Origin of the sequence: Streptococcus equinus ATCC 9812, assembly GCF_000187265.1 — a bacterium.
Lineage (GTDB): Bacteria > Bacillota > Bacilli > Lactobacillales > Streptococcaceae > Streptococcus > Streptococcus equinus.
Genome location: NZ_GL698429.1, coordinates 160,372 through 218,042 on the forward strand (window position 1 = coordinate 160,372; position 57,671 = coordinate 218,042).

Genomic DNA, 57,671 nt, shown 5'->3' on the forward strand with positions numbered 1-57,671 from the left:
CAGTTGATATTCCAATTTATGACTACACATTGCACACACGTAGTGATAAAACATACCGTCAAGAACCTCAAGACGTTATTATCGTTGAAGGTATCATGGTTCTTGAAGACAAACGTCTTCGTGACTTGATGGATATCAAACTTTTCGTTGACACTGATGATGATATTCGTATTATCCGTCGTATTAAACGCGATATGGAGGAACGTGGACGTAGCCTTGATAGTGTTATTGAACAATACACTTCAGTGGTTAAACCAATGTTCCACCAATTTATCGAACCAACAAAACGTTATGCTGACATTATCATTCCTGAAGGTGCTTCAAACGTTGTTGCGATTGACCTTATCAACACTAAGATTGCAGCGATTTTGAAAGAAAACGAAGAATAAGAAGGGCTGGTTACACCAGCTCTTTTACTTTTTGTAACTATTTTCAGAAAATTTATTTTATTTTGATTATTCTGTTGACTTTTAGTTAATAAAAGAGTATTATGTAAAAAAACGAAAAACATCGAAGGGAAAAAAGTCAATGACATTCACAACAATGACAGTCTTGCTATTGCGTGATGAGGGCTAGTGCATAAGAGCATTAGTCCTGTTTGGCTTACCAAGCGGGATGAAAACATCTCGCTTAACCGTGAGATGTTTTTATTTTTATCTTAATGTTTTTGCTAGAATTAGAAAGAGGTTACTATGCGTAAAGTTGAATTTCTTGATACCACTCTTCGTGACGGTGAACAGACCCCAGGCGTGAATTTTTCTGTGAAAGAAAAAGTTGCTATTGCAAAGCAACTTGAAAAATGGGGAATTGCATCTATTGAAGCTGGTTTTCCAGCAGCAAGTCCAGATTCATTTGAAGCAGTTTGTCAAATTTCAAAAGCAATGACTACAACTGCTGTGTCTGGTTTAGCACGTTCTGTAAAGTCAGATATTGATGCGTGTTATGAAGCATTGAAAGATGCCAAATACCCACAATGTCATGTCTTCATTGCTACAAGTCCTATTCACCGCGAATACAAATTGAAAAAGACAAAAGAAGAAATTCTTGATATCATCAAAGAGCATGTAACTTATGCGCGTAGTAAATTTGACGTAGTTGAATTTTCACCAGAAGATGCCACACGTACTGAACTTAATTATCTGCTTGAGGTAGTTCAAACAGCGGTTGATGCGGGGGCTACTTACATTAATATTCCTGATACTGTCGGCTTTACGACACCAGAAGAGTTCGGAAATATCTTTAAATATCTTATTGAAAATGTAACATCTGACCATGAGATTATTTTTAGCCCGCACTGCCATGATGACCTTGGTATGGCAACGGCTAATACACTAGAAGCTATTAAAAATGGTGCTGGCCGTGTTGAAGGTACAGTAAATGGAATTGGAGAACGAGCTGGAAACGTAGCGCTCGAAGAAGTTGCTGTCGCTCTTAATATTCGTGAGGAGTATTATCAAGCAACCTCTGATATTGTTCTTAACGAAACAGTTAACACTTCAGAATTGATTTCTCGCTTCTCAGGAATTCCAATTCCTAAAAATAAAGCAGTGGTTGGTGGCAATGCCTTCTCACACGAATCAGGTATTCACCAAGATGGTGTGCTTAAAAATCCTCTTACCTATGAAATCATTACGCCAGAGCTTGTCGGGGTTAAGCATAACTCACTTCCTCTTGGAAAACTTTCAGGACGACATGCCTTTGTTGAAAAATTAAAAGAACTAGAGCTTGCTTTTGAAGAAACAGAAATCAAACCACTCTTTAGCAAATTCAAAAAATTGGCTGATAAGAAAACAGAAATCACAGATGCTGATATCAGAGCTTTGGTTGCTGGTACAGAGATTGAAAATCCAGAAGGCTTCCATTTTGGAGATTTGAAACTCAAATCTAACGCTGATGAAACAGTCACTGCAGAAGTTATCATGGTGAATGCTGATGGAGAAGAGGTTGAAGTTCTAGCTGATGGTAAAGGTTCTGTTGAAGCAGTCTACAATGCGGTTGATAAATTCTTTAATCAAAAAGTTCGTCTTCTCAGCTATACAATAGATGCTGTGACTGATGGCATTGATTCTCAAGCTCGCGTGTCTGTATCAGTTGAAAACAGTGATTCAGGTACGATTTTTAATGCTTCAGGTATTGATTTTGATGTGTTAAAAGCAGGTGCGATTGCTTACGTGAATGCAAATGCGCTTGTTCAAAAAGAAAATGCGGGAGAAATTGGCAAATCTGTTTCATTTCGTGATGTGCCAACAAATGACTAAGAAAGGAAGTCGCGTGAGAATTTGATTATTTCACGCAAGGGATAAAGATGACTAAAAAAATTGTAACGTTAGCAGGAGACGGAATTGGTCCAGAGATTATGTCAGCAGGTCTTGAAGTTCTCGAAGCTGTCGCTAATAAAATTGGTTTTGATTATGATATTGATGCTAAACCTTTTGGTGGTGCTGGAATTGATGCTAGTGGGCATCCTCTGCCAAAAGACACTTTAGATGCTGCTAAATCAGCGGATGCTATTTTGTTGGCAGCGATTGGTGGACCAAAATATGACAATGCGACAGTTCGACCAGAACAAGGTCTTCTTGCCATCCGTAAAGAATTGAATCTTTTTGCCAATATTCGTCCTGTTCGAATTTTTGATGCGCTAAAACACTTGTCACCATTAAAACCTGAACGCATTGAAGGTGTTGATTTTGTGGTAGTGCGTGAATTGACAGGAGGCATTTATTTTGGTGAACACAAATTAGAAGATGAAGCTGCGCGTGACATCAACGATTATTCAGCCCAAGAAATCCGTCGTATCATCCGTAAAGCTTTTGAACTGGCCCAAGTCCGTGGCAAGAAAGTCACTAGCATCGATAAACAAAATGTTTTGTCAACGTCAAAATTATGGCGTAAAGTTGCTGAAGAAGTTGCTCTAGAATTTCCTGATGTGACTTTGGAGCATCAATTGGTTGATAGCGCGGCTATGATTATGATTACTAACCCAGCTCGTTTTGATGTTATCGTCACTGAGAACTTATTCGGTGATATTTTGTCGGATGAGTCAAGTGTCCTTCCTGGTACGCTTGGTGTGATGCCATCGGCTAGCCATTCAGAAAATGGTCCAAGCCTTTATGAGCCTATCCATGGTTCTGCCCCAGATATTGCTGGAAAAGGCATTGCAAACCCAGTCAGCATGATTTTGTCTGTAGCGATGATGCTTCGTGAAAGTTTTGGAGAATTAGCTGGTGCTGAAATGATTGAAGAAGCAGTTGATAAGACTTTTAACCAAGGCATTTTGACACGAGATTTAGGAGGTCAGGCAACTACAGCCGAAATGACAGCAGCCATTATTGCAAATCTATGAGTATAAAACAGTATGTCGTCTTTGTTTTCATTTTATGGAATGTTTTTGTCTTTATCACATATGGTGTTGATAAGATTAGGGCTATCAAGGGAAAATGGCGAATTCCAGAGAAAACCTTATTATGGGAGAGCATCTTATTTGGCGGTTTAGGTGCTTTTCTGGGCGGTAATTTTTTCCATCATAAAACCTTAAAATGGTATTTTAGAGCTTGTTGGTATCTTGGAATTATCATCAATGTTGTTTTTGCCTATTGGTGTTTCATGATGTGGAAATGATGACAAGGACAGTGGAGGAAAATATGAGCGGAAAATCGATTTTTGATAAGCTTTGGGAGCGTCATGTGATTACAGGTGAAGAAGGCGAACCTCAGCTTATGTATGTTGACCAGCATTATATTCATGAAGTGACAAGTCCACAAGCCTTTCAAGGCCTTCGTGATGCTGGACGAAAGGTACGTCGACCTGAGTTAACATTTGGTACAACAGACCACAATGTGCCGACGGTAGATATTTTTAATATCCGTGATTTGATTTCTAAAAATCAAATTGATATGCTTGCTAGAAATGTCGAAGAATTTGGCATTGATGCTGCAACGCATGGGACTGAGCGTCAAGGAATTGTTCATATGGTTGGTCCAGAAACAGGACGCAGTCAACCTGGAAAATTTATTGTCTGCGGGGACAGCCATACAGCGACACACGGTGCTTTTGGGGCGATTGCCTTTGGTATCGGTACTTCAGAAGTTGAGCATGTGTTTGCAACACAATGTATCTGGCAAGTGAAACCTAAAAAAATGAAAGTTGAATTTGTCGGGAAACCACAAAAAGGTGTGTATTCAAAAGACTTTATCCTTGCTTTGATTGCCAAATACGGTGTTGATGCTGGTGTCGGATATGCGGTCGAATATTGTGGTGAAGCTATCGATGCTCTTTCAATGGATGAGCGTATGACTATTGCTAATATGTCTATCGAATTTGGTGCGAAAATGGGCCTGATGAACCCAGACCAAAAAACATTTGATTATGTTAAAGGTCGTGAAGCAGCACCTAAAGGTGAGAAATTTGACCAAGCAGTAGAAGACTGGAAGACGTTAGTTTCTGATCCTGATGCCAAATACGACAAAGTCATCACTATCGATGTATCGGAACTGGCGCCAATGGTGACTTGGGGAACCAACCCTGAAATGGGCGTTGAATTTGGTCAACCATTCCCAGAAATTAAAGACATGAATGATGAACGTGCTTATCACTACATGGACATTAAACCTGGTGATAAAGCTGAAGATATCGACCTTGGTTATGTCTTCATTGGTTCTTGTACCAATGCTCGATTGTCAGACCTTGAATTGGCAGCGAAGATTGTTAAAGGAAAATATATCTCACCCAAATTGACAGCAATTGTTGTTCCGGGATCTCGTCCAGTTAAGAAAGAAGCAGAGCGTCTTGGACTTGATAAAATTTTCACGGATGCTGGTTTTGAGTGGCGTGAGCCTGGTTGCTCAATGTGTCTTGGTATGAACCCAGACCATGTGCCAGAAGGTGTTCATTGCGCTTCAACAAGTAATCGTAATTTTGAAGGTCGCCAAGGATTTGGAGCTCGTACTCACCTTTGTAGTCCAGCCATGGCAGCGGCGGCAGCGATTGCCGGAAAATTTGTCGATGTGCGTCAACTATCAGAAATTCAGTAAAGGAGAGAAATGATGGAAAAATTTACAGTTTATACCGGGAAATCTGTTCCTTTGATGAATGATAACATTGATACTGACCAGCTTATTCCCAAGCAATTTTTAAAGGCAGTTGACAAAAAAGGGTTTGGGAAAAATCTTTTGTTCGAGTGGCGTTATTTGAATGATAATTACGATGAAAATCCAGATTTTATTTTTAATAAACCTGAGTACAGAGATGCCACAATCTTGATTTCAGGTGATAATTTTGGTTCAGGGTCATCGCGCGAACACGCTGCCTGGGCGCTGGAAGACTATGGCTTTCGTTGTGTGATTGCAGGTTCATTTTCAGATATTCATTATAACAATGAGTTGAAAAATGGGATGCTTCCGATTGTTCAGCCGCTGGAAGTTCGTCAGAAACTAGCAGCACTTCCTGCAGGTGAAGAAATTACCATTGATTTACCAAATCAAGTTATCAAATCTTCAGCAGGTGAATTTCCATTTGATATTGATGGTGAGTGGAAACGTAAGTTAGTTCTAGGTCTAGATGATATTGGCATCACACTTCAGTATGAAGACTTGATTTCAACGTACGAAAAAAATCGTCCAAGTTATTGGCAATAATAGATTGTCACAGTCATTTAATCATATAAAGAATCTGGGATAAAATTGTCTCAGATTTTTTAGTGAATTAGCTTTCAAGACAAATGACGTTACCTCATTTTTTTGATATAATTAACCTTATGGAAAATACTAAGAAAATTGAGAATTATGAAATCATGTTAGCGCAAGCAAATGCTTTATTTGCTAACGAAAAAAACTTATTGTCAAACCTTTCGAATGCTAGCGCACTTTTGAAGATGACCTTACCAAATTCTGTTTTTACTGGCTTTTACCTTTTCAATGGTGAAGAATTGCTTCTTGGACCATTTCAAGGTGGGGTATCTTGTGTGCACATCAAACTTGGTAAGGGTGTATGCGGTGAATCAGCTCAAAATCGTGAAACAATGATTGTCGCTGACGTTACAAAACACGCAAACTATATCGCCTGTGATTCAGCTGCTATGAGTGAAATTGTAGTGCCAATGGTTAAAGATGGAAAATTAGTTGGTGTCTTAGACCTAGATTCACGCTTGACAGATGACTATGATGCGATTGACCAAGAATATCTTGAAAAATTTGTGGCTGTACTTATCGAAAAATCATATTGGAATCTAGATATGTTTGGAGTTGAAAAATAATGTATCAAGCCCTTTATCGAAAGTACCGTAGTCAGACCTTTGATGAAATGGTCGGGCAAACGGTTATTTCAACGACTCTGAAACAAGCAGTGTCTTCTGGAAAAATTAGTCACGCCTATTTGTTTTCAGGTCCACGAGGTACGGGTAAAACCAGTGCCGCTAAAATTTTTGCAAAAGCAATGAACTGTCCTCACCAAGTCAATGGTGAACCTTGTAACCAGTGTGATATCTGTCGTGATATTACAAATGGTAGCCTTGAAGATGTCATTGAAATCGATGCTGCTTCAAACAATGGTGTTGATGAAATTCGAGACATCCGTGATAAATCAACTTACGCACCAAGTCGTGCGACTTACAAAGTTTATATCATCGATGAAGTGCACATGTTGTCAACTGGAGCTTTTAATGCGCTTTTGAAAACTCTAGAAGAACCGACTGCAAATGTTGTCTTTATTTTAGCAACGACAGAGTTGCACAAAATTCCAGCAACAATTCTTTCTCGTGTTCAACGTTTTGAGTTTAAGGCAATTAAGCCAGCAGCAATTCGTGAGCATTTGGGTCACATTCTTGATAAAGAAGGTATCTCTTATGACAAAGACGCTCTAACACTTATTGCGCGTCGTGCAGAAGGTGGTATGCGTGATGCACTATCAATCCTTGATCAAGCTCTCAGCTTAACAACTGACAATCATGTCTCACTTGCGATTGCTGAAGAAATTACAGGTAGTATTTCAATGGCTGCTTTGGATGATTTTGTGGCAAATGTTTTGGCGCAAGAAACAAGCAAGGCTTTGGAAAATCTGGAAACAATTTTTGATAGTGGTAAGAGTATGAGTCGCTTTGCGACGGATTTGTTGAATTATCTTCGTGATTTGTTGGTTGTTCAAAGCGGTGGTGAAAACACTCACACCAGCCAAGCCTTCCAAGAAAATTTATCGGGCGTTCAGCAGGATCGAATTTTTGAAATGATTAATCTGGTGACTAAGATTTTACCTGAAATCAAAAATGGTGTTCAACCTAAAATCTACGCTGAAATGCTTGCAATTCAACTATCTGAGTCTGGTAAGCCAGTTGCAAGTGCTCAAGTGCCAGAAGATTTATCAGATGAGTTGGCAAGACTTAAAGCAGAAATCAAAGATTTGAAAGAACAGTTGGCTAATCTTGATAGCTCAGCTATTTCTCAAAAATCAACCAAACGTCAAAAATCAAACTCAAGTTATCAGTACAAGGTTGATCGCACGAAGATATTGACCATCATGCAAGAAACAGTCGTTGATAGTCAAAAATCGCGCGAGTATCTTGAAGCGCTTAAAGGTGCTTGGAACGAAATCTTGGATAGCATCTCTGCTCAAGACCGTGCCTTGTTGCTTGGATCGGAGCCTGTTCTTGCAAATAGTGAGAATGCTATTTTGGCTTTTGATGCTGCCTTTAATGCAGAGCAAGCCATGAAACGAACTGACCTTAATGACATGTTTGGAAATATCATGAGTAAGGCTGCAGGTTTTTCGCCGAATATTTTGGCAGTTCCTCGTAAAGATTTCAACAGCATTCGTACAGAATTTGCTCAAAGTGTGAAAAAGAAAAAACAAACCCCAGCCCAAGAAGAAGTAAAAGATGATTCTTTCATTCCAGAGGGATTTGATTTTCTAGCAGACAAGATTAACAAAATTGAAGACTAAAAAGAGGTATTCAATGAATACCTCTTGTGTTTTAAAATAGTGATATTATCTGATAAAAATAACTAACTATGTTATAATAATCCTATGACTATAAGACGTTTTTTATTAATGGCATTGGTATGTGCCTTTGAGACTTATTTTTTTAATGAATGTATATTAGATGGTGATTATTTCTTTGCTATCTTTTGGGGGTTGTTGTTGTTGCGCGATATTCAACGTGTCTACACACTTGATAAATTACTTCAAACCTTGACATCTACTCCCAAGAAGAAAGACTAATTTCACCACTGCGTAATAATTTTTCTTGACCATTGTCAAGTTTAACTAGCAGGTACCCTTGATTGGTAATGTCGATGGCAAGTCCTGAAAATTCGATATCATTTTCGCTGAAAGTCACTTGTTTGTTCAAAACGAGTGATTTTTCTTTATAGACTTTTACCAAATCTTTTTCTGGAATCGTCAAGAAAAGTTTCCAAATTTCTGTAATCAGCTCATTGCGCGTGATAGTTGGTTGGGATGCAAAGAGTGAACCAGCTTTTTGCGAAATAGCATTTGGAAAATCAGTGATATAAAAATTGATACCGACACCGATGATAACATCTGTAATAAGCCCGGTCTCAACTGATGAGATTGCCTCAGTTAGAATACCAGCAATTTTTTTACCATTGTAATAAATGTCGTTAACCCATTTGATGTCTGTTTCAATACCTGTTAAGCGAGAGATTGCTTTTACAACGCTTGAAGCAACCATAAGAGTGTATGGTTTGATTTCTTCAAAAGGTACATTTGGTTTAAGGTGGAGAGACATGTAAATGCCTCCTTGTTTTGAAGCAAAAAACTGTCTGCCAAAACGTCCTTTTGCTTTTTCTTGGCTAGGAGCAAGGTAAAGGTGAGATTGTTTGTCAAATTCCATGTTATTCTTAGCATCAAGCTGAGTTGATTCACTTTTTTCATTGATTGTGACTGGAATTTTAAGCTCTTTAGCAATGACTTCGGGAAGCAGAAGGTCGCCTGAGATAATTTTATAGCCACGTTTTTTAACAGAGTCAATTTTGACTCCCTTTTCTTCTAGAGTTTTGATTGCTTTCCAAATCGCTGTGCGAGAAAGTTCGAATTCTTTTGCGAGAGTTTCTCCGCTGATATAATCGTCTTTGTTTTGAAGATAGTCGTAGATTTTTTCGTAGGTTTTCATAACTATTAGTATAATATATTTTTTCTAAATCTTCTTAGTTAAAAGTGAATTTGTTACAAAATGGTAAGAAATTTACTATAGGCATTTGTGATGAAACGTGGTACAATATTCTAGTTAATGAGTCCCGATAAGACAATCTGGCGGTTTATAACGTGTTACTCTTTGTTAGCCTATCTTGATAGACTTCAGTGTTATCTGCGATTTCGCTGACTTGACTAATCTGTTATTAATCGCGCCATCTCCTATTTGGAAGATGCAGATTGGTACTTTGTAACTCACTAGAAATGTCTGCTACTGAAAGTAGCTTGTCATTTCACGGAAAGCTGCTATGTCGGTTTCCTAAGTGACTTATTAGGTCAAAAAACTAAAATAATCGTTTTAGTTTTTGACCGTCATAATTCTCACTGAATGATGATATTTTTTGTACAGATATTTCAAGGAAAAGATTTTTTCCGACATTTTAATACTTAGAGGTATTAAAATGAAAAATTAATGATATGGGGGGACATTTTTATGTCAGAACGTAAACTTTTCACGTCTGAATCTGTTTCTGAGGGGCATCCAGATAAGATTTCAGACCAAATTTCAGATGCTATTTTAGATGCTGTGTTGGAACAAGATCCTGATGCGCACGTTGCAGCAGAAACTGCTGTATACACTGGATCAGTCCATGTTTTTGGTGAAATTTCAACTACAGCATATGTTGATATTAACCGCATTGTTCGCGATACGATCGCAGAAATCGGTTATACAAATGCTGAGTACGGCTTTGCTGCTGAATCAGTTGGGGTTCATCCATCATTGGTTGAACAATCACCTGATATTGCACAAGGGGTTAACGAAGCTTTGGAAGTCCGTGGTAACGCAGACCAAGATCCACTTGACTTGATTGGTGCTGGTGACCAAGGTTTGATGTTTGGTTTTGCAGTCAATGAAACACCTGAATTGATGCCACTACCAATTTCACTTTCTCACAAATTGGTTAAAAAATTGGCAGATTTGCGTAAATCAGGTGAAATTTCATATCTCCGCCCAGATGCTAAATCTCAGGTAACTGTTGAATATGATGAAAATGACAAACCAGTTCGTGTAGATACTGTCGTTATCTCAACTCAACATGACCCAGAAGCAACAAACGAACAAATTCACAACGATGTGATTGAAAAAGTCATCAAAGCTGTTATTCCAGAAAAATATCTTGATGATAAGACAAAATTCTTCATCAACCCAACTGGTCGTTTCGTAATTGGTGGTCCTCAAGGGGATTCTGGTTTGACTGGTCGTAAGATTATCGTTGATACTTACGGCGGTTATGCACGTCACGGTGGTGGTGCTTTCTCTGGTAAAGACGCTACAAAAGTTGACCGTTCTGCATCATATGCTGCACGTTACATCGCTAAAAATATTGTCGCTGCTGATTTTGCAACTAAAGCAGAAGTGCAATTGGCTTACGCTATCGGTGTAGCACACCCAGTTTCAGTTCGTGTTGATACATTTGGCACAAATACTGTAGCAGAAAGTAAATTGGAAGCAGCTGTTCGTGAAATCTTTGACCTTCGTCCAGCTGGTATCATTAAAATGCTTGATTTGAAACGCCCAATTTACCGTCAAACAGCTGCATATGGACACATGGGACGTACAGATATTGACCTTCCATGGGAAAAACTTGATAAAGTAGATGCTTTGAAAGAAGCAGTAAAATAAAAATATAAATCGTTGTGCCTTCGGTGCAGCGATTTTTAACATAATTCCTTCGTCTTGTTATATTTGCAATGGAATGGTCATTATAAAGTGGTTAAAATAACATTTTAAAAATGAAGTTTGAAGATTCAAAATAGATATTTTACGATATACTATTAAAACGAGAGGAAATATTACAAAATCTTTACAAATTGTCAAAATATTCTTGGTAATCTATTTGTAAAATTGAATAATCTATGATAAAATGAAAAGGTTGAATTCTAGCAGAAAGTTTTGAATGTATGCGTAAAATTGTTATTAATGGTGGCAAACCTTTAAAGGGAGAGGTTGCTATTTCAGGTGCTAAGAATAGTATTGTGGCTTTGATTCCAGCAGCTATTCTATCTGATGATATTGTTATTTTGGATGGCGTTCCTGCCATTTCCGATGTTGATAGTTTAATCGATATTATGGAAGTGATGGGAGCTAAGATTAAGAGAGAAGGCGAAACGCTTGAGATTGACCCACGTGGTGTTAAAAATCAACCAATGCCATATGGAAAAATCAATAGCTTGCGTGCTTCTTACTATTTCTATGGTAGCCTTCTTAGCCGTTTTGGTGAAGCAACTGTAGGGCTTCCTGGTGGATGTGACCTTGGACCTCGTCCGATTGACCTTCACTTGAAAGCTTTTGAAGCTATGGGTGCAATTGTATCTTATGAAGGCGAAGCAATGCGCTTGGCAACAGATGGTCAACCAATTCATGGTGCTCACATCTACATGGATACTGTTAGTGTTGGTGCGACAATCAATACTATGCTTGCTGCGACAAAAGCAAATGGTCGTACGATTATTGAAAATGCAGCTCGTGAACCAGAAATCATTGATGTAGCTACTTTGTTGAATAACATGGGTGCTCACATTCGTGGTGCAGGTACTGATGTTATCACAATTGAAGGTGTTGAGAGTCTTCACGGAACACGTCATCAAGTTATTCCAGACCGTATTGAAGCAGGTACTTACATTGCTATGGCGGCAGCGATTGGTGAAGGTGTTCGCGTTACTAATGTTCTTTATGAACACTTAGAGAGCTATATTGCTAAGCTTGAAGAGATGGGTGTTCGTATGACAGTCGAAGAAGATGCTATCTTTGTTGAAAAACAATCAGGTCTAAAAGCTGTGTCAGTTAAAACATCACCATATCCTGGTTTTGCAACTGACTTGCAACAGCCTATCACTCCATTGTTATTGACAGCTGAAGGTCGCGGTACAATCTTAGATACTATTTACGAAAAACGTACTAACCATGTCACTGAATTGGTTCGTATGGGTGCTGATATTTCTATTGTTGGTGGTCGTATTGCTTACCAAGGCCCTAATAAATTAACCGGTGCTCCAGTTAAAGCCTCAGACTTGCGTGCAGGTGCTGCGCTTGTAACAGCAGGTTTGATGGCTGAAGGAACAACAGAGATTACTAATGTTGAATTTATCTTACGTGGTTACTCAAATATTATCGAAAAATTAACAGCTCTTGGTGCTGATATTAAATTAATTGAAGAATAAGAAGAAGCCTGTGAAGGCTTTTTCTTTTGCCTTTTTTACGCTAAAGTGCAACGATTCATTTTTTGACATCATATGTTATAATAGAGTTATGGATATTTGGACGCGTTTAGGACGTTATGCTTTTGCTGAGGCAGAACGCATGTATTTACGTCCTTTTGCATATACGGATAGTCAGGATTTTTTTGAGATTTGTCATAATCCAGACAATCTTCGTTTTATTTTTCCTAGCCGTGCGACACGTGAGGAAAGTGATTTTCTCATGGTTCATTATTTTATGAAAGAACCACTTGGAGTGTGGGCGATTGAAGATAAAAAAACTCGTAAAATGATTGGCTGTATACGTTTTGAAAAAATTGATGTCAATCATTCGTCTGCGGAGATTGGTTATTTTATAAATCAAGCATTCTGGGGAAATGGGTTGATGACTGAGTGTTTAAAGACAATTGCTTTTTTGAGTTTCCAAGAAATTGGCTTAAAAGAGCTGCATGTTATTGCTCACGCAGAAAATCTTGCTAGTCAGCGAGTTGCGCAGAAATCAGGTTTTACCTTGAAACATCAATTTAAGGGAAGTGATCGATACACTCGAAAGATGCGTGATTATGTCGATTATCAGTTGAAAAAAGGTGACTATCGTTATGAGTAAACATCAGAAAATATTAGAGTATCTTGAAAATCTAGCTATTGGAAAGCGCGTGAGTGTGCGTAGTATTTCTAATCATTTGAATGTTAGTGATGGTACAGCTTACCGTGCAATTAAAGAGGCTGAAAATAGAGGAATTGTTGAGACAAGACCGCGAAGTGGTACGGTCAGAATTGAAAAGAAAGCTACTGTTCGTATTGAACGATTGACTTATTCTGAAATTGCTAGAATCAGTGATTCTGAGGTGTTAGCTGGAAAATCAGGGCTAACACGAGAGTTTAGCAAGTTTTCTATCGGTGCCATGACTCAGGAAAATATTTCACGTTACTTAGTTAAAGGTGGCTTGTTAATTGTCGGAGACCGTGAAAATATTCAATTGCTGGCGCTTGAAAATCACAATGCCATTTTGGTTACGGGTGGTTTTTCTGTGTCAGAAGCCGTTATTCGCTTAGCAGATGAACTCGGAATCCCTGTCATGGTGACTAACTACGACACATTTACCGTTGCGACGATGATTAATCACGCTTTATCAAACGTCCGAATCAAAACGGATTTAACAACAGTTGATCAAGTTTATCAAGTGAAAGCAGAATACGGTTTCCTGCGTGAAGGTGATACGATTCGTGATTTCAATACCTTGATGAAGCAAACCAAAAATGTTCGTTTTCCTGTTGTTAATAACAAAAATATTGTTATTGGTGTTGTCAGTATGCTTGATGTGGTCGGTCAAGAAAATAATGTTGACATAAAAAGCATCATGTCTCGTAATTTGATTGTCGCAAAACCTCAAGCCAGTCTAGCCAATATCAGTCAAAAGATGATTTTTGAAGACCTTAATATGTTACCTGTTGTGGCAGATGACTTGACTTTACTAGGTGTGATTACACGACGTCAAGCTGTTGAGAATTTACAAAATTTACAGCACTCTAGCCTCTATACATACAGTGAGCAGATGTTGTCAAATTTGAAGCATGAAGATGGTGTCTATCAATTTGTCGTTGAGCCTGCAATGATTGACCACGCAGGAAATTTCGCTCAAGGTGTTTTAACTGAATTTATCAAAGAAATCAGTGTTCGTGTTTTAACTAAAAAACATCAAAAGAACATTATTATTGAGCAATTGATGCTTTACTTTTTACAAGCTGTTCAGATTGATGACCGTTTGGTTATTCAACCAAGGATTATTACTGAAAAACGTCGTAGCTCAGTGATTGACTTTGAGATTCTTTTAGATAATCAGATTGTTGCTAAGGCTTTAGTAACGACAAAAATCAATTAAATGCTTTTACGATAAAATGTTGATATTTTGACAGTTTAGCAATTCTTGGTGTATAATTAAAGGTATTGTTTTTTACAGATTTTATTACTGGAGTATACTTTAATATGATTACATTGAAATCAGCTCGTGAAATTGAGGCGATGGACAGAGCAGGAGATTTTCTAGCTTCTATCCATATTGGGCTTCGTGATCTAATTAGACCAGGCCTTGATATGTGGGAAGTCGAAGAATATGTTCGTCGTCGTTGTAAAGAGGCTAATGTTCTTCCTCTTCAAATTGGCGTTGATGGTTCAATTATGGATTACCCATACGCAACTTGTTGTGCTCTTAATGACGAAGTGGCACACGCTTTTCCTCGTCATTACATTCTAAAAGAAGGTGATTTGCTTAAAGTTGACATGGTACTAAGCGAACCTCTTGATAAATCAATTGTTGATGTGTCAAAATTAAACTTCGACAATGTTGAGCAAGTTAAGAAATATACGCAATCTTATACTGGTGGAATAGCCGATTCATGCTGGTCATACGCTGTTGGTGAAGTTTCAGAAGACGTAAAAAATTTGATGGATGTTACTAAAGAGTGTATGTATATCGGTATTGAAAAAGCCGTTGTTGGTAACCGTATCGGTGATATCGGTGCGGCTATTCAAGAACACGCTGAAAGTCGTGGATATAGTGTTGTTCGTGATTTGGTAGGCCACGGTGTTGGTCCTACAATGCACGAAGAACCAGATGTGCCTCCTTATGGTAAAGCTGGTCGTGGTCTTCGTTTACGTGAAGGTATGGTGTTGACTGTTGAGCCAATGATTAACACAGGCACATGGGAAATCGATACTGATATGAAAACTGGCTGGGCCCATAAAACTCTTGATGGAGGTCTCTCATGTCAATACGAACACCAATTTGTGATTACAAAAGACGGTCCTGTTATCTTAACAAGCCAAGGAGAAGAAGGAACTTACTAGGATAGTTTGATTATTTCTTAAGGCTTGTTAAACTAATTTAAAACTTGTTTTGAAAATGTTGAATTAGTGACATTTTTGACAGTTTAGTAACTATCGGTGTATAATTAAGGATACCGAAATACTTTTTACAGAGTTTATTATAGGAGTATATATTTATATGATTACATTGAAGTCAGCTCGTGAAATTGAAGCAATGGATCGAGCAGGGGATTTTCTTGCATCTGTTCACATTGGTTTGCGTGAATTGATTAAACCAGGTCTAGATATGTGGGAAGTTGAAGAATATGTCCGTCGTCGTTGTAAAGAGGCAAATGCTCTCCCGCTTCAAATTGGTGTTGATGGTTCAATCATGGATTATCCATATGCAACTTGTTGTGGGCTTAATGACGAGGTAGCACATGCTTTCCCACGTCATTACATTCTAAAAGAAGGCGATCTGCTTAAAGTTGATATGGTTTTAAGTGAGCCGCTTGATAAGTCAGTTGTTGATGTATCAAAATTAGACTTTGATAATGTTGCCCAAGTTAAAAAATATACTGAATCATATTCTGGTGGTTTGGCTGACTCCTGTTGGGCATACGCTGTTGGTGAAGTTTCAGAAGAAGTTAAAAATCTGATGGATGTTACCAAAGAATGCCTTTATATTGGTATTGAAAAAGCAGTTGTTGGTAACCGTATCGGTGATATCGGTGCAGCTATTCAAGAATATGCTGAAAGCCGTGGATACGGTGTTGTTCGTGATTTGGTAGGCCATGGAGTTGGTCCTACAATGCACGAAGAACCAATGGTACCTCACTACGGTAAAGCTGGTCGCGGTCTTCGTTTACGTGAAGGTATGGTGTTGACTGTTGAGCCAATGATTAATACAGGAACATGGGAAATTGATACTGACATGGAAACTGGCTGGGCTCATAAAACCCTTGATGGTGGCCTCTCATGTCAATACGAACACCAATTTGTGATTACAAAAGACGGTCCTGTAATTCTAACAAGCCAAGGAGAAGAAAGAACGTACTAAGAGATGAAGCGAAAGCAGTTCTTAGACAAATTATGGTCTAAACTAGAGTGGCAACCGCTGCAGGTTTATTTAAAACACTATCGTAGTGCTGAAATTGACTTATCGGCAATCGCAGTTGCTTACTACTTGTTGCTGACAGCTTTCCCGCTGATTGTTATCGCAGCAAATATTTTCCCTTACCTGAATATTGATGTTAATATTTTGTTAGCTTTCATGAAAAAGAATTTGCCAACAAATTTATATCCGTCTGTATCGGCTATTACGATTGATATTTTTTCAAAACCTTCAGGTAGTATTTTGGGAGTTGCCACTTTAACGGCATTTTGGACCATGTCTAAATCGTTGACCTCTCTTCAAAAAGCAATTAATAAAGCATATGGTGTAGCGCAACATAGAGATGTTGTCATTGGTCGATTAGTTGGTGTTATTGGGAGTCTTTTGATTCTTTTCTTACTAACTTTCGTTTTACTATTTTCGACCTTCTTAAAAGTCGTTTTGCAAATTATCAATTCGAATTATGATTTGAGTGATACGATGGCAACTGTTATATTGCATTTATCACAGCCAGTGACAGTTATAACGATTGTTATTGGGCTAATGTTACTGTATTTTATTCTGCCTAACGTAAAAATCAAACGTCTACGCTATATTTTACCAGGAACGATATTCACATCCGTTGTTATTGTGTTCTTGAATAGCTTGTTTAGTAGTTATATTTTGAGAACCTTTGAACGAATGGTGGACATTAAAACATTTGGATCTGTCGTGATTTTTGTTTTGATGTTGTGGTTTATCTTTCTTGCACATATCTTGATTTTAGGAGCTATCTTTAATGCGACTTATCAAGAAGTACGTCAAGGGAAGATGGAAAGCCGTCGAGGCAATTTGTTGTCTCTCTTGACACAACGAGGAAAAAAATAACACCCAAGGGTGTTATTTTTTATCTTTAAAAACAAGTAATTTACTGAGAACATAATTCAAAATGATGACTAAAACTTGAGCAAAGAGAGTCTCGATAGCATTTACCATCGACAGATTGTCACCGACAAATTGTCCGATAATATGTGGAAATTTTGTCACTAAAAGGTAAGCTAAGACTAAGTCAAGAATCAGTGTTGATAGACGAGCAACAGCAAACTTGATTAAACGTTTGAACCAACCTTTTCTAGCTTGGTTGAAAACAAAATAATCATTGGTAAAGAAAGCAAATACAATAGCTGTAACGTTTGCGATGACGGCAGAAAGAGTTGCTGATTCAGCGATTGAGAAGATGATTAAACGTGTCCCCATGTAGACGATAGTTGCCAGAACTCCGAAAAATAGATATTTAAAAACTTCGCTAGTAATTATTTTTTTCATAGGACTACTATATCAAATTTTTAGTATTTGTGCTATACTTTTAAGCGTTGTGCAAACAACCCTTGACGCTTAGTTCCCTTTCGTCAAGCATATTATAGACGTGAAGAGTTGTCGCTCTTTAACGTTAAAGGAGAAAAATTTTTTATGAAACATTTTACTATTCGTGATTTTGTGCAAGTAGCGCTTGTTGCTGCACTTTATATTGTGTTGACAGTCACACCACCTTTAAACGCCATTTCGTATGGTGCTTATCAGTTCCGTGTTTCGGAAGTGTTAGCGTTTATGGCATTTTACAATCGTAAGTATATTGTTGGGCTGACGCTTGGTTGTATGATTGCCAATTTGTACAGCTTTGGTTTAATTGATGTCTTTGTTGGTGGTAGCCAAACGTTTGTTTTTCTAACATTAGGTGTTATTTTATTTGACCGTTATAAGGAGCAATATTTATTTAACGGCTTATTTAACAAAGCATTCTTTTACTTTTCATTATTGTTTTCGGCTTCAATGTTTACTATTGCGCTAGAATTATATTATGTTGGTGGCTCACCATTTTTGATGACTTGGTTTACATCAGCAGTAGGCGAACTTGCTTCGCTATTGATTGGTGCTATTATCATGGACAGACTTGGAAAACGTATTGATTTAACTGTATGATAGATTAAAAACTTCCTTTTTAGGGAGTTTTTTATTTAGTAAAATTCTTAAAAAATAGTTAGCTTTTGGAGAGTATTTTTTACCAGATATGTTAAAATAGTAATATGAAAAAACGTATTCAAGAATTGGTTGATGAGCTCAACCAGTACCGAAAAGAGTATTACACAGAGGACCAGCCAACGGTCTCAGATAGCGAATATGACAAGCTTTATCGCGAGTTAGTCGAGCTTGAAAAAGCTCATCCAGAGTTGATTTTGCCAAATAGTCCAACGCAAGAAGTGGGTGGGCTTGTTTTAGATGGTTTTGAAAAATATCAGCATGAAACACCGCTTTATAGCTTGCAAGATGCTTTTTCACGTGAGGAATTAGAGGATTTTGACCGTCGTGTGAAAGCTGAATTTCCCAATGCCTCTTACATGGCAGAGCTGAAAATTGATGGTTTATCAATTTCACTAGTTTATGTTGATGGTGTGTTGCAAGTCGGTGCCACTCGTGGTGACGGCTCAGTTGGTGAAAATATCACTGAAAATGTCAAACGTATCAAGGACATTCCTCATAAATTGGCACAGCCACTTAACATCACAGTTCGTGGTGAAGCTTATTTGCCAAAGACGTCATTTGATAAAATCAATGAGGAACGTCGTGATAGTGGTCAGACAGAATTTGCGAATCCGAGAAATGCGGCTGCAGGGACATTACGTCAGTTAAATACAGCAGTTGTTGCTAAGCGAAATTTGGCAACATTTCTTTATCAAGAAGTGGCATCGACTAGCATGACAACGCAAAATAATGTTTTGGAGGAATTGTCTCGCTTTGGTTTTTCGGTTAATCCGCGACGTATCACGACATCTTCAATGGCAGACATCTGGAAATTTATCCAAGAAGTAGCCGCTGAGCGTGATAATTTACCATACGATATTGACGGTATTGTTATTAAGGTCAATAGTCTTGCTATGCAAGAAGAACTTGGCTTTACGGTCAAGGCGCCTCGTTGGGCAATTGCTTATAAATTCCCAGCTGAGGAAAAAGAAGCAGAAATTCTTTCGGTTGATTGGACTGTTGGACGTACTGGGGTGGTGACACCAACCGCTAATCTTAGCCCTGTTCAGTTAGCAGGAACAACGGTTAGCCGTGCGACTTTGCATAATGTGGATTACATTGCTGAAAAAGATATTCGCATTGGCGATACGGTTATCGTCTATAAGGCGGGAGATATTATTCCAGCGGTGCTGCATGTTGTTGATAGCAAACGTGATAAGCAAGTACCAATGCCGATTCCTGAAAGCTGTCCGTCTTGTGGCAGTGAGTTGATTCACTATGAAGATGAGGTGGCTTTACGTTGTATCAATCCGCTTTGTCCAAGTCAAATTCAAGAACGTTTAACGCATTTTGCCAGCCGTGATGCCATGAATATCACAGGTTTAGGACCTTCTATCGTTAAGAAACTTTTCAAAGCAGAATTGGTTCATGATGTCGCAGACATTTACCAATTAACGGTGGAAGATTTGCTAAGCTTGGATGGCTTTAAGGAAAAATCTGCTGAGAAACTTTACAATGCCATTCAGGTTTCTAAGGAAAATTCAGCTGATAAATTGCTTTTTGGACTGGGAATTCGTCATGTCGGTGCCAAGGCTAGTCGTCAATTGTTGGAAGTTTTTGAAACGATTGATCAGTTGGTTGCTGCGGATGCTGACAGCATTGCTAGTATCGACGGTTTGGGAACAGTTATTGCTAACTCATTGCGCAGCTATTTTGCCAAAAAAGAAGCGACAGAGCTCTTGCATGAATTGAAAAATGTAGGTGTCAACTTTGCTTATCTTGGTAAAAAAGTTCCAAAAGATGCTCAATTAGCAGGTTTAACAGTTGTTTTGACTGGAAAATTGGAACGTTTAACGCGAAACGAAGCAAAAGAAAAACTGCAAGATTTAGGAGCAAAAGTGACAAACAGCGTGTCCAAAAAGACGGACATTGTTGTCGCAGGTACAGATGCAGGTTCAAAATTGACCAAGGCCCAAGCTTTAGGAATTGATGTTCGCGATGAAGCTTGGTTAGAAAGTTTATAAACAAGTTGAGGTATTTTTATGGCTAAGAAACAAAAACGTGCACGTTTAATCTACAATCCGACTTCAGGTCAGGAAATCATGAAGAAAAACGTGGCAGAAGTGCTAGATGTTTTAGAAGGTTTTGGTTATGAAACATCAGCTTTTCAGACAATACCAGAGCCAAATTCTGCTCGTGATGAGGCTAAACGTGCCGCAGAAGCTGGATTTGATTTGGTGATTGCTGCTGGCGGTGACGGTACAATCAACGAAGTCGTCAACGGGATTGCTCCGCTTTCTAAACGCCCTCAAATGGCTATTATTCCGACAGGAACGACCAATGATTTCGCGCGCGCTCTAAAAATTCCACGTGGTAATCCAGTTGAAGCTGCTAAGATTATTGGTAAAAATCAAACCATTCAAATGGATATTGGACAAGCGCGTGAAGATACGTATTTCATCAATATTGCTGCCGCAGGTTCATTCACAGAATTAACATATAGTGTGCCAAGCCAATTAAAGACAATGTTTGGGTATTTGGCTTATTTGGCAAAAGGTGTTGAATTGCTACCAGGAATTCGTACGGTTCCCGTTCGTATTAAACACGAAAAAGGTACTTTTGAAGGCGACGTTTCAATGATTTTCGCTGCCATTACCAATTCAGTCGGTGGTTTTGAACAAATTGCGCCAGATGCTAAGCTAGATGACGGAAAATTCACCTTGATTTTGGTTAAGACAGCTAACTTGATTGAAATTTTACGTTTGATTCGTTTGGTATTAGACGGCGGAAAACACATTGGTGACAAACGTATCGAGTATATCAAGACTGATTTCTTGGAAATCGAACCGTTATCTGATAAGAAGATGATGATTAATTTGGACGGTGAGTACGGTGGTGACGCTCCAATTAAGCTCCGTAATCTCAAAAATCACATCACATTCTTTGCTAATACAGATGAAATTTCAGATGATGCGCTCGTTTGGAATCAAGAAGATTTAGCTTTGGAAGCTATTGCCCAAAAATTCACACAGGAAGTTGATGAGCTCAATTCAGAAGAATAGAATTGAGGGCGAACCTATGAAAAATACAGTTATCGTTCATTATCATAGCCAGCATGGCAATTATTTTGACTATAGTTTGTGGAAATGGATTGACTTTCATGAAGGAACAGACAGTCAATTCTCAGGATTTGATAGTTTTGGCTTAGTAGGAAATCTAACGATAGATAGTCCATTCTTTTTGGAGCACATTTATGTGATTGTCAAAAATCATAATTGGTCCATCAAGACAAGAGATTTTAGAATTCAACGCAATAGTGGTGTCCCTAAGACAGAAGTATGGATTGTAGAGGGGGATGATACGCTTTATTATTCACATCAAGCGGCAATCACTAGTCATTATTATTGTCATCGTGATAGTCATGCCTTTGATATGGCAATGAACTATCAGTATTTTGATTATCAATGGGGATTTCAAGGGTGGGTTGGTTATCAGTACCAAAAAGAAAAAACAGAGTTTCGTCTCTGGGCGCCAACGTCAGCTAAGGTTGATTTGATTTTCTATCAAACAACTGATGATAAATCAAGTATTGACTATATCGTCCCAATGGAACGTGGTGTTATTATCAATCTGGCTAATCACCTCTATAATACGCACGGTGTTTGGTTTGCGACCATTGAGCATGATTTGAATTTCCAAGCTTATGCTTACCGTGTTTATTATCGTGATAAGACATTTCAGGATACACGTGACCCGTATTCTATTGCCACAACGGCAAACGTTCCGTTATTTTAGCCCCAGAACACCTAAACCCAAAAGGATTTTTTCTGTCAAACATGGTAAAGAAGCTTACTGGCGACTAGATAATCCTAATCAAGCAGCGATTACTGAATTACATATTCGTGATTTTTCAAAATCATCAACTTCAGGAGTTACTGAATCATATCGTGGTAAATTTTTAGGTGCGTGTCAATCTGGCACGCATAATTCATATGGTGATGAGACAGGTTTTGATTATTTGAAAAAATTAGGCATTAGCCATGTTCAATTACAGCCGATTTTTGACCATCATCAGACCTTCGATGCCGACGGAAATTATGCCTATAACTGGGGATATGACCCTGGAAATTTCAACGTCCCTGAAGCTAGCTTTTCAACGGCACCGCATAAACCAGAAAATAGGATTTTGGAATTAAAACAATTAATTCAAGCTTACCATGATGCGGGCATTGCAGTCATGATGGATGTGGTATATAATCACACCTATTTGTCCTATAATTCTGCTTTCCAATTAACGGTTCCAGATTATTTTTATCGAATGAATGCTGACGGTTCATTCCAAGATGGCTCAGGTTGTGGGGGTGAAACAGCTAGCGAGAAAGAAATGTTTCGCAAGTACATGATTTATTCTGTCTTGTACTGGGTGAATGAGTACAATATTGACGGCTTTCGTTTTGATTTAATGGGCTTGCATGACATTGAAACAATGAATGCCATTCGTCAAGCGCTAGATGATATTAATCCACGTTTGATGATGTATGGCGAAGGCTGGGACATGGGAACAGGACTTTTGCCAGAACAAAAAGCCAAAAAAGACAATGCTTATCAAATGCCAAATATTGGATTTTTCAACGATAATGTTCGAGACGGCATAAAAGGATCAGAAGTATATGGGCAATTCAAGCATGGTTTTGTTTCAGGTGCCGCAACTGAAGGTATTATTGCCAAAGGTGTTTTAGGAAGTGATGAATTGTCATCATATTTGACACCGAATCAAGTCATTAATTATGTCGAAGCTCACGATAATCACAATTTAAATAACCTGATGTGGGAATTGCACCCTGATGATAGCCTAGAAACGCACACTAGACGAATTGAAATGGCTTCAGCGATGAATGTTTTGATGCAAGGTGTTGCTTTTATGCAAATCGGTCAAGAATTTCTACGCACAAAATTGTACCCAACAGGAAATAATGGACAATTGACCTCTTCAGACAAACAATTGGCGATGAATAGCTACAATGCCCCTGACCGTGTCAATCAGATTGATTGGGATAATGTGACAGAACACCATGCAACGATTGCTTTTATGAGAGGAATTATTCATTTAAAACGCACCAATCCCGCATTTTCTTATCAAAGTTATAAAGAAATAAGAGGCCATGTTTATGTTCATGTAGCCAATGATTACGATGGTGTCGTTGTTTTTGACATTTTAGGTGAAAAAAACTATCGTATTTTTTAATAAAAATGAAAAAATCTTGAAAACTACATGACAGACATTTCTAAATATGCTATAATAATTACAGATATAAAGCGATTACATTATAAAAATGATAAACTTGAAGCTTTGTGTGTTTCAATCTTTGAAATCGAGAAATAGCCCTATTCTAGGGCTATTTTTGCTTTTCTGGAGCTTTATATTTAATAAATAAAAGGGAGGGGTGATATGATGGACACGAAAGAGGCACTGAGAACTTTTGGAACGGGTGAAAATTTTCATGCGCAACATTACTTTGGCTTTCATAAAGAAACTCGTAATGGTACCGAAGGTTACAGTTTTAGAGTCTGGGCACCCAACGCTCAATCTGTTCATCTGATTGGTGATTTCACTCAATGGAGAGAAAATCCGCTTGCTATGGAACGCAACGAAGCAGGTGTATGGGAAATTTTTACGGATTTACCTAAAGAAAATCAACTTTACAAGTATCTTGTAAAACGTTCGACTGGTCAAGAAGTTGAAAAATTAGACCCATTTGCTATTTATTTCGAAAAGCGACCAGGGACAGCAGCAGTTCTTACAAATTTTCCAGAAAAGAAGTGGAAAGATGCACTTTGGTTAGGGCGACGCAAACGTTTTGGTTTCCGTAATCGTCCTGTTAATATCTATGAAGTGCATGCAGGTTCATGGAAACAACATGATGATGGTCGTCCTTATCAATTTAAGGAATTAACAGAAGAATTGATTCCTTACTTGGTTAAGATGAATTACACACACGTTGAATTCATGCCGTTAATGGCACATCCGCTTGGGATGAGTTGGGGTTACCAACTAATGGGGTACTTTGCTTTCGAGCATAGTTATGGAACGCCAGAGGATTTCCAAAATTTCGTTGAAGCTTGTCATTTGAATAATATCGGTGTCATTGCGGACTGGGTTCCAGGACATTTTACGATTAATGATGATGCTTTGGCTTATTTTGACGGAACGCCAACGTTTGAGTACGAGGATGAAGACCGAGCTCATAACCGCGGTTGGGGTGCTCTAAATTTTGACCTTGGAAAAAATCAAGTTCAGTCTTTCTTAATTTCTAGTGCCAAGTTTTGGATAGATTATTATCACTTAGATGGTATTCGAGTGGATGCCGTAAGTAACATGCTATATCGTGACTATGATATTGGACCTTGGACACCAAATAAAGATGGTGGTAATCGTAATTATGAGGGGTATTATTTCTTACAAAAACTAAATGCCGTTTTGAAAAATTTTTATCCTGATATCATGATGATTGCTGAAGAAAGTACCAGTGACACTAAAATTACAGGTCCTATTGAATACGATGCACTCGGCTTTGATTATAAATGGAATATGGGATGGATGAATGATATTTTGAAATTCTATGAAGAAGATCCCATTTATCGTAAGTATGATTTTAATCTTGTCACATTTAGTTTTATGTATGCTTTTTCTGAAAACTTTATCCTACCATTCTCACACGATGAAGTGGTTCACGGAAAGAAAAGCTTGATGCATAAAATGTGGGGTGACCGTTACAATCAATTTGCTGGGCTTCGTAATCTTTATACCTATCAAATCTGTCATCCAGGCAAAAAATTGCTCTTTATGGGAAGTGAATTTGGTCAATTCCTTGAATGGAAATATGACTATCAGCTAGAATGGGTTAATTTGGAAGATGACTTAAACAAGAAAATGCAAGATTTCACAAGTCAACTGAATGCATTCTACAAAGAGCACAGTGTCTTGTGGCAAATAGATGATAGCTATGACGGTATCGAAATCATTGATGCAGACAATACTGACCAGACCGTTCTATCCTTCATTCGTAAAAACAAAGATGGCGATATGTTAATTTGTGTGTTTAACATGGTGCCCGTTGAACGTAAAGACTTTACAATTGGAGTTCCAGTTGCAGGCATTTACGAAGAAGTTTGGAATACAGAAATGGAAGAATTTGGTGGTGTCTGGAAAGAACATAATCTCCAAGCTCGCACACAAGATAGACTTTGGAAGAATTACCATCATACGTTAAGTTTCACCTTACCTGCACTCGGTGCCAGTATATGGAAAATAAAACGACGTTTGGCAAAACAGATTCCTAAGAAAGGAAAATAGAATGAAAAATGAAATGTTAGCACTCATCCTCGCAGGGGGACAAGGAACACGTCTTGGAAAATTGACACAAAACATTGCAAAGCCAGCTGTTCAATTTGGTGGACGTTATCGTATTATTGACTTTGCACTTTCAAATTGTGCTAACTCAGGAGTCGATAATGTTGGTATCATTACACAATATCAACCGTTAGTCTTAAATAGCCACGTTGGAAATGGTTCGAGCTGGGGTATTGATGGGATTAACTCAGGAGCAACTATTCTTCAACCATACTCAGCAACTGAAGGTAATCGTTGGTTTGAAGGAACAAGTCATGCTATTTATCAAAACATTGATTATATTGATTCCATTGACCCAGAATATGTCCTTATTCTATCTGGTGACCATATTTACAAGATGGATTATGATGACATGCTTCGGACACATAAAGATAATTTAGCCAGTTTGACTGTTGCGGTTATTGATGTACCGCTAAAAGAAGCAAGTCGTTTTGGTATTATGAACACAGACTCAAACGACCGCATTGTTGAATTTGAAGAAAAACCAGAACATCCAAAATCTAATAAAGCATCTATGGGGATTTATATTTTCAATTGGCAACGTTTGCGTGAAGTGCTTGTAAATGCTGAAAAGAACAATGTTGACATGTCTGACTTTGGTAAAAATGTCATTCCTACTTATCTCGAAGCTGGTGACCGTGTTTACACTTATAATTTTAATGGTTACTGGAAAGATGTTGGAACCATTGAATCACTTTGGGAAGCTAATATGGAATATATTGGCGAAGACACTGAATTGCACAGTCGTGACCGTTCTTGGAAAATTTACTCTAAAAACCTTATCGCACCACAAAACTTTATCACTGAAGAAGCCAGCGTGAAAAATTCTCTCGTTGTTGACGGCTGCTTTGTTTCAGGAAAAGTTAACCATTCTATTCTTTCAACGAATGTTCAGGTTAAGAAAGATGCTGAAATCACTGATTCTTTCATCATGAGTGGCGCAATTATTGGTGAAGGGGCTAAAATTAAACGTGCAATCGTTGGTGAAAATGCTGTCATTGGTGATGGTGTTGAAATTGACGGAACAGGCAAAGAAGTACAAGTTGTTGGTTATAATGAAGTAGTGGGGGTGCCAAATGAAGATTGATAAATATACTGCGATTTTGGGAAATACAGTGGGCTATCACGATATGTCAACGTTAACTGATAAACGTCCTTTGGCAAATTTGCCATTTGACGGAAAATATCGCTTGATTGACTTCCAATTGTCAAATCTTGCTAATGCGGGCATCCGTAGCATTTATGCGATTTTCCGTGGCCAAAATATTCGTTCAGTTTTTGACCATATCAGAAGCGGTCGTGAATGGGGACTTAATACCTTGTTAAGCCACTATTTCCTAGGATTTTACAATAATAGTAACGATAGTGAATTTGCAGATAGAGATTACTATGAACAAGTTTTGACTTACCTGAAACGCTCTGGTAGTGACCAAACGGTTTACATGAACTGTGATATTTTGTGTAACATCGACTTGGAACAAGTCATTCATCTACACGACGTTAACAACGACGGACCAATCACTGTTGTTTATAAGAAAATGCCAAAAGAAAGCATTTCAGAAGCAAATGAAATTTTAGAAATTGACGAAACAGATCATGTTGTCGGAAGAGCGGACGTTAATGACAGTCTTGACTTGCAAAAAATGTCAGCTGACATTTATGTCATTGACACACCATGGCTCATCGTCAAAATGGAAGAAGAAGCTCAAAAAGACCAACCACGCAAGCTTCGTTATCTCTTACGTGAATTAATTGTTTCAAATAATGCTTTAGCATTTGAATATACTGGTTATCTTTCTAATATTTGCTCAGTCAAATCTTATTACGATGCCAATATGGATATGCTCAATACTCAAAAATTCTATTCGCTTCTCTATTCTAACCAAAAGGTTTATACTAAAGTTAAAAACGAAGAGGCAACCTATTTTGCCGAAGAATCAAACATTAAGAATTCTCAATTTGCATCTGGTAGTATTATAAAAGGAGACGTCGAATACTCAATCGTTTCCAGAAATTGTCATGTTGCATCAGGTTCACGTGTTATCGGCAGTATCCTCTTTCCAAAAGTAACAATTGGCGAAGGGGCAGTCATTGAAAATGCTATTGTCGATAAAAATGTTGTCATTGCTCCAGGAGTTGTTATTCGTGGTAGCAAAGAAAATCCAATTGTTATTAAAAAAGGTTTAGAAGTAACTGAGGATGTAATTCAATGAAAATTTTGTTTGTAGCAGCGGAGGGAGCTCCATTTGCTAAAACAGGAGGATTGGGTGATGTCATTGGGGCATTGCCTAAATCTCTTGTTAAAAATGGCAATGAAGTTGCCGTTGTTCTCCCTTATTATGATATGATTGATGCCAAATTTGGCAATCAAATCGAAGATGTTTTGTATTATTACACAGAAGTAGGGTGGCGTCATCAGTATGTTGGTGTTAAACGCATTGTTAAAGAAAATGTCACTTTCTACTTTTTAGATAACCAATATTATTTTTATCGTGGTCATATTTATGGTGATTGGGATGACGGAGAACGCTTTGCTTTCTTCCAATTAGCAGCTATTGAGTTAATGGAAAAAGTTGACTTTATCCCTGATGTTGTCCATGTTCATGATTACCATACTGCCATGATTCCGTTTTTACTAAAAGAAAAATATCACTGGATTAATGCCTATAAAGATATTAAAACCGTTTTGACCCTTCATAATTTGGAATTCCAAGGTCAATACGATTCTGGCATGCTTGGCGATTTATTTGGTGTCGGTTATGAACGTTATGCTGACGGTACACTACGTTGGAATGACTGTCTTAACTGGCTAAAAGCGGGAATTTTATATTCAGACCGTGTGACGACTGTTTCACCGTCCTATGCCCAAGAAATCATGACACCTGCTTTTGGTAAAGGGTTGGACCAAATTCTGCGCATGGAAAGAGGCAAATTGACTGGTATCACAAATGGTATTGATACCGATTTGTACAACCCAGAAACAGACCCACATATTCCTGAACATTTTTCTGTCAAGGATTTATCTGGAAAAGCTAAAGATAAGAGAGCTCTTCAAGAACGTGTTGGTTTGCCTGTTCGTGATGACGTTCCTTTGATTGGAATTGTATCTCGTCTAACAGACCAAAAAGGCTTTGATTTGGTGGTCAATGAGCTTAATAATATTTTGCATTTTGATTTACAAGTCGTGCTTTTAGGAACAGGTTATACTGAATTTGAAAATAGCTTTGCTTGGTTTGGTAGTGCTTTCCCAGATAAAATGTCAGCCAATATCACCTTTGATATTGAACTCGCCCAACAAATCTATGCAGCTAGCGATATTTTCCTTATGCCAAGTGCTTTTGAACCTTGTGGATTGTCACAAATGATGGCAATGCGTTATGGAACATTGCCGTTGGTACATGAAGTTGGTGGCTTACGTGACACCGTTAGCCCTTATAACCAATATGAAAAAACTGGAACAGGCTTCGGTTTCCAAGATTTTTCAGGTTACTGGTTAACGAGAACGGTAGAAAAGGCTGTTGACCTCTATTATAGCAATAAAGAAGATTGGTCAATGTTGCAAAAAAATGCGATGATAACTGATTTTTCGTGGGATACCGCAAGTAAAGCTTATGAAGATTTGTATGAACAATTAGATTAACAATTAGATTAACAATTAGATTAATCAAGAAAAAGATTAACATGAAGTAAACAAAAGAAGAATTTATTCGCGATTTTAAAGACACACTCCACGAAGAACAATTGATTAAAGTCCCCCGATGCGACGCCTGCGGAACTTTTTACCTCACTTGCTCAAACGGTGCGCAAATATTACACACCTCTCTGGTTAGAACGCAACCAAAAAATTTCTGAAAATCATGAAAAAGTTGCTTACTATTTTTCAATTGAATTTCTACCAGGACGCATGCTTGAAACTAATTTACTGAATCTTGGTATTTTAGATATTGTCAAAGAAGCTTTTACTGAATTGAATGTTGATTTTGACGCTGTGAAAAATGCAGAGCATGATATGGCATTAGAAAATGGTGGCTTAGGACGTTTAGCGGCGGCATTCATGGATTCACTAGCAACGACAGGTTATCCAGGCTTTGGTAATGGCTTGCGTTACAAATACGGTTTATTTAAGCAACGCATTGTTGATGGTTACCAAGTTGAACTGCCAGACTCATGGTTTGGTTCTATCGGAAATGTTTGGGAAACCCGAAAAGACCATGATACCGTTGAAGTCAAGTTGTTTGGTGATGTGTATTTGCAGGCTGATAAGGACGGCAAACTTAGCCCAGTTTACAACAATGCTCAAATTTTGCGTGCGGTGCCATATGATGTTCCGCAACTCGGCTATCAAAATGATATTGTCAATAATCTGCGCCTTTGGGATGTCGAAATTCCAGAAGAATACGAGCTCGATTACCCAACAATTGCTGACCGTCGAAGTGTTCAAGACATTACCTCTCTATCCTTTATCCAGACGATTCAAGCTACGAGGGAAAACAATTACGCTTGGTGCAGAATACTTTATGACAAGCGCTGAATTGCAAGTAATCATTAAATCATACCTCAAATAAGGGTTGCCATTGGAAAAAATTCATGAAAAAGTTTCTGTTCATATCAATGACACTCACCCTGCTGTCGCACCTGCCGAGTTCATGCGTCTGCTTGTTGATGAGTATCGCCTTGAATGGGATGTTGCTTGGGATGTTACAACAAAGACAATGAGTTACACCAACCATACCATTCTCGCAGAAGCTCTCGAAAAATGGGATGCCGAACTTTTCAAAAAAGTCTTGCCACGTGTCTATCAAATTATTCTTGAAATCGATAACCGTTTTGTTTCAGACATGGCAAGCAGTGGCGTTGCTCCTCAGATTATTGAAAATACACGTATTGTAAAAGACGGCTTGATTCACATGGCTAATCTAGCTATTATCGGTGGTTATTCTGTCAATGGTGTTGCTAAACTTCACACAGAACTCCTGAAGGAAGATACTTTACGTGATTTCTATAATCTCTATCCTGAAAAATTCAATAATAAAACTAATGGTATCGTTCAACGTCGTTGGACACAAATCGCAGATTAACCACTTTCTAAAACCATTGACAAATGGATTGGCAGTGGCTGGAGAAGTGATATCCATGAATTGCGTAAGATTAATGACCTTGTTGATAATCCAGAAGTTTTAAATGATTTTTATCACGTTAAACAGGAAGCTAAAGCACGTTTGGCTGCTTATATTAAAGAAACAACAGGTATAGACGTTTCAACAGACGCTATCTTTGATGTTCAAGTAAAACGCCTGCATGCCTATAAACGCCAACTGTTAAATGTTCTCAATATTATCAAACAATAATGGGATTTAAAAGACAATCCTGATAAAGATATCGTACCGCATGTTTACATTTTCGGTGCAAAAGCAGCACCAGGCTACCATTTTGCAAAATCAGTCATCAAAGTGATTAATGAATTAGCTAATTTAATCAATAACGATAGTAGCTTAAATGGCAAACTTAAAGTTGCTTTCCTCGAAAATTATAATGTCAGCCTTGCGGAATTAATTATCCCAGCAGCAAATGGATCTGAACAAATTTCACTAGCTTCCAAAGAAGCATCTGGAACCTCTAACATGAAGTTTATGATGACAGGCGCCATTACCTTGGCAACACTGGACGGAGCTAATATTGAAATTAAAGATGAAGTTAGCAACGATAATATTGTCATCTTTGGTATGGATAAAGATGATGTCTATCGTCATTATGAACGCCATGATTACTATTCACGTAGTATTTATGAAAATAATCCTATTATTCGACGTGTTGTTGACAGCTTTATCAATGGTACCATTCCAAATATTCAAGGTGAAGGAACAGAAATTTATGAATCTCTGATTACGCACAATGATGAGTATTTCTTGCTTGAAGATTTCACAGCCTATGTGGAAGCCCAAGAAAAGATTGACCAGCTCTACCGCAATCAAGAGCAATGGATGCGCATGAGCCTTATCAATATTACAAATTCTGACAAGTTCACCTCAGATGATACCATTACTCAATACGCTAAAGAAATATGGCAATTGAAAAACTAAAAATGAGGTTCTTACCTACTTGATTTAGTAAAAATATGAAAACATTTCCATAGAGTTTTCAAAAAGAAGTCCTTTTTAGGACATTGTTTATATAGAAAAACTCCCATAAAATGTTATTTATAATAGGAAGACCCCCCCTAATAAAGAAGCGATTTCGGTCGTTTCTTTATTTTTATTTGAAAAAACTAAACAAAGGTTAAGAATGAAATAGAAAAACGTTTCCAAAAATCGCGATTTCATTGACAATTTCCTAAAATAGGACTAAAATAACGAGGTAAAAAATTTTAAAAGGAGATTCATATCATGTTGAATTTAAAAATCTTAGCACTTGGTATCGCCGTACTAGGGGTTAGTCTTGGTGAAGGTATCCTCGTTGCCAACACCGCTAAATCTGCTGCACGTCAACCAGAAATGTACAGCAAATTGCAAACCCTTATGATCATGGGGGTAGCCTTTATTGAAGGTACTTTCTTCGTTCTTCTTGCATCAACATTCTTCGTTGGTTAAACCTAACAAAGAATCTATAAAAAGAAGGAGGGGTAGAGTTGGAAACATCTGTAAATCCAACAGCGCAATTCTTTGGTATTGAGTTCGACTTGACCATTCTCGCGATGTCTCTCTTGACGGTGCTAGTAGCCTTTGTTCTTATTTTTTGGTTCAGCCGCAATATGCAACTAAAACCAAAAGGAAAACAAAATGTTTTAGAGTGGGTATATGAGTTCGTTCAAGGAATCATTAGGCCTAATCTTGGACGTTATACTAGCAATTACAGTCTCCTCTTCTTTGGATTGTTCTTTTTCTTATTGATTGCCAATAACATAGGTTTACTTACAAAACTTGAAGTCGGTGACTATAACCTTTGGTCATCTCCAACTTCAAACGCTGCCTACAACTTTGGATTAGCATTGCTGATTGCTGTTGTTGTCCATGTTGAAGGTATTCGTAAGAATGGTATCAAAGAATACCTAAAAGAATATTTATCTCCAACACCAGTAATGTTGCCGATGAACATTCTCGAAGAATTTACCAATGTTATCTCATTAACATTACGTTTGTATGGTAATATTTTTGCGGGTGAAATTGTGTTGAGCTTGCTTGTGCAATTTGCACACTACAATATCGTAGCTGTACCATTTGCATTTATTTTAAATATGCTTTGGACAGGGTTCTCAATTTTCATCTCAGCAATCCAAGCTTACGTATTTGTAATGTTGTCATCAACTTATGTTGGTAAAAAAGTAAATCACGAAGAAGAATAATAAGAAAGGAGAAAGTATATTATGTCAACTCTTATCAATAGTACAAGTCTTGGTAACATTATTATCGTAACTGGCTCTTTTCTTCTCTTGCTTGTTCTCATTAAAATTTTTGCTTGGGAACAATTAACAGGAGTTTTCAAAGCTCGTGAAGAAAAAATCTCTAACGATATTGATGGCGCAGAAGCTGCTCGTGAAAAAGCAGAAGCATTAGCTGTTAAACGCCAAGAAGAGTTAGCTGGCGCTCGTACAGAGGCAACACAAATTATTGATGATGCCAAAGAAACAGGTAAAAATCAAGAGGCTAAAATCGTTGCAGAAGCACGCGAAGAAGCAAGCCGCTTGAAAGCTAAAGCTAATCAAGATATTGAACAAAGTAAAGCAGAAGCTCTTTCAAGTGTTAAGAGTGATGTTGCTGATTTGACTGTTCTTTTAGCAGAAAAAATCATGACAACTAACCTTGACAAAGAAGCTCAAAGTAATCTCATTGATAGCTATCTTGACAAGCTAGGAGATGTCTAATGGATAAAAAGACACAAGCTCTTGTTGAGCAATATGCGAAAAGTCTCGTAGAAATTGCTATTGAAAAAGACAGTTTAGCTGAACTCCAATCAGAAACAGAAGTTTTGTTGTCTGTTTTTGAAGAGACAAACTTAGCTAACTTTTTGTCAAGTTTAGTCGTTTCACGTGATGAAAAAGTAAAACTTGTTAGGTTACTTCAAGAGTCTAGTTCAGTGTATATGAACAATTTTCTTGAGGTAATTTTACAAAACGAACGAGAAGCGTTCCTAAAAGACATTTTAGAAGGTGTTCAAAAAGATTTTGTTATTGCAACTAATCAACACGACATTGTTGTGACAACGGCAGTAGCTTTAACAGATGAACAAAAAGAACGTATTCTAGCTTTGGTTGCTGAAAAATTCGGCGTTAAAGCTGGAAAACTCGTTGAAAACATTGACGAATCAATCCTCGGTGGATTTATCATTAATGTTAACAATAAAGTAATCGACACAAGCATTCGTCGTCAATTACAAACATTTAAAATGAATTTGAAATAGAAAGTGGTGTGACTTTTGGCAATTAATGCACAAGAAATTAGCGCTTTAATTAAAAAGCAAATTGAAAACTTCCAGCCAAATTTTGACGTCACAGAAACTGGTGTAGTCACTTATATCGGTGATGGTATTGCCCGTGCTCGTGGACTTGATAATGCCATGAGTGGAGAACTTCTCGAATTTTCAAATGGTACCTTCGGTATGGCTCAAAACCTTGAGTCTAATGACGTTGGTATCATTATTCTTGGAGATTTTTCTACAATTCGTGAAGGTGATGAAGTTAAACGTACTGGTAAAATCATGGAAGTGCCAGTAGGTGAAGCTCTTATTGGTCGTGTCGTAAACCCACTTGGTCAACCAGTGGATGGTCTTGGAGATATCAAGACAACTGCAACTCGTCCAGTTGAAACGCCTGCACCAGGCGTTATGCAACGTAAATCAGTTTCTGAACCACTCCAAACTGGTCTTAAAGCGATTGATGCTTTGGTTCCAATTGGACGTGGTCAACGTGAGTTAATCATCGGTGACCGTCAAACAGGTAAAACATCTGTTGCGATTGATGCAATTTTGAACCAAAAAGGACAAGATATGATTTGTATCTATGTTGCTATTGGTCAAAAAGAATCAACTGTTCGTACACAAGTTGAAACACTTCGTAAGTACGGTGCCCTTGATTACACAATTGTTGTGACAGCATCTGCTTCACAACCTTCTCCATTACTTTACATCGCTCCATATGCTGGTGTTGCAATGGCAGAAGAATTCATGTACAACGGAAAACACGTATTGATTGTTTATGATGATCTATCAAAACAAGCGGTAGCTTACCGTGAACTGTCACTTCTTCTTCGTCGTCCACCAGGACGTGAAGCTTACCCAGGTGATGTCTTCTATCTTCACAGCCGCTTGCTTGAACGTTCTGCGAAAGTTTCTGATGCACTTGGTGGTGGATCTATTACAGCTCTTCCATTCATCGAAACTCAAGCTGGTGATATCTCAGCTTACATCGCAACTAACGTAATCTCAATCACTGACGGACAAATCTTCTTACAAGAAAATCTTTTCAACTCAGGTATTCGTCCTGCGATTGATGCTGGTTCTTCAGTATCACGTGTTGGTGGTTCAGCACAAATCAAAGCAATGAAGAAAGTTGCTGGTACACTTCGTCTTGACTTGGCCTCTTACCGTGAACTTGAAGCCTTCACTCAATTTGGTTCAGACTTGGATGCTGCAACTCAAGCTAAACTTAACCGTGGACGTCGTACAGTAGAAGTGCTTAAACAACCTGTTCACAAACCACTTCCTGTTGAAAAACAAGTTGTGATTCTTTATGCACTTACTCATGGTTTCTTGGATGATGTGCCAGTAAATGACATCTTAGCATTCGAAGAAGCTTTGTATGATTACTTTGATGCACACTACGAATCAATCTTTGAAACTATCCGTACAACAAAAGATTTACCTGAAGAATCTGTCTTAGATGCAGCTATCAAAGCCTTTAAAGATCAGTCAGAATTCAAATAAGAGGGAGGTAGCATATGGCAGGCTCTCTTAGTGAAATCAAAGGGAAAATTATTTCAACTCAGAAAACTAGTCATATCACTGGTGCCATGCAAATGGTATCAGCTGCAAAATTGACTAAATCTGAGCAGGCAGCAAAAGATTTCCAAGTTTACGCATCAAAAATTCGTCAAATCACAACTGATTTATTGAAATCAGAACTTGTTAATGGTTCAAAAAATCCAATGCTTGCAGCACGTCCTGTTAAGAAGACTGGTTACATTGTAATCACATCTGATAAAGGACTTGTAGGTGGGTATAACTCAAAAATTCTTAAAGCAATGATGGATCTTATTGAGGAATATCACAAGGATGATAGCTATGCTATTATCGCCATTGGTGGTATTGGAGCTGATTTCTTTAAAGCTCGTGGTATGAACGTTGTCTTTGAATTGCGTGGCTTGGAAGATCAGCCATCATTTGAACAAGTTGGAAATATCATTTCAAAATCTGTTGAGATGTATAAAAACGAATTGTTTGATGAATTATATGTATGTTACAATCACCATGTGAATAGCTTGACTAGTCAAGTTCGTGTACAACAAATGCTTCCAATCGCTGAATTAGACGCTGACGAAGCAGCAGAAGAAGGTGTTACTGGTTTTGAATTGGAACCAAATCGTGAGATGATTTTGGAACAACTCTTGCCACAATACACTGAAAGTCTGATTTACGGAGCAATTGTTGATGCGAAAACTGCTGAGCATGCGGCAGGTATGACTGCTATGCAAACAGCAACTGATAACGCTAAAAACGTTATTAACGATTTGACTATTCAGTATAACCGTGCGCGTCAAGCTGCTATTACGCAAGAAATCACTGAAATTGTAGCAGGTGCTAACGCACTAGAATAATGTGAGTGCTTTTTAGCCTCATAAAAAGGGAGCGACTCCCTAAAAAATCTAAAAGGAGAAAAACATGAGCTCAGGCAAAATTGCTCAGGTTGTTGGTCCAGTTGTCGACGTAGCGTTTGCAGCTGGTGACAAATTACCTGAGATTAATAATGCATTGATTGTTTATAAAAATGGCGATAAATCTCAAAAAATCGTGCTCGAAGTTGCTCTTGAACTTGGAGACGGTCTTGTTCGTACTATCGCTATGGAATCAACTGATGGGCTTACACGTGGGTTAGAAGTTTTCGATACTGGTCGTCCAATTAGTGTACCAGTTGGTAAAGAAACTTTGGGTCGTGTGTTCAACGTTCTTGGTGATACAATTGATCTTGATGAACCATTTGCAGAAGATGCACCTCGCGAATCAATCCACAAAAAAGCACCAGCTTTTGATGAATTATCAACATCATCAGAAATCCTTGAAACAGGTATCAAAGTTATTGACCTTCTTGCCCCATACCTTAAAGGTGGTAAAGTCGGACTTTTCGGTGGTGCCGGTGTTGGTAAAACCGTTCTTATCCAAGAATTGATTCACAACATTGCCCAAGAACACGGTGGTATCTCAGTATTTACCGGTGTTGGGGAACGTACACGTGAAGGTAATGACCTTTACTGGGAAATGAAAGAATCTGGCGTTATCGAAAAAACAGCCATGGTCTTCGGTCAAATGAATGAACCACCTGGAGCACGTATGCGTGTTGCCCTTACTGGTTTGACAATTGCGGAATACTTCCGTGATGTCGAAGGACAAGACGTACTTCTCTTCATCGATAACATCTTCCGTTTCACTCAAGCAGGTTCTGAAGTATCAGCCCTTCTTGGTCGTATGCCATCTGCCGTTGGTTACCAACCAACATTGGCTACTGAAATGGGTCAATTGCAAGAACGTATCACATCAACTAAAAAAGGTTCTGTTACATCTATCCAAGCCATCTACGTACCAGCCGATGACTACACTGACCCAGCGCCAGCAACAGCATTCGCTCACTTGGATTCAACAACCAACCTTGAACGTAAGTTGACTCAAATGGGTATCTACCCAGCCGTTGACCCTCTTGCTTCAAGCTCACGTGCCCTTGCCCCAGAAATTGTTGGTCAAGAACACTATGAAGTAGCAACAGAAGTTCAACGTGTTCTTCAACGTTACCGTGAATTGCAAGATATCATTGCAATCCTTGGTATGGATGAATTGTCTGACGAAGAAAAAACATTGGTTGAACGTGCTCGTCGTATCCAATTCTTCTTGTCACAAAACTTCAACGTTGCTGAACAATTTACAGGTATGCCTGGTTCATACGTACCAGTTGCTGAAACTGTTCGTGGCTTCAAAGAAATTTTGGAAGGTAAATACGATGATCTTCCAGAAGATGCTTTCCGTAACGTAGGTCCAATCGAGGATGTAGTTGAAAAAGCTAAGAAAATGAATTACTAATGAGGTGATACCATGACATTTATGACTGTTCAGGTAGTAACACCAGATGGTATTCGCTATGATCACCATGCTAATTTTATTTCAGTAAAAACACCGGATGGTGAGATGGGGATTTTGCCAGAACACATTAACCTCATTGCTCCGCTAACAGTTCACGAGATGAAAATTCATCGTACAGATGATCCTAATCACGTGGATTGGGTAGCTATCAACGGTGGTATTATTGAGATTAAAGATAATCTTGTGACAATTGTTGCAGATTCTGCAGAACGTGAACGCGATATCGATGTTAGCCGTGCTGAACGCGCTAAGATTCGTGCTGAACGTAAATTGGAACAAGCTCAAAGTACTCACGATATCGACGAAGTACGTCGTGCACAAGTTGCTCTTCGCCGTGCTTTGAACCGTATCAGTGTTGGTAATAAATAAAAGAAAAGGTCTGAGAGTTTATCTCAGGCTTTTTTGTTTTTTATTACTTTTTGATGTTTTTTTCATGAAGAAAGCTTACGTTTGTGCAGTTTTTTGTTGTCAAAAATAAAATCTGATATAATAGTCCTATGGAAATTTTAAATAGTTCAGTGACTTTGATTAGTCACCTTGTTTTTATTGCAATGACCCATCAAATTCTTCGAAATTTATTTGATTGGTCAAAATTGATTAAGAATACGCCTGAGAATATTGGTCGCCTTAAAGTATTTATTCTTTTGGTTAGTATTGCACTTGGTTATATGGTAAGTCACTTTATTTTGGAAATCATTACAGTTAGCCAGACTTTCTTCTTTGGTTTTCAATAAAAGCAATAATCGCTAAACTATGATATAATTTTGATATTATAATATAAGAATGGAGTTCATTTTGGATAAAATTATTATTGAAGGCGGTAATACACGCCTAGAAGGAGAAGTAATCATTGAAGGAGCAAAGAATGCGGTTCTTCCTCTTCTTGCAGCGACAATTTTACCGAAGGAAGGAAAGACAGTTTTAACAAATGTTCCAATCCTTTCAGATGTCTTTACGATGAATAATGTTGTCCGTGGTTTAGATATCCAAGTTGATTTTGATGAAGCAAAGAACACCATTGAAGTGGATGCTTCAGGAGATATTTTGGATATTGCCCCATATGAATATGTAAGCAAAATGCGTGCTTCAATCGTTGTTTTAGGACCAATTTTAGCACGTAAAGGTCATGCAAAAGTATCAATGCCTGGTGGCTGCACGATTGGTAGTCGTCCAATTGACCTTCACCTTAAAGGCTTGGAAGCTATGGGTGCAAAAATCACACAAGCCGGTGGTGATATTACAGCGACTGTTGATGGAAAACTTAAAGGGACAACAATTTACATGGATTTCCCATCAGTTGGTGCGACACAAAACTTGATGATGGCAGCAACTTTGGCAGAAGGTGTGACTGTTATTGAAAATGTCGCACGTGAGCCAGAAATTGTTGATTTGGCGGTGCTTCTAAATAAAATGGGAGCGGTTGTTAAAGGGGCTGGTACTGAAACACTTACTATCGTTGGTGTCGACAGTCTTCATGGCGCTGACCATGATGTAGTTCAAGACCGTATCGAAGCAGGCACATTTATGGTTGCGGCAGCGATGACATCTGGTAATGTTCTCATTAAAGATGCTATCTGGGAACACAATCGTCCATTGATTTCAAAATTGATTGAAATGGGTGTGACTGTAATTGATGAACCAGAAGGTATTCGTGTGGTCGCTGATACAGCTAAATTAAAACCTGTAACAGTTAAAACACTTCCTCACCCAGGATTTCCTACAGACATGCAGGCTCAGTTCACAGCCTTGATGGCAGTGGTTAACGGTGAGTCAACAATGATTGAAACAGTTTTTGAAAATCGCTTCCAACATTTAGAAGAAATGCGCCGTATGGGATTGCAATCTGAAATCATGCGTGATACAGCAATGATTCACGGTGGTCAAGAACTTCAAGGTGCTCCTGTGATGTCAACAGACCTTCGTGCTAGTGCAGCTTTGATTTTAACAGGAATGGTCGCCAAAGGGACAACAACTGTTGGGCGTTTGAACCATCTTGACCGTGGTTATTACAAATTCCATGAAAAATTGGTAAAACTAGGTGCAAATATTAAACGTGTAAGCGAGGCTTAAAAATGACAAGTGGCTGGAAATATGTGGTAAGACAAATAGGATTAGTTTTATTGGTTGCTCTATTAGCCTGCTTATTTTTAGCGATTGGATTGATGGTTGGATATGGTGTTATCAGCGATGGTAAAAATCCATTTTCAATTCTATCACTCGATAAATGGCAATCTATTATTGCTAAGTTCACAGGTCAATAATTAGAGCAGTTTCGAGAAACTTTGTTGTAGAATTTAGAGGTGGAATCATCGAATCTATTTTTAGGTTTGGTATTCCACCTTTTTGGTGAAAGGACGTTAATGGCAAAAAAATCAAATCTGTCTAAAAAGACAAAATCAATTATCTCTTTACTGATTTTATTAGTTGGTATTGGTACAGGGTGGGTAACGACATCTGATTCTAGTGACCTAGTCAGTCAAGTTTTATCCCTTGTTACGGGAGAATCATCATCGGTTGCTTCAAATCATTCAAGTGCTAATGAATCAGCACCAAATCAGGAATTGGCTGAGTCAGTTTTAACTGATAATGTTAAAGCACAGTTAGGCTCAACTATTGAATGGAATGGAGCAGGGGCTTATCTTGTAAATGGAAATAAAACCTCTTTGAATGCAAAGGTTGCAAGCAAACCTTATGCCAATAATAAGACGAAAGTTGTACAAGGACAGTCAGTTCCGACAGTTGCTAATGCTCTTTTGAGTAAGTCAACCCGTCAATACCGAAGCCGTGAGGAAACAGGTAATGGCTCAACCTCTTGGACGCCAGCTGGTTGGCATCAAGTACAAAATCTATCTGGAACTTATAGCCATGCGGTTGATCGTGGGCATTTGCTTGGATACGCTTTAGTTGGTGGGCTAAAAGGTTTTGATGCCTCAACAAGTAACCCTGAAAATGTTGCTACTCAGACAGCTTGGGCAAATGAGGCTAGATCAGAAGATTCAACAGGACAGAATTATTATGAAGGGCTTGTCCGTCGAGCACTTGATCAGAATAAACGCGTTCGTTATCGTGTGACTTTGATTTATGATGGGGACAATATTTTAGCTAGTGGAACACATTTAGAAGCAAAGTCATCTGACGGTAGCTTAGAGTTTAATGTCTTTGTTCCAAACGTTCAAAGTGGACTTACGATTGACTATTATTCTGGTCAGGTTAGTGTGAATTAATTTGGCTTGACCTTGTCAAATGGTGAAAAATTTGCTAGAATGAGGAGTAAATTGAATAATGTCTTATGAGACTAGTAACCTTATGGCAGTTTAACAGGGAATGGAAGTCGTGACTGGAAGCTTCCTAGATGAAAGTTTGGCGAATTCACTCATGATAAAGACGATGAATTAAGGTCTGCTAGTCAGATAAAAAACGGATGGTACCGCGTGTCAACGCTCCGCTATTGGAGTGTGGCACGCTTTTTTCGTTTTCAATTAAATCGGGCTTGACCCAAGGAAGGAAATTTAATGGATTTACAAGCGCAGTTAGAGGAATTAAAATCATCTACGCAAGCTAAATTGGCTGAAATGCGTGGAAACAATGCAAAAGAACTTCAAGAATTACGTGTTCAAGTTCTTGGTAAAAAAGGATCATTGACAGAATTGTTGAAAGGTTTGAAAGATCTTTCTAAAGAAATGCGTCCAGTTATCGGAAAACAAGTCAATGAAGTGCGTGACGTTTTGACAAAAGCTTTTGAAGAGCAAGCTAAAATTCTTGAAGCCGCTAAAATCAAAGCACAATTGGAATCAGAAAGCTTGGATGTGACTCTTCCAGGACGTCAAATCAATCTTGGTAACCGTCATGTCTTGTCGCAAACAAGTGAAGAAATCGAAGATATCTTTCTTGGTATGGGATTCCAAGTTGTTGATGGTTTTGAAGTTGAATCAGATTACTACAACTTCGAACGTATGAACTTGCCTAAAGATCACCCAGCACGTGATATGCAAGATACTTTCTACATCACTGAAGAAATCTTGCTTCGTACACACACAAGTCCTGTTCAAGCTCGTACACTTGATAAACATGACTTTTCTAAAGGTCCATTGAAAATGATCTCACCAGGACGTGTGTTCCGTCGTGATACTGACGATGCAACTCATAGCCACCAATTCCACCAAATCGAAGGTCTTGTTGTTGGTGAAAACATTTCTATGGGTGACCTTAAAGGAACTCTTGAAATGATTATCAAGAAAATGTTTGGTGAAGATCGTAAAATCCGTCTTCGTCCATCATACTTCCCATTCACTGAACCATCAGTAGAAGTCGACGTTTCATGTTTCAAATGTGGCGGTAAAGGATGTAACGTATGTAAGAAAACAGGTTGGATTGAAATCCTTGGTGCTGGTATGGTACACCCTCGTGTTCTTGAAATGTCTGGTGTTGACTCAGAAAAATATTCTGGGTTTGCTTTTGGTCTTGGTCAAGAACGTATTGCAATGCTTCGTTATGGTATCAACGACATTCGTGGCTTCTATCAAGGCGATGTCCGTTTCTCAGATCAATTTAAATAATCATTATTAAGAAAAAGAATTGGAGGTCATCATGGCAGAAATCAGAGTTGAAAAAGTGACCTTGGATAAGTTGGATGTGCTACAGAAACTTAGCATCGATACTTTTCGTGAAACTTTTGGTTATGATAACACCGAGGAAGAACTTCAACAATTTTTCGATGACAGTTACACTTTAGAGCAACTTGAAAAAGATGTGACAGATGCTGAATCTGATGTTCGCTTTGTTTTGGTTGATGGACGTGAAGTCGGTTTTATGAAAGTCAACTGGGGAGCTGCACAGACTGAGCATGAGTTAGAAAATGCTTTTGAAATTCAACGTATTTATATTCTTAGTGAATGTCAGAGCTTGGGATTAGGTAAAAAATTATTTGAGCTAGCGCTTGATATGGCTAAAAAAGGTGGATTTGATTGGGCTTGGTTAGGTGTCTGGGAAGACAACGTTAAAGCGCAAGGATTCTATCGTAAATATGGTTTCGAGAAATTTTCAGAACACTCATTTGAAGTTGGCGATAAAGTCGATACAGATTGGCTTATGAGAAAAGCCTTAAAAGAATAACAGTAGAAAGGGATAAAGAAGCTTGCAGGTCAATTAAACTTTGACCGCGAAAGCTTTTAACACATTATTATGTTAGTAAGTTATAAATGGTTAAAAGAGCTTGTCGATGTTGATGTTACAACTCATGAGCTTTCTGAAAAAATGTCAACTACAGGGATTGAGGTTGAAGGAGTATCAACACCATCTGAAGGTTTGACAAAATTGGTTGTTGGTCACGTTGTATCTTGTGAAGATGTTCCTGAAACACACTTGCACCTTTGCCAAGTAGATACTGGTGATGACGAATTGCGCCAAATCGTGTGTGGTGCTCCAAATGTTACTGCAGGAATTAAAGTAATTGTTGCCGTTCCAGGTGCTCGTATTGCAGACAACTATAAAATCAAAAAAGGTAAAATCCGTGGTATGGAATCTCTTGGTATGATTTGCTCACTCCAAGAACTTGGTTTGCCAGAATCAATCATTCCAAAAGAATTTTCAGACGGAATTCAAATCTTGCCAGAAGATGCTAAACCAGGTGACAGCATTTTCCCATACCTTGATTTGGATGATGAAATCGTTGAATTGTCAATCACACCAAACCGTGCAGATGCTCTTTCAATGCGCGGTGTAGCTCACGAAGTAGCAGCTATCTACGGAAAAGAAGTTCACTTCCCAGAAAAAGAAGTTAAAGAAGTTTCTAAAGCTGCTAAAGATGTTATTGATGTTGCAATCGAGTCTGACAAAGTCTTGACTTACAAAGCACGTGTCGTTGAAAATGTGACTGTTAAACCAAGCCCACAATGGTTGCAAAATCTTTTGATGAACGCTGGAATCCGTCCAATCAACAACGTTGTTGACGTGACAAACTATGTTCTATTATACTTTGGTCAACCAATGCACGCCTTTGATTTGAACAAATTTGAAGGAAATATAATTGTTGCACGTAACGCGCGTGAAGGTGAAAAATTAGTCACTCTTGATGGCGAAGAACGTGAATTGATTGCTGAAGATCTTGTTATCACAGTTGCCGATAAACCAGTTGCACTTGCAGGTGTTATGGGTGGACAAGATACTGAAATCGACAGCAATTCTAAAAATGTTGTTCTTGAAGCTGCTGTCTTTGACGGTACATCAATTCGTCGCACAAGCGGTCGTTTGAACCTTCGTTCTGAAAGCTCAGCTCGTTTTGAAAAAGGTATCAACTATGCAACTGTCGATGAAGCTCTTGACTTTGCAGCAGCAATGCTTACAGAACTAGCTGAAGGTGATGTTCTTGCTGGTCGTGTTGAAGCTGGTTCAGTACCAACTGAAGATGTAGAAGTATCAACTACACTTGATTACGTTAACGTTCGTTTGGGAACAGAATTGACATATGCTGATATCGAAGATGTCTTTGCAAAACTTGGTTTCGGCTTGTCAGGAAATGCTGATAAATTTACAGTTTCAGTACCACGTCGTCGTTGGGATATTGCTATCCAAGCTGACTTGGTTGAAGAAATTGCTCGTATTTACGGTTACGAAAATCTTCCAACAACATTGCCACAAGCAGCTGGTACTGCAGGTGAATTGACAGCAACTCAAAAATTACGTCGTAAAATGCGTTCAATCGCTGAAGCAGCAGGTTTGTCTGAAATTGTATCATATGCTTTGACAACACCTGAAAAAGCAACTGAATTCACATTGCAACCAAGCAACTTGACTGAATTGATGTGGCCAATGTCAGTAGAACGTTCAGTTCTTCGTCAAAACGTTGTTTCAGGTATGCTTGATACAATTGCTTACAACGTTGCTCGTAAGAACAGCAACTTGGCTATCTACGAAATTGGTAAAGTCTTCGAACAAAAAGGTAATCCAAAAGTAGACCTTCCAAATGAAATCAACACATTTGCATTTGCCATTTCTGGTTTGGTAGCTGAAAAAGATTTCCAAACAAAAGCTACACCAGTTGATTTCTTCTATGCTAAAGGTATCGTTGAAGCAATCTTTAACAAACTTGACTTGACAGTTGATTACGTTGCTGAAAAAGGTCTTGATAGCATGCACCCAGGCCGTACAGCAAGCATTTACTTGGACGACAAATTAGTAGGTTTTGTTGGTCAAATTCACCCACAAACTGCTAAAAACTACAACGTTCCAGAAACTTATGTTGCTGAATTGAACTTGGATGTTATCGAAGCTGCTCTTGAAGCTGATAAAGCATTCGTAGAAATCACTAAATACCCTGCAGTTTCTCGTGATATTGCTTTGCTATTGCCAGCAGCAACAACTCACAAAGATATTGTCACTGCAATCGAATTAGCTAAAGTGAAACGTTTGACTGATATCAAACTCTTCGACGTGTACGCTGGTGCAAACATTGCTGAAGGTATGAAATCAATGGCTTACAGCCTAACATTCCAAAATCCAAATGACAACTTGACTGATGAAGAAGTTACAAAATACATGGATAAAATCACTAAAGTCCTTGTTGAACAACTCGGAGCAGAAGTTCGTTAATTGCTAACTGTACAGTAGGCTATTTGGGTTAATATACATAAACCACCGCTGCAAAGTGGTGGTTTTGTTTTGTCAGAAATCCAAAGGCTCTTAGAATTTGATATAATAAAACTATCTATGCATGACGAAGGATTATTATGAAATTATTATATACAGATATTCAGTTTGATATGACTGAGGTTTTAACGAAAGAAGCAATTGAACAAGCGAAAGGTAATAAGCGAGTTTTTTATATTGCTCCAAACTCTTTGTCTTTTGAAAAGGAAAGAGCGGTTTTAGAGCTTTTGCCTGAGCAGGCTTCTTTTGCAATTACTATTACGCGTTTTGCTCAGATGGCGCGCTATTTTGTCTTAAATGAGCCTCAGACAGCAGAAACAATTGACGATAATGGTCTAGCCATGATTTTTTACCGTGCGCTTTCACATTTTTCTGATACAGATTTGAAAGTCTTTGGACGTTTAAAACAGGATACCAATTTTATCAAACAATTGGTTGATTTGTATAAAGAGTTGAAGTCGGCTAATATGACTGTGCTTGATTTGAATGGACTTCAATCTGAGGAAAAGCAAGAAGATTTGGTGAAAATTTTCTTGGCTGTCAATGATATTTTGTTAGCCAATCAGTATGATACTCAGTCAAAAATTGCTTTTTTTGCTAAGCAAGTTGAATCAGGGCACTTGGACAAGGCTCTTGAAAATGTAGCACTTGTCATTGATGGTTTTACGCGTTTTTCAGCAGAAGAAGAGCACTTGGTTAGCTTACTTGAGCAAAAATGTGCGCAAGTTATTATCGGGACGTACAGCAGCCAAAAGGCTTATAAGGCAACCTTTACAGCGGGAAATGTTTATCAAGCTAGTTTGGATTTCTTGCGCTCTTTAGCGATGAAATTTCAAGCACAGCCATATTATGTTGAAAGTTCTCAAGCGTCACACGAAGCTTTTGCTAAGTTGTCAAAATTATTTGAAGCTAAGCATGATTTTACAACAGCAGAGTTAACCTTGACAGATGATGATAAGAAACACTACGCTATCTGGGATGTTATCAACCAAAAAGAAGAAGTTGAGCATGTGGCTAAGGCGATTCGTCATAAACTTTATGAGGGTTACCGTTATAAAGATATCTTGGTTCTTTTAGGTGATGTGGACAGCTATCGTCTTCAAATCGGAAAGATTTTTGACAAGTATGAAATTCCATATTATTTTGGGAAATCAGAGTCGATGAGTGATCACCCGTTGGTGCATTTTATTGATTCTTTGGAGCGCGTGAAACGCTATCGTTTTCGAACAGAAGATGTTATCAATCTCTTGAAGACGGGGCTTTATGGACAATTCAAGCAAGATGATTTAGACCTTTTCGAGCAATATTTGATTTATGCTGATATTAAAGGACAAAGTAAGTTTGCAAAGGAATTTACGGTTAACTATAAAGGAAAAGAGCACTTAGCTTTTATGAATCAAATGCGCGAGCAAATCATGGTGCCTTTGCTTATGCTCTTTAAAGCACAAAAGCAGCTTGGTTCAAGTTTGCTTGAAAAATTAATGACTTTCTTGCGTGCTATTAGTCTTCCAGACAATCTTGAAGGCATGGTTGCCACTTTCCCAGAGATTGAGCAAGAAAAACATGAGCAAGTTTGGCGAACATTTACAGGAATTTTAAACCAGTTCCAAACGATTTTCGGTAAAGAAAAATTATCTTTGGATGAATGTTTATCGCTGGTCAGAAGTGGTATGCTTGCTGCTCAGTACCGTGTTGTGCCTGCGACTGTAGACGTTGTTTCGGTAAAATCGTATGACCTTGTCGAACCACATACGAATAAATTTGTTTTTGCACTCGGTATGACGCAGTCGCATTTTCCTAAAATTGCCCAAAACCGCAGTTTAATCTCAGATGAAGAACGTGCCAAGGTCAACGAAAACACAGATGAAAACCAACGTTTTGATGTCATTAGTCGTGAGAATATCAAGAAAAATCACTTTGCAGCCCTTTCGCTTTTCAATGCTGCAACAGAACAATTGGTTCTTAGTTTGCCACAAATTGTTAACGAATCAGAAGACAAAGAATCATCATATCTTGCTGAGCTAGCTAGCTTTGGTGTGCCTGTTGTAAAAAAAGGTCGCAATCGTTTATCAGCAAATCTTGAAGACATCGGAAACTACAAGGCGCTGTTGTCTCGGGTGATTGAGGTTAATCGTTTGGCGATTGAAGAAGAACGTGAGCTCAGTAAAGAAGAGCAAACATTTTGGTCTGTTGCTGTTCGATATCTTCGAAAAAAACTTGAGACACAAGGTATTGAGCTGCCATTGATTAAAGATAATATGCAGACTAAGCCAGTAGCTTCTGAAGTTATTGAGACTCGTTTCCCAAGTGATAAGCCAATTAATTTGTCATCATCAGCTGTGACAACTTTCTATAATAACCAGTACAAGTATTTCTTGCAGTATGTTCTTGGCTTGCAAGAAGTTGAAACGATTCATCCGGATGCTAGAAACCATGGAACATATCTTCACCGTGTCTTTGAACTTGTCATGAAAGATGAGTCTAATCAGCCATTTGATACTAAGTTGAATCAAGCAATTCAAAAGACTAATTCAGAAGATGAATTTAAATTTGTCTATGAAGAAGACGAAGAAAGTCGTTATTCTCTGACCGTTTTGGAAGATATTGCAAGAAGCACGGCAAGCATTTTGAAAAATGATGCTCAGATTCAAGTTGAAAACGAGGAAGAGCCGTTTGAATTGATGATTGCAAATGCGGTGCGCATTCGAGGTATTATTGACCGTGTTGACCGCTTGAGCGATGGCAGTCTTGGTGTGGTTGACTATAAATCCAGCCACAATACTTTTGATATTCAGAAATTCTATAATGGTTTGAACCCGCAATTGGTGACATATATGCAAGCTTTGCGTGATAAAAAAGGAAGAAGCGAGTCAGATAAAATTTTTGGCGCCATGTACCTTCACATGCAAGAACCCAAGGTTGATTTGTCATCGGTAGCCACGACAGATAAAATTTTGGAGAATTTGTCAAAAGAGCTACGCTATCGTGGCCTATTCTTGGACGAAGAAAAAGGTTATCTATCAAATGGAAATTATCATTTGAATGATTCTGTTTACACTCAAGAAGAGCTCGATATTCTTCTTGCTTACAACCAAAAATTATTTATTCAAGCAGCAGAGCAAATCAAAAAAGGACATTTTCTGATTAATCCATACAGCGAAGATGGCAAGTCTGTTCAAGGTAACCAGCTAAAAGCTATCACACGCTTTGAAGCCAATCGTCACATGCCATACGCGAGAAAATGGTATAAACTACCAAGAAAAGAAAGACGTCAAGGCTTTTTGAGTCTAATGCTAAAAGAAGAGGAGGATAAAGATGAACTTTAAGCCGTTTTTGACATCAGAAGAGATTTCCTTTTTGCAAGCTCAAGAAGCAAAGTCATCAAGTAAACAAAAGCGCACACCTGAACAGATTGAAGCGATTTATAGTTCTGGCAATAACATTTTAGTCTCAGCCTCAGCTGGTTCTGGTAAAACCTTTGTCATGGTTGAGCGCATTATTGATAAGATTTTACGTGGTGTCACTGTTGACCAGCTTTTCATCTCAACTTTTACTGTTAAAGCAGCAGGTGAATTGAAAGAGCGTCTTGAGAAAAAAATCAGTAAGGTTTTACAAGTAACCAAAGATAACGACACAAAAACATATTTGAATGAGCAATTGTTAGGTCTTCAGACAGCTGACATTGGGACAATGGATGCCTTTACGCAAAAATTGGTTAACCAATATGGCTACACGCTTGGTATTTCGCCAACTTTCCGTATTATGACTGATAAGAGCGAGCAAGACCTTGTCAAAAATGAAGTATTTGCAGATTTATTTTCTGATTATATGCTTGGTGAGAACCAAGCCATTTTCCGTAAATTAGTGCGTAATTTTTCAGGAAATCGAAAGGATAGCTCAGCGTTTAGAGAAATCGTTTATAAGATTTATGACTTCAGTCAAGCTACGGATAATCCAAAAAAATGGATGTCTGAGATATTTTTAAAAGGAGCTAAAACTTATACGGATTTTTCTGCTATTCCAGACCAAGAAGTCAATGACTTTCTAAGTTGCTTACATGATACGGCAAATCATTTGCAGGATGTGACGGAGTTAGAGGATTATAAGCAGGTTACAGCTAAGGGGACACCTACAGCTAATTATAAAAAACACTTGAATATGATTGAGCATTTGCATGAATGGGCAATGCATTTTGAGACGCTTTACGGGCGTGATGGGTTGGGACGTCTGGCTTCTGATGTGGCGGATTTAATACCATCTAGCCCAGCTGTGACAGTTGCAGGAACGAAATATCCTGTCTTTAAAAATCTACAAGGGCGCTTGACCGGGCTCAAACACCTAGAGACGATTTTTAATTATCAGTCAGAAAGTCTTCCTTTGTTGGAATTATTGCAGAATTTTGTGCAAGATTTTTCTGAGCAATATTTACAAGCCAAAATTCAAGAAAACTCTTTTGAATTCTCAGATATTGCTCACTTTGCGATTGAGATTTTAGAGGAAAATCCAGATATCCGTAAGTTTTATCAAGATAAGTACCACGAAGTGATGGTCGATGAGTACCAAGATAACAACCACACGCAGGAGCGCATGTTGGAATTGCTATCAAATGGTCATAATCGTTTTATGGTGGGAGATATCAAGCAATCGATTTATCGTTTCCGTCAGGCTGACCCACAGATTTTCAATCAAAAATTCAAAGATTTTCAAGAAAATCCTGAGCATGGAAAATTAATTTTGCTCAAAGAAAATTTCCGTAGCCAATCAGAAGTTCTAGATGCAACAAATAGCATTTTTACACACTTGATGGACGAGTCTGTTGGTGAGATTTTGTATGATGGCATGCATCAACTTGTTGCAGGAAGTGATGCTCAGAAAGAAGCTCACCCCGAAAATGAAACAAAAGTGCTCATTTACGACACTGATGAGGCAAATGGTGCTCCAGAAGGTACTGAAGAAGAGTCAATCAATCCAAACGAAGTCAAGTTAGTCGCAAAAGAAATCATTCGTTTGCATAATGAAGAACATGTTCCTTTTGAAGATATTACTCTTCTAGTTTCGCTTCGTACGCGAAATAATGCGATTTTGCAGACCTTTGAATATTACGGGATTCCTTTGGTAACGGATGGTGGCGAACAAAATTATCTCAAATCGGTTGAGGTCATGGTGATGCTTGATACGCTTAGAGCTCTTGATAATCCGCTTAATGATTATGCCCTAGTTGCTCTGATGCGCTCACCAATGTTTGCCTTTAATGAAGATGATCTAGCTAGACTAGCACTTCAGACTCTTGAAGATGAACACAAGGCTAATCTTTATCAAAAACTCGAACACGCTTTGAGTGGCACAGGTGAACATGCTGATTTGATGACGGCAGCTCTTCAGAATAAATTGAAAGATTTCATGGACTGTCTTGCAAGCTGGCGTGAATTTGCCAAATGGCACTCGCTTTATGACTTGATTTGGAAGATTTATAATGAGCGTTTCTATTATGATTACGTTGGAAATCTGCCTCGTGCAGAGCAACGTCAAGCCAATCTTTATGCGCTTGCCCTTCGTGCCAATAATTTTGAACGAGGCGGCTTTAAAGGCTTGTCACGCTTTATTCGTATGATTGACAAAGTTCTTGAGAGTGAAAATGATTTGGCAGATGTTGAAGTGGCACTACCTAAAAATGCTGTAAACTTGATGACCATTCACAAGAGTAAGGGACTTGAGTTTAAGTATGTTTTCATTTTAAATCTTGATAAGAGATTTAGTATTCAAGACATGACTTCGCCTTTGATTCTGTCACGCCAAAATGGAGCAGGTATCAAGTATTTAGCTGATATGCGAGAAGAGTTGGAAACTGATTATTTCCCAGCAGTAAAAGTCAGCATGGATACTATGCCTTATCAACTGAACAAACGAGAACTGCGTTTAGCAATGTTATCTGAACAAATGCGTCTGCTTTACGTTGCAATGACTCGTGCAGAAAAGAGATTGTATTTAGTCGGAAAAGCAAGTGCAGAAAAATTAGTGGACAAATACAGTGGAAAATCAGAAAATAATCATATTCCAATATCTGAGCGTGAAACCTTCATGACATTTCAAGACTGGATTCTTGCTATTTATGATACTTACAAAAATTTGCCATTTAAAGTTGAATTTGTCACAGACGATGATTTGACAGAGGAAAAAATTGGTCAAATTGAAATGACGTCTGCTATTAAACCAGATGACTTGAAAGATAATCGTCAGACAGAGAATATTGCAGAAGCCTTGGATAGGTTAGAGGCTGTAGAAAAGCTAAATACTGAATTTAAAGCTGCGATTAATCTTCCAAGTTTGAGAACACCAAGTCAAGTTAAAAAACTTTATGAGCCAGTTATGGACGTTGATGGTGTTGATGTCATGGCAAAACCACATCAAGCTAAGCCAACGTTTGAGCTTCCAGATTTTTCAAAGAAAGCAAAAGTAGAAGCGACAGCGATTGGTTCTGCGATGCACGAACTCATGCAGAGAATTATACTATCAGAGCAAGTGACACTAGATGATATCACATCAGCATTAGCACAAGTTTCAGCTGAAGATGATGTCAAATCATGTATTCGTCTTGAGCATGTGCTTGATTTCTTTGAAGGTTCAGAACTCGGACAAATGATTCAGAAAAATGTTGATAAAATTTATCGTGAAGCTCCATTTGCCATGTTAAAAGAAGACCCAGAAAGTAACGAAAAATTTGTCGTACGTGGGATTGTCGATGGTTATTTTTTGTTCGACGACCGAATTGTTCTGTTTGATTATAAAACAGACAGATACACTAACAGCGAAGACATCAAAAAACGCTATCAGGGACAAATGGCTCTTTACGCCGAAGCCCTTAGCAAGTCTTACCGTATCGAACAAGTTGACAAATACCTTGTTTTACTTGGCGGAGAAAACTTAGAAGTAGTTAAACTGTAATTTAAAAGCGACCGATTATCGGTCGCTTTTTGTATAGTATTGTTATTGTATATAGAAAAATAAAGGTGAGTTTTTTTGATTAATTCCAGAATTTAGCAGCGATGTCTTGACCTTGCTTGATTTTGGCCCATTGTTGTGGAATGGCTAGCTCATTTCCTGAGTCACATGACGCAAAGCCACATTGATGTGAAAGGAAAAGGCGTTCTTTTGGAATAATCTTGCTAGCTTCTTCGAGCATTTTAAGTGCACGTTCTTCGTCATCAAGTTCAGTGGTTTTACTTGAAAGAAGTCCAAGCACAACTTCAGCGTTAGAGTCTTTCAAGCTTTCAAGTGCTTTAAGGTCACCAGAAACTTCGCTATCCCACTCTAGGAAGAAACGGTCATAGTGTTGGTCTTTCAAGAATTTTGTAGCGATAGCTTCATAAGTTCCACCAGCAGCAGAACGACTTTCATAGTTTCCACGGCAATTGTGTGTCCAAACTTTAAGTCCAAGCTCGTGACCATAATCAGCCACTTCATTGTTGACTGAGATGAATTCATCAGCTAGATTAGCAAGGGCACTATTTCCTTGAGCAAAGAAACCGGCTGGATTTGTTTCATCAAAAAGTTCCCAAAGACAATCGTCGAATTGGATGATTTCACCACCAGCTTCTTTGTACTCTTTCAAGAATTCTTTATAGGCACTGATAAGACCAGCTTTTAATTCTTCGTTAGTTTTGTAAACTTGATTTTCACCAGCTAGTTTATTGAAAACAGTGAATTCTGTGTAAGCGTGGGCAGGTCCCCAGATTGTTAGTTTTGTGTCAGTTTCACCAGCTTCTTCTTTAAGAAGTTTGTAAATATCTAGGAAGTGGTGATTTTTGCCAGAAAGTGGTTCTGTGATACGGATACCAATATCCTTACGTGTTTCAAAATGACCGCCATCATGGTCTTGGAAAGTGTATCCGTGGTCAGCGATGTAACGTTCAATACCTTTTAAGCCCCAAACGAAATCAAGGTGCCACATAGATTTTGAGTATTCACCGTCAGTTAGGACATCGATACCTGCCGCTTTTTCTTCAGCGATAACTTTTCTGATATCAGCTGTTTCTGTTTCTTTGTAGCCTTCGAATGCATCGTAGAAAGGATATTTGATATCATCACGGTGTTCGATAGCGATTTTGTATTCGCGTAAATCTGCTGGTCGTAAAAGTGAACCAACTAGTTGAAATCTTGATTTAGTCATTTTCTATACCTCGTTTATTTTTTGTGATTCCTATTTTAGCTGAGCTTTTCAGTTTTGAAAAATAGTTATTTATATGGGGTAATGTATAGTTATAAACTATAACTGAAAAAATATATTTTTCTATGAAAATGACAGAAAATTTGGTAAAATAAGAAAAGACTGACAATTTTTACAGGAGATTTATGATGGATATTTGGGAGAAACTGTACGAAGCAGCAAAAAATGACTATAATCCACATTATGTGACACCTTTTATTTATTCAAATCATGTTGTTGCAGCAATTGAAGCAGAAGATGGACAGATTTTTACAGGCTACTGTTTTGAAGCTACGTCTGGTGTATTTCATCTTTGTGCGGAACGAGCTGCAGCATTTAATATGTTCCAGCAATCTGGTCAAACGACTATAAAGCGTATCATTGCCTTTCGTGATAAAGCGCCAAATGGTGGTGGTTCAGGTATGCCTTGTGGTGCCTGCCGTGAATTTTTGATGCAATTGTCATCTAAAAATAAAGATTTGGAATTTATGATTGACTATGACAAGCGTGAAACCATTACACTTGGTGAGTTGATGCCAAATTGGTGGGGAGAAGAGCGCATGGCAGATGGTATTGAGGATTAGATTAGTCACAAGTAAAGATAAGCGAGGTAGAGGATGCGAGATAATCATTTACACACATATTTTTCATATGATTCAGAGGCTCAGTTTGAAGATTATTTAACTCATTATGATGGTGATATTGTGACAACAGAGCACTATGATTTGTCAAATCCTTATACTAAGCAAGATGATGTGCCGGATTACGACGCTTATTCGCGTGAAATAGCTGAGCTTAATCGAAAATATGGCAATCATATCAAAAAAGGAATTGAAATTGGCTATTATGAGCCACGTGAAGATGATATTATTGCTTATTTAGCAGATAAGGACTATGACTTAAAATTGTTATCAGTTCACCATAATGGGACAAATGATTACCTTGATGATGAAGTGGCAGATATGGATAAAGCGGAGATTATTCAAGAATATCTGGATAAGTTGGAGTACGCTATTGGGCGCGTGGATGCGGATGTTTTAGCGCATTTTGATTATGGCTTTCGAATTTTTGATATGACAGTCGAGGATTTAAAAGTTTATGAACCTCAATTAAAGCGTATCTTCCAGAAAATGATTGACCATGATTTAGCTTTTGAGTTAAATAGTAAATCCATGTATTTGTATGACAAAGAAGAGCTTTATCGATATGCACTAAGTCTAGTAAAAGAACTTGGTTGCCATAAATATTCCATTGGTTCAGATGGACACAAATTAGAGCATTTTCGTTTAGCATTTGATAAGATTCAAGCATTATTGGATGAATTTGGTATTGAAGAGTGGGAGATTTTGTAAAAAGATACATAAAAAAGCTATGAGAAACAGACTCATAGCTTTTAGTTTGTTCAGCAATTAGTGAGAAATACGTTTACGTGCTGCTTTTTTACGATTTTCTTGAATGAAAGCAGTCTTTTCTTCTTCAGGTTCAATAATTTTTTTCTTAACTGCAAAGATAGCGCCAGCAACTGTAGCTGCAGTGGCTACCACACCAGTAGCAAGACCTTTAGCAAATGCGAATTTTTTAGCCATAATAATTCTCCTCCTTACTGATAAGAACAGGGAGTATAAAGAGTTCTTTATACTCTTTTGTAGCAGTAGGATTTGTTTTCTTGTCCTACCACCTTGTGTTATAATAATGATAACTAAAATTGCCTAAAAGTTCAAGTGAAAATGTTATTTTACTAAAAAATCAGGCTTAGGACGGATAAAAATAAATGTCAAAAAAAATAAAACTGCTAGCTGTAGTTGGGCCGACTGCTGTTGGAAAAACAGCACTGGGAATTGAGCTAGCAAAACATTTCAACGGAGAAATTATCAGCGGTGATAGTCAGCAAGTCTATCGTCAATTAGATATTGGAACGGCAAAAGCAACTCCTGAAGAACAAGCTGAAGCAGTGCATCATTTGATTGATGTGCGCAATGTTGATGAGACTTACTCGGTTTATGATTTTGTTCAGGAAGCTAGCGCAGCCATTTCAGATATTGTCAGTCGAGGCAAACTTCCGATTATCGTCGGGGGAACAGGACTTTATCTTCAAAGCTTACTAGAAGGTTACCATCTGGGGGGGCAAGTAGATCAAGAAAAGGTTCTTGCTTATCGAAAAGAGCTTGACCTTTTATCAGACGACGAGCTTTTTGAAAAAATAGCAGAGCAAAAAATTGAAATTCCTCAGATTAATCGACGTCGAGCTATTCGAGCACTTGAGGTAGCTAAATTTGGAAAAGATTTGGAAAACAAAGAAACAGATTATGATGCTTACTTGATTGGTCTAAATGACGATCGTCAAGTTCTGTATGACCGCATTAATCATCGCGTTGATCTCATGGTTGAAAATGGGGTTTTGGATGAGGTAAAATGGCTCTATGACAATTATCGTGAGGTCCAAGCAGCACGAGCTATTGGCTACAAAGAACTTTTCCCATACTTTTCAGGAGAAGATTCTCTTGAAAACTGTGTTGAAAAATTAAAACAAAACACACGACGCTTTGCCAAACGCCAGTTAACTTGGTTTAGAAATCGAATGGCAGTTCAGTTTTATAATGTTTCTGAAACAGATTTTAAAACAAAAGTTGCAGAAGATGTTGACCGTTTCTTAAATGATAAGAAAATGTAAGGTAGAAGCAAAAACTCCTTTACCCTTTTTAAATAAAAATTTGTTATAATGATATTTACGGATTAATTAAGTAAAGGGGTGAGTACAAGATGATTGAAACAAATAAGCACCAAGAACGAGTGATTTTGCTAGGAGTTGAGTTGCCTGACACAGAAAACTTTGAAATGTCAATGGAAGAATTGGCATCACTCGCAGAAACAGCAGGTGCTGAGGTAGTCTCATCTTATCGTCAAAAGCGTGAGAAATATGATAGTAAATCTTTGATTGGTTCAGGGAAATTAGCTGAAATCAAAGCGATTGTTGACGCTGATGAGATTGATACTGTGATTGTCAATGACCGCTTAACACCGCGTCAAAATGTTAATTTGGAAGCAGAACTTGGCGTTAAAGTTATTGACCGCATGCAGTTGATTCTAGATATTTTTGCCATGCGTGCCCGTAGTCACGAAGGTAAATTGCAAGTTCATCTGGCTCAACTCAAATACATGTTGCCACGTCTTGTTGGTCAGGGTGTTATGCTTAGCCGACAAGCAGGTGGAATTGGTAGTCGTGGACCTGGTGAAAGTCAGTTAGAGCTTAACCGTCGTTCGATTCGCAATCAAATTTCAGATATTGAACGTCAACTGAAAATCGTTGAGAAGAATCGTGAAACTGGTCGAGAAAAACGCAATGAGTCACAAGTCTTTAAAATTGGTTTGATTGGCTACACAAATGCTGGTAAATCAACGATTATGAATGTTTTGACAAATGATAAGCAGTACGAAGCTGATGAATTGTTTGCGACTTTGGATGCAACGACAAAGCAAATTTATTTGCAAAATCAATTTCAAGTGACTCTCACAGATACGGTTGGATTTATTCAAAATTTACCGACAGAATTGGTAGCGGCGTTTAAGTCAACATTGGAAGAAAGCCGAAATGTTGATTTGCTTTTGCATGTCATCGATGCCAGCGACCCAAATCATGCCGAACATGAAAAAGTGGTTATGAATTTGTTAAAAGAGTTGGATATGCTTGATATTCCTCGCTTAGCAGTTTATAACAAAATGGATGTGGCAGAGCATTTTGCAGCGACAGCTTTTCCAAATG

48 protein-coding genes, 2 pseudogenes and 1 riboswitch (2 of these 51 only partly in view) are annotated in these 57,671 nt (G+C 38.2%); of the genes and pseudogenes, 46 read left to right on the forward strand and 4 right to left on the reverse strand.

From position 1 onward, the window contains the following. From udk to HMPREF0819_RS08575, 9 genes are all read left to right on the forward strand, one after another. Positions 1 to 389, forward strand: partial view of a uridine kinase gene (gene udk, locus HMPREF0819_RS00755; protein ID WP_004230980.1) — the 3' portion only. Its footprint begins 244 nt before the window's first position; 389 of the gene's 633 nt are visible here — the last part of the coding sequence; the start codon falls outside the window, past its left edge; the stop codon is at positions 387 to 389. A gap of 303 nt (positions 390 to 692) precedes the next feature. Next, positions 693 to 2,258: a 2-isopropylmalate synthase gene (locus tag HMPREF0819_RS00760; RefSeq protein ID WP_004230986.1), complete on the forward strand. Its 1,566-nt coding sequence runs from the start codon at positions 693 to 695 to the stop codon at positions 2,256 to 2,258. A 47-nt stretch (positions 2,259 to 2,305) separates the two neighbouring features. Continuing rightward, complete coding sequence (leuB, locus tag HMPREF0819_RS00765; RefSeq protein ID WP_004230988.1) at positions 2,306 to 3,343, forward strand: 3-isopropylmalate dehydrogenase; 1,038 nt, start codon at positions 2,306 to 2,308, stop codon at positions 3,341 to 3,343. Further along, positions 3,340 to 3,618 carry a DUF1294 domain-containing protein gene (locus tag HMPREF0819_RS00770; protein WP_004230990.1) on the forward strand — a complete coding sequence of 93 codons (279 nt, stop codon included), beginning with the start codon at positions 3,340 to 3,342 and terminating at the stop codon, positions 3,616 to 3,618. Before leuB ends, HMPREF0819_RS00770 begins: the two co-directional genes overlap by 4 nt. A 23-nt stretch (positions 3,619 to 3,641) precedes the next feature. Beyond that, a complete protein-coding gene (gene leuC / locus HMPREF0819_RS00775; RefSeq protein WP_044023244.1) occupies positions 3,642 to 5,030 on the forward strand; it encodes a 3-isopropylmalate dehydratase large subunit in 1,389 nt (462 codons plus the stop codon). 12 nt (positions 5,031 to 5,042) lie between these two features. Further along, a complete protein-coding gene (gene leuD, locus HMPREF0819_RS00780) occupies positions 5,043 to 5,633 on the forward strand; it encodes a 3-isopropylmalate dehydratase small subunit (RefSeq protein ID WP_004230992.1) in 591 nt (196 codons plus the stop codon). Between the two features lie 119 nt (positions 5,634 to 5,752). After that, positions 5,753 to 6,250 carry a GAF domain-containing protein gene (locus HMPREF0819_RS00785; RefSeq protein ID WP_027967989.1) on the forward strand — a complete coding sequence of 166 codons (498 nt, stop codon included), beginning with the start codon at positions 5,753 to 5,755 and terminating at the stop codon, positions 6,248 to 6,250. Beyond that, positions 6,250 to 7,929, forward strand: a complete 1,680-nt coding sequence (gene dnaX / locus HMPREF0819_RS00790) for a DNA polymerase III subunit gamma/tau (protein WP_004230994.1) — start codon at positions 6,250 to 6,252, stop codon at positions 7,927 to 7,929. Before HMPREF0819_RS00785 ends, dnaX begins: the two co-directional genes overlap by 1 nt. An 84-nt stretch (positions 7,930 to 8,013) precedes the next feature. After that, positions 8,014 to 8,208 carry a DUF3272 family protein gene (locus HMPREF0819_RS08575; RefSeq protein ID WP_024344321.1) on the forward strand — a complete coding sequence of 65 codons (195 nt, stop codon included), beginning with the start codon at positions 8,014 to 8,016 and terminating at the stop codon, positions 8,206 to 8,208. On the opposite strand, the gene birA is transcribed toward HMPREF0819_RS08575, so the two are convergent. Beyond that, positions 8,186 to 9,121: a bifunctional biotin--[acetyl-CoA-carboxylase] ligase/biotin operon repressor BirA gene (gene birA, locus HMPREF0819_RS00795; RefSeq protein WP_004231017.1), complete on the reverse strand. Its 936-nt coding sequence runs from the start codon at positions 9,119 to 9,121 to the stop codon at positions 8,186 to 8,188. The genes HMPREF0819_RS08575 and birA overlap by 23 nt on opposite strands. A gap of 513 nt (positions 9,122 to 9,634) precedes the next feature. On the opposite strand from birA, the gene metK reads away from it, so the two are divergent. The 7 genes from metK (at position 9,635) to HMPREF0819_RS00830 (ending at position 17,186) form a co-directional block, all read left to right on the forward strand. Then, positions 9,635 to 10,825, forward strand: a complete 1,191-nt coding sequence (metK, locus tag HMPREF0819_RS00800; protein ID WP_044023245.1) for a methionine adenosyltransferase — start codon at positions 9,635 to 9,637, stop codon at positions 10,823 to 10,825. A gap of 278 nt (positions 10,826 to 11,103) precedes the next feature. Beyond that, positions 11,104 to 12,363: a UDP-N-acetylglucosamine 1-carboxyvinyltransferase gene (murA, locus tag HMPREF0819_RS00805; RefSeq protein WP_004231019.1), complete on the forward strand. Its 1,260-nt coding sequence runs from the start codon at positions 11,104 to 11,106 to the stop codon at positions 12,361 to 12,363. A gap of 88 nt (positions 12,364 to 12,451) precedes the next feature. Beyond that, a complete protein-coding gene (locus HMPREF0819_RS00810) occupies positions 12,452 to 13,006 on the forward strand; it encodes a GNAT family N-acetyltransferase (RefSeq protein ID WP_044023246.1) in 555 nt (184 codons plus the stop codon). After that, on the forward strand, positions 12,999 to 14,282 hold the full coding sequence (spxR, locus tag HMPREF0819_RS00815; RefSeq protein ID WP_004231023.1) for a CBS-HotDog domain-containing transcription factor SpxR: 1,284 nt from the start codon (positions 12,999 to 13,001) through the stop codon (positions 14,280 to 14,282). The genes HMPREF0819_RS00810 and spxR overlap by 8 nt, the downstream gene beginning before the upstream one ends. Before the next feature lie 104 nt (positions 14,283 to 14,386). Continuing rightward, on the forward strand, positions 14,387 to 15,247 hold the full coding sequence (locus HMPREF0819_RS00820; protein WP_004231026.1) for a methionyl aminopeptidase: 861 nt from the start codon (positions 14,387 to 14,389) through the stop codon (positions 15,245 to 15,247). Between the two features lie 157 nt (positions 15,248 to 15,404). Next, positions 15,405 to 16,265, forward strand: coding sequence for a methionyl aminopeptidase (locus tag HMPREF0819_RS00825; RefSeq protein WP_004231028.1), 861 nt, complete (start codon positions 15,405 to 15,407; stop codon positions 16,263 to 16,265). Positions 16,266 to 16,268: 3 nt separating this feature from the next. Continuing rightward, a complete protein-coding gene (locus HMPREF0819_RS00830) occupies positions 16,269 to 17,186 on the forward strand; it encodes a YihY/virulence factor BrkB family protein (protein ID WP_004231031.1) in 918 nt (305 codons plus the stop codon). 12 nt (positions 17,187 to 17,198) lie between these two features. Here HMPREF0819_RS00830 and HMPREF0819_RS00835 read toward each other — a convergent pair whose 3' ends face one another. Beyond that, positions 17,199 to 17,624 (reverse strand): GtrA family protein, encoded by a 426-nt coding sequence (locus HMPREF0819_RS00835; protein ID WP_004231033.1) that lies wholly within the window; start codon positions 17,622 to 17,624, stop codon positions 17,199 to 17,201. A gap of 28 nt (positions 17,625 to 17,652) precedes the next feature. Then, positions 17,653 to 17,765, forward strand: a riboswitch (PreQ1 riboswitch). Between the two features lie 3 nt (positions 17,766 to 17,768). Here HMPREF0819_RS00835 and HMPREF0819_RS00840 point away from each other — a divergent pair. The 26 genes and pseudogenes from HMPREF0819_RS00840 to addA all read left to right on the forward strand — a co-directional run bounded on the left by HMPREF0819_RS00840 (position 17,769) and on the right by addA (position 52,650). Continuing rightward, positions 17,769 to 18,278 (forward strand): QueT transporter family protein, encoded by a 510-nt coding sequence (locus tag HMPREF0819_RS00840; protein ID WP_004231036.1) that lies wholly within the window; start codon positions 17,769 to 17,771, stop codon positions 18,276 to 18,278. 104 nt (positions 18,279 to 18,382) lie between these two features. Further along, positions 18,383 to 20,341 carry an NAD-dependent DNA ligase LigA gene (gene ligA, locus HMPREF0819_RS00845; RefSeq protein ID WP_004231038.1) on the forward strand — a complete coding sequence of 653 codons (1,959 nt, stop codon included), beginning with the start codon at positions 18,383 to 18,385 and terminating at the stop codon, positions 20,339 to 20,341. Positions 20,342 to 20,359: 18 nt separating this feature from the next. Further along, positions 20,360 to 21,379, forward strand: coding sequence for a diacylglycerol kinase family lipid kinase (locus tag HMPREF0819_RS00850; RefSeq protein WP_004231040.1), 1,020 nt, complete (start codon positions 20,360 to 20,362; stop codon positions 21,377 to 21,379). A gap of 16 nt (positions 21,380 to 21,395) precedes the next feature. After that, positions 21,396 to 23,700, forward strand: a pseudogene (gene pulA, locus HMPREF0819_RS00855) (type I pullulanase). A 69-nt stretch (positions 23,701 to 23,769) separates the two neighbouring features. Then, positions 23,770 to 25,671, forward strand: a complete 1,902-nt coding sequence (glgB, locus tag HMPREF0819_RS00860) for a 1,4-alpha-glucan branching protein GlgB (protein WP_044023247.1) — start codon at positions 23,770 to 23,772, stop codon at positions 25,669 to 25,671. 1 nt (position 25,672) lies between these two features. Next, complete coding sequence (locus HMPREF0819_RS00865) at positions 25,673 to 26,815, forward strand: glucose-1-phosphate adenylyltransferase (RefSeq protein ID WP_004231049.1); 1,143 nt, start codon at positions 25,673 to 25,675, stop codon at positions 26,813 to 26,815. After that, positions 26,805 to 27,941: a glucose-1-phosphate adenylyltransferase subunit GlgD gene (gene glgD / locus HMPREF0819_RS00870; protein ID WP_004231050.1), complete on the forward strand. Its 1,137-nt coding sequence runs from the start codon at positions 26,805 to 26,807 to the stop codon at positions 27,939 to 27,941. The genes HMPREF0819_RS00865 and glgD overlap by 11 nt, the downstream gene beginning before the upstream one ends. Beyond that, positions 27,938 to 29,368 carry a glycogen synthase GlgA gene (gene glgA / locus HMPREF0819_RS00875; RefSeq protein ID WP_004231052.1) on the forward strand — a complete coding sequence of 477 codons (1,431 nt, stop codon included), beginning with the start codon at positions 27,938 to 27,940 and terminating at the stop codon, positions 29,366 to 29,368. Before glgD ends, glgA begins: the two co-directional genes overlap by 4 nt. Before the next feature lie 65 nt (positions 29,369 to 29,433). Next, positions 29,434 to 31,808 (forward strand): annotated as a pseudogene (locus HMPREF0819_RS00880) (glycogen/starch/alpha-glucan phosphorylase). A gap of 303 nt (positions 31,809 to 32,111) precedes the next feature. Continuing rightward, the gene (locus HMPREF0819_RS00885) at positions 32,112 to 32,315 is read left to right on the forward strand and encodes a F0F1 ATP synthase subunit C (protein ID WP_004231068.1); all 204 of its coding nucleotides are present in this window, start codon (positions 32,112 to 32,114) and stop codon (positions 32,313 to 32,315) included. A gap of 38 nt (positions 32,316 to 32,353) precedes the next feature. Further along, positions 32,354 to 33,067, forward strand: coding sequence for a F0F1 ATP synthase subunit A (gene atpB / locus HMPREF0819_RS00890; RefSeq protein WP_004231079.1), 714 nt, complete (start codon positions 32,354 to 32,356; stop codon positions 33,065 to 33,067). A 21-nt stretch (positions 33,068 to 33,088) separates the two neighbouring features. Then, positions 33,089 to 33,586 (forward strand): F0F1 ATP synthase subunit B, encoded by a 498-nt coding sequence (gene atpF / locus HMPREF0819_RS00895; protein ID WP_004231080.1) that lies wholly within the window; start codon positions 33,089 to 33,091, stop codon positions 33,584 to 33,586. Further along, a complete protein-coding gene (locus tag HMPREF0819_RS00900) occupies positions 33,586 to 34,122 on the forward strand; it encodes a F0F1 ATP synthase subunit delta (RefSeq protein ID WP_004231082.1) in 537 nt (178 codons plus the stop codon). The genes atpF and HMPREF0819_RS00900 overlap by 1 nt, the downstream gene beginning before the upstream one ends. Before the next feature lie 15 nt (positions 34,123 to 34,137). Beyond that, the gene (gene atpA / locus HMPREF0819_RS00905; protein ID WP_004231083.1) at positions 34,138 to 35,643 is read left to right on the forward strand and encodes a F0F1 ATP synthase subunit alpha; all 1,506 of its coding nucleotides are present in this window, start codon (positions 34,138 to 34,140) and stop codon (positions 35,641 to 35,643) included. Between the two features lie 14 nt (positions 35,644 to 35,657). Further along, on the forward strand, positions 35,658 to 36,533 hold the full coding sequence (locus tag HMPREF0819_RS00910) for a F0F1 ATP synthase subunit gamma (protein ID WP_004231084.1): 876 nt from the start codon (positions 35,658 to 35,660) through the stop codon (positions 36,531 to 36,533). 64 nt (positions 36,534 to 36,597) lie between these two features. Continuing rightward, positions 36,598 to 38,004, forward strand: coding sequence for a F0F1 ATP synthase subunit beta (atpD, locus tag HMPREF0819_RS00915; RefSeq protein ID WP_004231087.1), 1,407 nt, complete (start codon positions 36,598 to 36,600; stop codon positions 38,002 to 38,004). Between the two features lie 12 nt (positions 38,005 to 38,016). Then, positions 38,017 to 38,433: a F0F1 ATP synthase subunit epsilon gene (locus HMPREF0819_RS00920; protein ID WP_004231089.1), complete on the forward strand. Its 417-nt coding sequence runs from the start codon at positions 38,017 to 38,019 to the stop codon at positions 38,431 to 38,433. A 128-nt stretch (positions 38,434 to 38,561) separates the two neighbouring features. Then, positions 38,562 to 38,798, forward strand: a complete 237-nt coding sequence (locus HMPREF0819_RS00925) for a DUF1146 family protein (RefSeq protein WP_004231090.1) — start codon at positions 38,562 to 38,564, stop codon at positions 38,796 to 38,798. Positions 38,799 to 38,859: 61 nt separating this feature from the next. Beyond that, positions 38,860 to 40,134 (forward strand): UDP-N-acetylglucosamine 1-carboxyvinyltransferase, encoded by a 1,275-nt coding sequence (gene murA / locus HMPREF0819_RS00930; protein ID WP_044023248.1) that lies wholly within the window; start codon positions 38,860 to 38,862, stop codon positions 40,132 to 40,134. 2 nt (positions 40,135 to 40,136) lie between these two features. Further along, positions 40,137 to 40,325 (forward strand): DNA-directed RNA polymerase subunit beta, encoded by a 189-nt coding sequence (locus HMPREF0819_RS00935; RefSeq protein ID WP_004231092.1) that lies wholly within the window; start codon positions 40,137 to 40,139, stop codon positions 40,323 to 40,325. Positions 40,326 to 40,424: 99 nt separating this feature from the next. After that, positions 40,425 to 41,288 (forward strand): DNA/RNA non-specific endonuclease, encoded by an 864-nt coding sequence (locus tag HMPREF0819_RS00940; protein ID WP_004231093.1) that lies wholly within the window; start codon positions 40,425 to 40,427, stop codon positions 41,286 to 41,288. 288 nt (positions 41,289 to 41,576) lie between these two features. Then, positions 41,577 to 42,620 (forward strand): phenylalanine--tRNA ligase subunit alpha, encoded by a 1,044-nt coding sequence (gene pheS / locus HMPREF0819_RS00945; protein ID WP_004231094.1) that lies wholly within the window; start codon positions 41,577 to 41,579, stop codon positions 42,618 to 42,620. Between the two features lie 31 nt (positions 42,621 to 42,651). Beyond that, positions 42,652 to 43,176 (forward strand): GNAT family N-acetyltransferase, encoded by a 525-nt coding sequence (locus tag HMPREF0819_RS00950; protein WP_004231095.1) that lies wholly within the window; start codon positions 42,652 to 42,654, stop codon positions 43,174 to 43,176. Between the two features lie 69 nt (positions 43,177 to 43,245). Further along, positions 43,246 to 45,651 (forward strand): phenylalanine--tRNA ligase subunit beta, encoded by a 2,406-nt coding sequence (gene pheT, locus HMPREF0819_RS00955; protein WP_004231096.1) that lies wholly within the window; start codon positions 43,246 to 43,248, stop codon positions 45,649 to 45,651. A 137-nt stretch (positions 45,652 to 45,788) separates the two neighbouring features. After that, positions 45,789 to 49,034 carry an ATP-dependent nuclease subunit B gene (gene rexB / locus HMPREF0819_RS00960; protein ID WP_004231103.1) on the forward strand — a complete coding sequence of 1,082 codons (3,246 nt, stop codon included), beginning with the start codon at positions 45,789 to 45,791 and terminating at the stop codon, positions 49,032 to 49,034. After that, positions 49,024 to 52,650, forward strand: a complete 3,627-nt coding sequence (gene addA, locus HMPREF0819_RS00965) for a helicase-exonuclease AddAB subunit AddA (protein WP_004231104.1) — start codon at positions 49,024 to 49,026, stop codon at positions 52,648 to 52,650. Before rexB ends, addA begins: the two co-directional genes overlap by 11 nt. 79 nt (positions 52,651 to 52,729) lie before the next feature. Here addA and HMPREF0819_RS00970 read toward each other — a convergent pair whose 3' ends face one another. After that, positions 52,730 to 53,875 carry a cobalamin-independent methionine synthase II family protein gene (locus HMPREF0819_RS00970; protein ID WP_004231107.1) on the reverse strand — a complete coding sequence of 382 codons (1,146 nt, stop codon included), beginning with the start codon at positions 53,873 to 53,875 and terminating at the stop codon, positions 52,730 to 52,732. Positions 53,876 to 54,060: 185 nt separating this feature from the next. On the opposite strand from HMPREF0819_RS00970, the gene HMPREF0819_RS00975 reads away from it, so the two are divergent. After that, positions 54,061 to 54,495: a cytidine deaminase family protein gene (locus HMPREF0819_RS00975; RefSeq protein ID WP_044023249.1), complete on the forward strand. Its 435-nt coding sequence runs from the start codon at positions 54,061 to 54,063 to the stop codon at positions 54,493 to 54,495. A gap of 33 nt (positions 54,496 to 54,528) precedes the next feature. After that, positions 54,529 to 55,263: a PHP domain-containing protein gene (locus HMPREF0819_RS00980; RefSeq protein ID WP_004231113.1), complete on the forward strand. Its 735-nt coding sequence runs from the start codon at positions 54,529 to 54,531 to the stop codon at positions 55,261 to 55,263. A 57-nt stretch (positions 55,264 to 55,320) separates the two neighbouring features. Here HMPREF0819_RS00980 and HMPREF0819_RS08580 read toward each other — a convergent pair whose 3' ends face one another. After that, positions 55,321 to 55,497: a DUF3042 family protein gene (locus tag HMPREF0819_RS08580; protein ID WP_004231119.1), complete on the reverse strand. Its 177-nt coding sequence runs from the start codon at positions 55,495 to 55,497 to the stop codon at positions 55,321 to 55,323. 185 nt (positions 55,498 to 55,682) lie between these two features. On the opposite strand from HMPREF0819_RS08580, the gene miaA reads away from it, so the two are divergent. Both miaA and hflX read left to right on the forward strand, forming a co-directional pair. Then, entirely contained in the window at positions 55,683 to 56,582 is a 900-nt protein-coding gene (gene miaA / locus HMPREF0819_RS00985) for a tRNA (adenosine(37)-N6)-dimethylallyltransferase MiaA (protein WP_004231122.1), read from the forward strand. A gap of 89 nt (positions 56,583 to 56,671) precedes the next feature. Further along, positions 56,672 to 57,671, forward strand: partial view of a GTPase HflX gene (gene hflX, locus HMPREF0819_RS00990; RefSeq protein WP_004231125.1) — the 5' portion only. The gene runs 239 nt beyond the window's last position; the window shows 1,000 of its 1,239 coding nt (coding positions 1-1,000); the start codon lies at positions 56,672 to 56,674; the stop codon falls past the right edge of the window.

Excerpts from the sequence above, each read along its gene's own strand:
- HMPREF0819_RS00760 (WP_004230986.1), top strand. The coding sequence starts at position 693 with ATGCGTAAAGTTGAATTTCTTGATACCACTCTTCGTGACGGTGAACAG.
- leuB (WP_004230988.1), top strand. The coding sequence starts at position 2,306 with ATGACTAAAAAAATTGTAACGTTAGCAGGAGACGGAATTGGTCCAGAG.
- HMPREF0819_RS00770 (WP_004230990.1), top strand. The coding sequence starts at position 3,340 with ATGAGTATAAAACAGTATGTCGTCTTTGTTTTCATTTTATGGAATGTT.
- leuC (WP_044023244.1), top strand. The coding sequence starts at position 3,642 with ATGAGCGGAAAATCGATTTTTGATAAGCTTTGGGAGCGTCATGTGATT.
- leuD (WP_004230992.1), top strand. The coding sequence starts at position 5,043 with ATGGAAAAATTTACAGTTTATACCGGGAAATCTGTTCCTTTGATGAAT.
- HMPREF0819_RS00785 (WP_027967989.1), top strand. The coding sequence starts at position 5,753 with ATGGAAAATACTAAGAAAATTGAGAATTATGAAATCATGTTAGCGCAA.
- dnaX (WP_004230994.1), top strand. The coding sequence starts at position 6,250 with ATGTATCAAGCCCTTTATCGAAAGTACCGTAGTCAGACCTTTGATGAA.
- HMPREF0819_RS08575 (WP_024344321.1), top strand. The coding sequence starts at position 8,014 with ATGACTATAAGACGTTTTTTATTAATGGCATTGGTATGTGCCTTTGAG.
- birA (WP_004231017.1), bottom strand. The coding sequence starts at position 9,121 with ATGAAAACCTACGAAAAAATCTACGACTATCTTCAAAACAAAGACGAT.
- metK (WP_044023245.1), top strand. The coding sequence starts at position 9,635 with ATGTCAGAACGTAAACTTTTCACGTCTGAATCTGTTTCTGAGGGGCAT.
- murA (WP_004231019.1), top strand. The coding sequence starts at position 11,104 with ATGCGTAAAATTGTTATTAATGGTGGCAAACCTTTAAAGGGAGAGGTT.
- HMPREF0819_RS00810 (WP_044023246.1), top strand. The coding sequence starts at position 12,452 with ATGGATATTTGGACGCGTTTAGGACGTTATGCTTTTGCTGAGGCAGAA.
- spxR (WP_004231023.1), top strand. The coding sequence starts at position 12,999 with ATGAGTAAACATCAGAAAATATTAGAGTATCTTGAAAATCTAGCTATT.
- HMPREF0819_RS00820 (WP_004231026.1), top strand. The coding sequence starts at position 14,387 with ATGATTACATTGAAATCAGCTCGTGAAATTGAGGCGATGGACAGAGCA.
- HMPREF0819_RS00825 (WP_004231028.1), top strand. The coding sequence starts at position 15,405 with ATGATTACATTGAAGTCAGCTCGTGAAATTGAAGCAATGGATCGAGCA.
- HMPREF0819_RS00830 (WP_004231031.1), top strand. The coding sequence starts at position 16,269 with ATGAAGCGAAAGCAGTTCTTAGACAAATTATGGTCTAAACTAGAGTGG.
- HMPREF0819_RS00835 (WP_004231033.1), bottom strand. The coding sequence starts at position 17,624 with ATGAAAAAAATAATTACTAGCGAAGTTTTTAAATATCTATTTTTCGGA.
- HMPREF0819_RS00840 (WP_004231036.1), top strand. The coding sequence starts at position 17,769 with ATGAAACATTTTACTATTCGTGATTTTGTGCAAGTAGCGCTTGTTGCT.
- ligA (WP_004231038.1), top strand. The coding sequence starts at position 18,383 with ATGAAAAAACGTATTCAAGAATTGGTTGATGAGCTCAACCAGTACCGA.
- HMPREF0819_RS00850 (WP_004231040.1), top strand. The coding sequence starts at position 20,360 with ATGGCTAAGAAACAAAAACGTGCACGTTTAATCTACAATCCGACTTCA.
- glgB (WP_044023247.1), top strand. The coding sequence starts at position 23,770 with ATGGACACGAAAGAGGCACTGAGAACTTTTGGAACGGGTGAAAATTTT.
- HMPREF0819_RS00865 (WP_004231049.1), top strand. The coding sequence starts at position 25,673 with ATGAAAAATGAAATGTTAGCACTCATCCTCGCAGGGGGACAAGGAACA.
- glgD (WP_004231050.1), top strand. The coding sequence starts at position 26,805 with ATGAAGATTGATAAATATACTGCGATTTTGGGAAATACAGTGGGCTAT.
- glgA (WP_004231052.1), top strand. The coding sequence starts at position 27,938 with ATGAAAATTTTGTTTGTAGCAGCGGAGGGAGCTCCATTTGCTAAAACA.
- HMPREF0819_RS00885 (WP_004231068.1), top strand. The coding sequence starts at position 32,112 with ATGTTGAATTTAAAAATCTTAGCACTTGGTATCGCCGTACTAGGGGTT.
- atpF (WP_004231080.1), top strand. The coding sequence starts at position 33,089 with ATGTCAACTCTTATCAATAGTACAAGTCTTGGTAACATTATTATCGTA.
- HMPREF0819_RS00900 (WP_004231082.1), top strand. The coding sequence starts at position 33,586 with ATGGATAAAAAGACACAAGCTCTTGTTGAGCAATATGCGAAAAGTCTC.
- HMPREF0819_RS00910 (WP_004231084.1), top strand. The coding sequence starts at position 35,658 with ATGGCAGGCTCTCTTAGTGAAATCAAAGGGAAAATTATTTCAACTCAG.
- atpD (WP_004231087.1), top strand. The coding sequence starts at position 36,598 with ATGAGCTCAGGCAAAATTGCTCAGGTTGTTGGTCCAGTTGTCGACGTA.
- HMPREF0819_RS00920 (WP_004231089.1), top strand. The coding sequence starts at position 38,017 with ATGACATTTATGACTGTTCAGGTAGTAACACCAGATGGTATTCGCTAT.
- HMPREF0819_RS00925 (WP_004231090.1), top strand. The coding sequence starts at position 38,562 with ATGGAAATTTTAAATAGTTCAGTGACTTTGATTAGTCACCTTGTTTTT.
- HMPREF0819_RS00935 (WP_004231092.1), top strand. The coding sequence starts at position 40,137 with ATGACAAGTGGCTGGAAATATGTGGTAAGACAAATAGGATTAGTTTTA.
- HMPREF0819_RS00940 (WP_004231093.1), top strand. The coding sequence starts at position 40,425 with ATGGCAAAAAAATCAAATCTGTCTAAAAAGACAAAATCAATTATCTCT.
- pheS (WP_004231094.1), top strand. The coding sequence starts at position 41,577 with ATGGATTTACAAGCGCAGTTAGAGGAATTAAAATCATCTACGCAAGCT.
- HMPREF0819_RS00950 (WP_004231095.1), top strand. The coding sequence starts at position 42,652 with ATGGCAGAAATCAGAGTTGAAAAAGTGACCTTGGATAAGTTGGATGTG.
- pheT (WP_004231096.1), top strand. The coding sequence starts at position 43,246 with ATGTTAGTAAGTTATAAATGGTTAAAAGAGCTTGTCGATGTTGATGTT.
- rexB (WP_004231103.1), top strand. The coding sequence starts at position 45,789 with ATGAAATTATTATATACAGATATTCAGTTTGATATGACTGAGGTTTTA.
- addA (WP_004231104.1), top strand. The coding sequence starts at position 49,024 with ATGAACTTTAAGCCGTTTTTGACATCAGAAGAGATTTCCTTTTTGCAA.
- HMPREF0819_RS00970 (WP_004231107.1), bottom strand. The coding sequence starts at position 53,875 with ATGACTAAATCAAGATTTCAACTAGTTGGTTCACTTTTACGACCAGCA.
- HMPREF0819_RS00975 (WP_044023249.1), top strand. The coding sequence starts at position 54,061 with ATGGATATTTGGGAGAAACTGTACGAAGCAGCAAAAAATGACTATAAT.
- HMPREF0819_RS00980 (WP_004231113.1), top strand. The coding sequence starts at position 54,529 with ATGCGAGATAATCATTTACACACATATTTTTCATATGATTCAGAGGCT.
- HMPREF0819_RS08580 (WP_004231119.1), bottom strand. The coding sequence starts at position 55,497 with ATGGCTAAAAAATTCGCATTTGCTAAAGGTCTTGCTACTGGTGTGGTA.
- miaA (WP_004231122.1), top strand. The coding sequence starts at position 55,683 with ATGTCAAAAAAAATAAAACTGCTAGCTGTAGTTGGGCCGACTGCTGTT.